The sequence below is a fragment of the Kiloniella sp. genome, from assembly GCF_965205715.1.
Classification (GTDB): domain Bacteria; phylum Pseudomonadota; class Alphaproteobacteria; order Kiloniellales; family Kiloniellaceae; genus Kiloniella.
The window spans coordinates 1,082,211-1,134,159 of the sequence record NZ_CBDBHW010000013.1; the positions used below are offsets into that span (position 1 = coordinate 1,082,211).

The 51,949-nt window shown below is 46.7% G+C and carries 50 protein-coding genes and 1 tRNA gene (2 of these 51 only partly in view); 21 read left to right on the top strand and 30 right to left on the bottom strand.

The genetic code is table 11. The annotated features are described in order from the left end of the window. A protein-coding gene (nirD, locus tag ACOGW3_RS16565; protein WP_419903992.1) for a nitrite reductase small subunit NirD crosses the window boundary here: on the bottom strand, positions 1-2 show a 2-nt sliver of it. 349 nt of this gene lie to the left of the window's left edge; only 2 of the gene's 351 nt are visible here; the start codon is cut by the window's left edge — 2 of its three bases fall inside, at positions 1-2; the stop codon falls past the left edge of the window. Continuing rightward, positions 1-2,461, bottom strand: the 5' portion of a protein-coding gene (gene nirB, locus ACOGW3_RS16570) for a nitrite reductase large subunit NirB (RefSeq protein WP_419903993.1). 2 nt of this gene lie to the left of the window's left edge; the window shows 2,461 of its 2,463 coding nt (coding positions 1-2,461); it begins with the start codon at positions 2,459-2,461; its stop codon straddles the left edge of the window (only 1 of its three bases is visible, at position 1). The genes nirD and nirB overlap by 4 nt, the downstream gene beginning before the upstream one ends. A 36-nt stretch (positions 2,462-2,497) precedes the next feature. Then, the gene (locus ACOGW3_RS16575) at positions 2,498-4,297 is read right to left on the bottom strand and encodes an ABC transporter ATP-binding protein (RefSeq protein ID WP_419903994.1); all 1,800 of its coding nucleotides are present in this window, start codon (positions 4,295-4,297) and stop codon (positions 2,498-2,500) included. A 10-nt stretch (positions 4,298-4,307) separates the two neighbouring features. Next, positions 4,308-5,384: an ABC transporter permease gene (locus ACOGW3_RS16580; RefSeq protein WP_419903995.1), complete on the bottom strand. Its 1,077-nt coding sequence runs from the start codon at positions 5,382-5,384 to the stop codon at positions 4,308-4,310. 97 nt (positions 5,385-5,481) lie between these two features. Continuing rightward, positions 5,482-6,912 (bottom strand): CmpA/NrtA family ABC transporter substrate-binding protein, encoded by a 1,431-nt coding sequence (locus ACOGW3_RS16585; RefSeq protein ID WP_419903996.1) that lies wholly within the window; start codon positions 6,910-6,912, stop codon positions 5,482-5,484. 159 nt (positions 6,913-7,071) lie between these two features. On the opposite strand from ACOGW3_RS16585, the gene ACOGW3_RS16590 reads away from it, so the two are divergent. From ACOGW3_RS16590 to ACOGW3_RS16610, 5 genes are all read left to right on the top strand, one after another. Then, positions 7,072-7,773: an ISAs1 family transposase gene (locus ACOGW3_RS16590; RefSeq protein WP_419903997.1), complete on the top strand. Its 702-nt coding sequence runs from the start codon at positions 7,072-7,074 to the stop codon at positions 7,771-7,773. Further along, on the top strand, positions 7,685-8,212 hold the full coding sequence (locus ACOGW3_RS16595) for an ISAs1 family transposase (protein ID WP_419903998.1): 528 nt from the start codon (positions 7,685-7,687) through the stop codon (positions 8,210-8,212). The genes ACOGW3_RS16590 and ACOGW3_RS16595 overlap by 89 nt, the downstream gene beginning before the upstream one ends. A 105-nt stretch (positions 8,213-8,317) precedes the next feature. Beyond that, on the top strand, positions 8,318-9,223 hold the full coding sequence (locus ACOGW3_RS16600) for a LysR family transcriptional regulator (protein WP_419903999.1): 906 nt from the start codon (positions 8,318-8,320) through the stop codon (positions 9,221-9,223). A gap of 122 nt (positions 9,224-9,345) precedes the next feature. Next, on the top strand, positions 9,346-9,603 hold the full coding sequence (locus ACOGW3_RS16605) for a hypothetical protein (protein ID WP_419904000.1): 258 nt from the start codon (positions 9,346-9,348) through the stop codon (positions 9,601-9,603). A 184-nt stretch (positions 9,604-9,787) separates the two neighbouring features. After that, positions 9,788-11,938, top strand: coding sequence for an EAL domain-containing protein (locus ACOGW3_RS16610; RefSeq protein ID WP_419904001.1), 2,151 nt, complete (start codon positions 9,788-9,790; stop codon positions 11,936-11,938). Positions 11,939-11,956: 18 nt separating this feature from the next. Here the strand turns inward: ACOGW3_RS16610 and ACOGW3_RS16615 are convergent, their stop codons facing one another. The 7 genes from ACOGW3_RS16615 to ACOGW3_RS16645 all read right to left on the bottom strand — a co-directional run bounded on the left by ACOGW3_RS16615 (position 11,957) and on the right by ACOGW3_RS16645 (position 17,419). Beyond that, positions 11,957-13,108, bottom strand: a complete 1,152-nt coding sequence (locus ACOGW3_RS16615) for a CobW family GTP-binding protein (protein ID WP_419904002.1) — start codon at positions 13,106-13,108, stop codon at positions 11,957-11,959. 11 nt (positions 13,109-13,119) lie between these two features. Further along, positions 13,120-14,175, bottom strand: coding sequence for a COX15/CtaA family protein (locus ACOGW3_RS16620; RefSeq protein ID WP_419904003.1), 1,056 nt, complete (start codon positions 14,173-14,175; stop codon positions 13,120-13,122). Positions 14,176-14,296: 121 nt separating this feature from the next. After that, positions 14,297-14,977, bottom strand: a complete 681-nt coding sequence (locus tag ACOGW3_RS16625) for a VOC family protein (protein WP_419904004.1) — start codon at positions 14,975-14,977, stop codon at positions 14,297-14,299. Between the two features lie 74 nt (positions 14,978-15,051). Continuing rightward, on the bottom strand, positions 15,052-15,456 hold the full coding sequence (locus tag ACOGW3_RS16630; protein ID WP_419904005.1) for a tellurite resistance TerB family protein: 405 nt from the start codon (positions 15,454-15,456) through the stop codon (positions 15,052-15,054). Positions 15,457-15,625: 169 nt separating this feature from the next. Then, positions 15,626-16,453: an anti-sigma factor family protein gene (locus ACOGW3_RS16635; protein ID WP_419904006.1), complete on the bottom strand. Its 828-nt coding sequence runs from the start codon at positions 16,451-16,453 to the stop codon at positions 15,626-15,628. Next, positions 16,450-16,998: an RNA polymerase sigma factor gene (locus ACOGW3_RS16640; protein WP_419904007.1), complete on the bottom strand. Its 549-nt coding sequence runs from the start codon at positions 16,996-16,998 to the stop codon at positions 16,450-16,452. The genes ACOGW3_RS16635 and ACOGW3_RS16640 overlap by 4 nt, the downstream gene beginning before the upstream one ends. A gap of 25 nt (positions 16,999-17,023) precedes the next feature. Next, the gene (locus ACOGW3_RS16645) at positions 17,024-17,419 is read right to left on the bottom strand and encodes a hypothetical protein (RefSeq protein ID WP_419904008.1); all 396 of its coding nucleotides are present in this window, start codon (positions 17,417-17,419) and stop codon (positions 17,024-17,026) included. A 393-nt stretch (positions 17,420-17,812) separates the two neighbouring features. Between ACOGW3_RS16645 and ACOGW3_RS16650 the strand changes: the two genes are divergently transcribed. Together ACOGW3_RS16650 and ACOGW3_RS16655 are read left to right on the top strand one after the other, a co-directional pair. Then, complete coding sequence (locus ACOGW3_RS16650) at positions 17,813-18,247, top strand: universal stress protein (protein ID WP_419904009.1); 435 nt, start codon at positions 17,813-17,815, stop codon at positions 18,245-18,247. A 64-nt stretch (positions 18,248-18,311) separates the two neighbouring features. Beyond that, positions 18,312-19,826 (top strand): alanine/glycine:cation symporter family protein, encoded by a 1,515-nt coding sequence (locus ACOGW3_RS16655; protein ID WP_419904010.1) that lies wholly within the window; start codon positions 18,312-18,314, stop codon positions 19,824-19,826. A 73-nt stretch (positions 19,827-19,899) separates the two neighbouring features. Here the strand turns inward: ACOGW3_RS16655 and ACOGW3_RS16660 are convergent, their stop codons facing one another. From ACOGW3_RS16660 to ACOGW3_RS16675, 4 genes are all read right to left on the bottom strand, one after another. Continuing rightward, entirely contained in the window at positions 19,900-20,523 is a 624-nt protein-coding gene (locus ACOGW3_RS16660; protein ID WP_419904011.1) for a LysE family translocator, read from the bottom strand. Positions 20,524-20,728: 205 nt separating this feature from the next. Next, positions 20,729-20,805 (bottom strand) — tRNA-Pro (locus ACOGW3_RS16665). 124 nt (positions 20,806-20,929) lie between these two features. Then, the gene (locus ACOGW3_RS16670) at positions 20,930-23,746 is read right to left on the bottom strand and encodes an ATP-dependent DNA helicase (RefSeq protein WP_419904012.1); all 2,817 of its coding nucleotides are present in this window, start codon (positions 23,744-23,746) and stop codon (positions 20,930-20,932) included. Then, complete coding sequence (locus tag ACOGW3_RS16675; protein WP_419904013.1) at positions 23,712-23,936, bottom strand: hypothetical protein; 225 nt, start codon at positions 23,934-23,936, stop codon at positions 23,712-23,714. Before ACOGW3_RS16675 ends, ACOGW3_RS16670 begins: the two co-directional genes overlap by 35 nt. Before the next feature lie 69 nt (positions 23,937-24,005). Between ACOGW3_RS16675 and ACOGW3_RS16680 the strand changes: the two genes are divergently transcribed. Continuing rightward, a complete protein-coding gene (locus tag ACOGW3_RS16680; RefSeq protein ID WP_419904014.1) occupies positions 24,006-25,589 on the top strand; it encodes a lysine--tRNA ligase in 1,584 nt (527 codons plus the stop codon). Positions 25,590-25,659: 70 nt separating this feature from the next. Here the strand turns inward: ACOGW3_RS16680 and ACOGW3_RS16685 are convergent, their stop codons facing one another. The 3 genes from ACOGW3_RS16685 to ACOGW3_RS16695 all read right to left on the bottom strand — a co-directional run bounded on the left by ACOGW3_RS16685 (position 25,660) and on the right by ACOGW3_RS16695 (position 28,264). Then, entirely contained in the window at positions 25,660-25,881 is a 222-nt protein-coding gene (locus ACOGW3_RS16685; protein ID WP_419904015.1) for a hypothetical protein, read from the bottom strand. Positions 25,882-26,057: 176 nt separating this feature from the next. After that, entirely contained in the window at positions 26,058-27,290 is a 1,233-nt protein-coding gene (locus tag ACOGW3_RS16690; RefSeq protein WP_419901077.1) for an ISL3 family transposase, read from the bottom strand. Between the two features lie 341 nt (positions 27,291-27,631). Then, on the bottom strand, positions 27,632-28,264 hold the full coding sequence (locus ACOGW3_RS16695) for a S24 family peptidase (RefSeq protein WP_419904016.1): 633 nt from the start codon (positions 28,262-28,264) through the stop codon (positions 27,632-27,634). Between the two features lie 278 nt (positions 28,265-28,542). Between ACOGW3_RS16695 and tnpA (ACOGW3_RS16700) the strand changes: the two genes are divergently transcribed. Both tnpA (ACOGW3_RS16700) and ACOGW3_RS16705 read left to right on the top strand, forming a co-directional pair. Next, the gene (gene tnpA, locus ACOGW3_RS16700; protein WP_419901154.1) at positions 28,543-28,977 is read left to right on the top strand and encodes an IS200/IS605 family transposase; all 435 of its coding nucleotides are present in this window, start codon (positions 28,543-28,545) and stop codon (positions 28,975-28,977) included. A gap of 101 nt (positions 28,978-29,078) precedes the next feature. Further along, the gene (locus ACOGW3_RS16705; protein WP_419904017.1) at positions 29,079-29,771 is read left to right on the top strand and encodes a pseudouridine synthase; all 693 of its coding nucleotides are present in this window, start codon (positions 29,079-29,081) and stop codon (positions 29,769-29,771) included. Positions 29,772-29,918: 147 nt separating this feature from the next. Here ACOGW3_RS16705 and ACOGW3_RS16710 read toward each other — a convergent pair whose 3' ends face one another. Then, positions 29,919-30,128, bottom strand: coding sequence for a hypothetical protein (locus ACOGW3_RS16710; RefSeq protein ID WP_419904018.1), 210 nt, complete (start codon positions 30,126-30,128; stop codon positions 29,919-29,921). Positions 30,129-30,536: 408 nt separating this feature from the next. Here ACOGW3_RS16710 and ACOGW3_RS16715 point away from each other — a divergent pair, with 408 nt between their 5' ends. Continuing rightward, positions 30,537-30,893 carry a DUF952 domain-containing protein gene (locus tag ACOGW3_RS16715; RefSeq protein WP_419904019.1) on the top strand — a complete coding sequence of 119 codons (357 nt, stop codon included), beginning with the start codon at positions 30,537-30,539 and terminating at the stop codon, positions 30,891-30,893. A 91-nt stretch (positions 30,894-30,984) separates the two neighbouring features. Further along, a complete protein-coding gene (locus ACOGW3_RS16720; RefSeq protein WP_419904020.1) occupies positions 30,985-32,049 on the top strand; it encodes a quinone-dependent dihydroorotate dehydrogenase in 1,065 nt (354 codons plus the stop codon). Between the two features lie 108 nt (positions 32,050-32,157). On the opposite strand, the gene arsC is transcribed toward ACOGW3_RS16720, so the two are convergent. Continuing rightward, positions 32,158-32,505 (bottom strand): arsenate reductase (glutaredoxin), encoded by a 348-nt coding sequence (gene arsC, locus ACOGW3_RS16725; protein ID WP_419904021.1) that lies wholly within the window; start codon positions 32,503-32,505, stop codon positions 32,158-32,160. Between the two features lie 252 nt (positions 32,506-32,757). On the opposite strand from arsC, the gene tnpA (ACOGW3_RS16730) reads away from it, so the two are divergent. The 3 genes from tnpA (ACOGW3_RS16730) (at position 32,758) to ACOGW3_RS16740 (ending at position 35,593) form a co-directional block, all read left to right on the top strand. Beyond that, positions 32,758-33,192 (top strand): IS200/IS605 family transposase, encoded by a 435-nt coding sequence (tnpA, locus tag ACOGW3_RS16730; protein ID WP_419901154.1) that lies wholly within the window; start codon positions 32,758-32,760, stop codon positions 33,190-33,192. A 175-nt stretch (positions 33,193-33,367) separates the two neighbouring features. Beyond that, entirely contained in the window at positions 33,368-34,582 is a 1,215-nt protein-coding gene (locus ACOGW3_RS16735) for an EAL domain-containing protein (RefSeq protein ID WP_419904022.1), read from the top strand. A 123-nt stretch (positions 34,583-34,705) separates the two neighbouring features. Then, on the top strand, positions 34,706-35,593 hold the full coding sequence (locus ACOGW3_RS16740) for a TIGR01459 family HAD-type hydrolase (RefSeq protein ID WP_419904023.1): 888 nt from the start codon (positions 34,706-34,708) through the stop codon (positions 35,591-35,593). Positions 35,594-35,604: 11 nt separating this feature from the next. Here ACOGW3_RS16740 and ACOGW3_RS16745 read toward each other — a convergent pair whose 3' ends face one another. Further along, positions 35,605-36,597 carry a YHYH protein gene (locus ACOGW3_RS16745; protein WP_419904024.1) on the bottom strand — a complete coding sequence of 331 codons (993 nt, stop codon included), beginning with the start codon at positions 36,595-36,597 and terminating at the stop codon, positions 35,605-35,607. 260 nt (positions 36,598-36,857) lie between these two features. Here ACOGW3_RS16745 and scpA point away from each other — a divergent pair, with 260 nt between their 5' ends. From scpA to rpmB, 5 genes are all read left to right on the top strand, one after another. Next, positions 36,858-38,996: a methylmalonyl-CoA mutase gene (scpA, locus tag ACOGW3_RS16750; RefSeq protein WP_419904025.1), complete on the top strand. Its 2,139-nt coding sequence runs from the start codon at positions 36,858-36,860 to the stop codon at positions 38,994-38,996. A gap of 130 nt (positions 38,997-39,126) precedes the next feature. Then, entirely contained in the window at positions 39,127-41,490 is a 2,364-nt protein-coding gene (locus ACOGW3_RS16755; protein ID WP_419904026.1) for a hypothetical protein, read from the top strand. Positions 41,491-41,494: 4 nt separating this feature from the next. Beyond that, entirely contained in the window at positions 41,495-43,363 is a 1,869-nt protein-coding gene (locus ACOGW3_RS16760) for an ABCB family ABC transporter ATP-binding protein/permease (RefSeq protein WP_419904027.1), read from the top strand. Between the two features lie 11 nt (positions 43,364-43,374). Continuing rightward, positions 43,375-44,364 (top strand): methylmalonyl Co-A mutase-associated GTPase MeaB, encoded by a 990-nt coding sequence (gene meaB / locus ACOGW3_RS16765; protein WP_419904028.1) that lies wholly within the window; start codon positions 43,375-43,377, stop codon positions 44,362-44,364. 172 nt (positions 44,365-44,536) lie between these two features. Beyond that, positions 44,537-44,833, top strand: a complete 297-nt coding sequence (rpmB, locus tag ACOGW3_RS16770; RefSeq protein WP_419904029.1) for a 50S ribosomal protein L28 — start codon at positions 44,537-44,539, stop codon at positions 44,831-44,833. A 12-nt stretch (positions 44,834-44,845) separates the two neighbouring features. Here the strand turns inward: rpmB and ACOGW3_RS16775 are convergent, their stop codons facing one another. After that, entirely contained in the window at positions 44,846-45,022 is a 177-nt protein-coding gene (locus ACOGW3_RS16775; protein WP_419904030.1) for a hypothetical protein, read from the bottom strand. On the opposite strand from ACOGW3_RS16775, the gene ACOGW3_RS16780 reads away from it, so the two are divergent. Continuing rightward, entirely contained in the window at positions 45,009-46,241 is a 1,233-nt protein-coding gene (locus tag ACOGW3_RS16780) for an ISL3 family transposase (RefSeq protein ID WP_419901077.1), read from the top strand. The genes ACOGW3_RS16775 and ACOGW3_RS16780 overlap by 14 nt on opposite strands. Before the next feature lie 2 nt (positions 46,242-46,243). Here the strand turns inward: ACOGW3_RS16780 and ACOGW3_RS16785 are convergent, their stop codons facing one another. The 7 genes from ACOGW3_RS16785 to ACOGW3_RS16815 all read right to left on the bottom strand — a co-directional run. Beyond that, positions 46,244-47,281 (bottom strand): esterase-like activity of phytase family protein, encoded by a 1,038-nt coding sequence (locus ACOGW3_RS16785; RefSeq protein ID WP_419904031.1) that lies wholly within the window; start codon positions 47,279-47,281, stop codon positions 46,244-46,246. Between the two features lie 156 nt (positions 47,282-47,437). Further along, positions 47,438-48,229 carry a heme ABC transporter ATP-binding protein gene (locus ACOGW3_RS16790; RefSeq protein WP_419904032.1) on the bottom strand — a complete coding sequence of 264 codons (792 nt, stop codon included), beginning with the start codon at positions 48,227-48,229 and terminating at the stop codon, positions 47,438-47,440. Beyond that, entirely contained in the window at positions 48,226-49,311 is a 1,086-nt protein-coding gene (locus ACOGW3_RS16795; RefSeq protein ID WP_419904033.1) for a FecCD family ABC transporter permease, read from the bottom strand. The genes ACOGW3_RS16790 and ACOGW3_RS16795 overlap by 4 nt, the downstream gene beginning before the upstream one ends. Positions 49,312-49,345: 34 nt before the next feature. Continuing rightward, positions 49,346-50,218, bottom strand: coding sequence for a heme/hemin ABC transporter substrate-binding protein (locus ACOGW3_RS16800; RefSeq protein WP_419904034.1), 873 nt, complete (start codon positions 50,216-50,218; stop codon positions 49,346-49,348). A 1-nt stretch (position 50,219) separates the two neighbouring features. Continuing rightward, on the bottom strand, positions 50,220-50,648 hold the full coding sequence (locus ACOGW3_RS16805; RefSeq protein ID WP_419904035.1) for a biopolymer transporter ExbD: 429 nt from the start codon (positions 50,646-50,648) through the stop codon (positions 50,220-50,222). Beyond that, positions 50,645-51,268, bottom strand: a complete 624-nt coding sequence (locus ACOGW3_RS16810; protein ID WP_419904036.1) for a MotA/TolQ/ExbB proton channel family protein — start codon at positions 51,266-51,268, stop codon at positions 50,645-50,647. The genes ACOGW3_RS16805 and ACOGW3_RS16810 overlap by 4 nt, the downstream gene beginning before the upstream one ends. Next, on the bottom strand, positions 51,265-51,949 hold a 685-nt coding region (locus ACOGW3_RS16815; protein WP_419904037.1), incomplete at its 5' end, for a ChuX/HutX family heme-like substrate-binding protein. The genes ACOGW3_RS16815 and ACOGW3_RS16810, both read right to left, overlap by 4 nt.

Sequence of the window (51,949 nt, forward strand, 5' to 3'; positions counted from 1 at the left end):
ATTCTGCAGCCTCCCGAAGATCAAGGGTCGCAAGGGGATTGAACTCGTGTTTATCTTTGCCGGAAACACGTTCAGACCAAGGGTCGACCTGAGCAAACTTTTGACTGAAGACAAAGTTGTCGTAATAGGTTTTGCGTTTGTCTGCTTGGGCCATAATCTGGGAGCGGATTTCATCAAGGCCAACACGTTTCGCCCATTTATAAATCCGTTCCAGATAAAAGCCCTGTTCCCGGTACATCTGGGCCAGAGCAACCACATGTTCCATGACCTCTGCTTCTGTACTAACCATGCCGAGGATCTCGGTGCCTTTGATATCGAGACCCGCAGCCCCGGCAAAGTGGATTTCATAACCACCGCTGAGACAGATCACACCGATATCCTTACAGGTGGCTTCGGCACAGTTTCGAGGGCAACCGGATACCGCGAGCTTGAGCTTGGCAGGTGTCCAGGATCCCCACATGAACTTTTCAAGCTTGATGCCGAGACCAGTAGAATCCTGAGTGCCAAAACGACACCAGTCACTTCCCACACAGGTTTTTACTGTACGAAGGCCTTTTGCATAGGCCTGCCCGGAAACAAATCCGGCTAGGCCTAAGTCCGCCCAGACAGCGGGGAGGTCTTCTTTTTTGATGCCCAGCATATCAATACGCTGTCCACCTGTGACTTTGACCGCAGGGATATCAAACTTGTCGACAACATCGGCAATGGCACGAAGCTCATTTGATGACGTCATGCCACCCCACATCCGGGGAACAACGGAATAAGTACCGTCTTTTTGAATGTTGGCGTGAACTCGTTCGTTGATATAACGCGACTGGTAGTCATCGGCGTATTCATTTGGCCAGTCACTAACCAGATAATAATTCAGGGCTGGGCGACACTTGGCACAACCGCAAGAGGTTTTCCATTCCAGCTCTTGCATGACAGCGGGAATGGTCTTCAGCCCCTTAACTTTGATCAGGCGGCGGATATCGCCGTGGCCGAGATCGCTACAGGCACAAATACCTTGTGCCGCATCGGGATCATAGTCTTCTCCAAGCGTGTGTCCGATCAACTGTTCGACCAGACCAGTACAGGTTCCACAGGACGCGGAGGCCTTGGTATGCGCACGCACTTCGTCGAGCGAGCTTAGGCCTTTCTCTGTGATCGTATTGACAATTTGAGATTTGCATATGCCGTTACACCCGCAGATTTCCGCATCATCTGGTAAGGCTGCAACGGCCGCCATAGGGTCCAGGGGGGTACCTCCCTGAAACATCTGGCCGAATATGAGGGTTTCACGCATGTCCGAAACATCCGTGCCCTTTTTCAAAAGATCAAAGAACCAAGGTCCATCCGCTGTATCCCCATAAAGCACGGCGCCGATGATCTTGTTGTCTTTGAGCACAATGCGTTTGTAGACCCCAGCCTGGGCATCGCGGAGGACGATTTCTTCTCTGTCCTCGCCTTCTGCAAAGTCGCCAGCGGAATAGAGATCAATACCCGTGACCTTTAACTTGGTCGCGGTAACTGATCCTTTGTATTCAGCCTTTCCATCCAAAAGGTTATCGGCAAGAACCTTTGCCATGTCGTACAGCGGTGCAACCAGACCATAACAATGGCCGTTGTGTTCCACACACTCGCCAAGAGCATAAACATCAAGATCGGATGTCTGCATGCTGTCATCAACAAGGATGCCGCGATTGCATTCAATACCGATATCACTGGCGAGCTGCATGCTGGGGCGGATACCCACAGCCATGACCACAATCGTTGCGTCGATAACAGTGCCATTGTCGAGTTTGACACCCGTGACCTTGCCCTCTTCGCCAAGGATTGCATGGGTGTTGGCTTTGGTGATGACATCGATATTGCGGTCTGTGATCGCTTTCTCGAGCAGGTAACCTGCAGCCTGATCAAGCTGGCGCTCCATCAACGTTGGCATCAGGTGCAGAACAGTTACGTCCATGCCCTGTTCGCGCAAGCCTGCGGCAGCTTCAAGGCCAAGAAGACCACCCCCGATCACAACAGCACGCCCTCCAGTTTTTGCTGCAGAAATCGCCGCAGAAATCATCTGATCAACATCGTCAAGATCGCGGTAAACCAGAACACCTTCGAGATCGTGTCCCGGCAGTGGGATGATAAAAGGGTTAGATCCCGTAGCGATAACCAGCTTGTCATAAGAGGCTGTAATACCGTTTTCCGAGGTCACTCTTTTCAAGATGCGATCAACCTTGGAAACCTTGGCCTTTTTGTGCAGAGTTATTTCATGCTCATCGTACCAGGCATCATCATGAGTGATGATATCCTCGTAAGTCTTTTCCCCTGATAAAACCGGGGAAAGCATCAAGCGGTTATAGTTAACCCTGGGCTCGGCATTGAAAATGGTTACCTCGAAGGCATCGGGATCTTTGTCGAGAAGTTCCTCGAGCATCCTTCCCGGTGCCATACCATTGCCGATGACGACAAGTTTTCGTTTCATAGTTTTCTCTCCGGTATCCATTTCTGGAGGGCCATCTCAGGCCGCGTTTTCTGCCGTGTTCTTGGCAATGTTTTTTATAGGTTTTTTTACGAGGTTTTTTGTGGAGCTTTGACGCCCGATCCGGACGGCTCTCTTTTCATGGATGGATTTCAGTTGTTCTTCGCTGGGGTCGGCTCCGCCTTCATAGGCCTCGAGGAAATCAAGGAGTTCTTCCCGGTAGGCGTAATAGTCAGGGTGATCGAGCAACTCTTTGCGCGATCGTGGACGGGGTAAATCCACCTCCATGATGTTGCCAATTTTGGCATTGGGACCGTTGGACATCATGACGACACGGTCTGCGAGCAGGATCGCCTCATCGACATCATGGGTGACACAAATGGCGGTGACCTGGGTTTGTTTCCAAACTTCCATCAACACATCTTGCAGCTCCCAACGCGTGAGGCTGTCAAGCATGCCAAAGGGTTCGTCGAGCAACAGAAGTTTTGGGGAAAGAGCAAAAGCACGAGCGATCCCGACGCGCTGTTTCATGCCATTCGATAGGTCTCCAGCACTTTTGTGCAGGGAGTCTCTGAGGCCAACAAGTGACAGATAGTATTCAGCAACGTCACGGCGCTCCTGTTTGCTTGCATTCGGGTAGACCCGGTCTACACCAAGGATTACATTCTCAAAAGCTGAGAGCCAAGGCATCAGCGACGGCGACTGGAAAACCACCGCCTTATCCGGCCCCGCCTGTTTGGTATGACGCCCATCGAGAACAATCCCGCCCTCGGTAATCCCGTTCAACCCAGAAGCCATGGATAACACAGTTGACTTACCACAACCGGAGTGGCCGATCAGCGTGATGAACTCACCTTTATTCATCTTAAGATCAAACCCATCTACTACAGTCAGCGGACCTTTGGGTGTGGGATAGATCTTCTTGACCTGACTGAATTCAACGAACTTTTTATCAATGGTTGAGGTGGCAGCCGAAGATTTTTTATAGGCCAGAGGCACACGAGGTGTTTGCGAAATGGGCACTATGGTCGGCAGAGTATTTGTCTTTTCATTCTCAATGTTTTGGCCAGCACCGACATTCATCAAATAATCAGTGATTTCCCCACGCAGTTTGATGAAATTATCATCGCTATTCATAGAAGAGCGATCTCTTGGGCGGGCGAGGTTGATTTTAAATTCCGGACCAAGCGTTGCTTTGGGGCCCGGTGTCAGGGGAATAACCCGATCCGCAAGAAGAATAGCTTCGTCCACATCATTGGTGATGAGGATTATGGTTTTCTTTTCTTTTTCGGAAATATCGGCAAATTCATCCTGTAGTTTGGATCTTGTGAGAGCGTCCAGAGCTGACAGCGGCTCGTCGAGGAGCAGGATTTCCGGTTGCATTGCCAGGGCGCGTGCGACAGCAACGCGCTGGCGCATCCCGCCGGAAAGTTCTGATGGTTTGCGATCTGCAGCGTGAGATAGACCAACCATTTCTATGTATTTGGTGACGATACCTCTGCGCTCTTGTCGGTTTTTTTTCTTGAAAACGGTATCGACGGCAAGGGCAATGTTTTCTTTTACGCTCAACCAGGGCATCAAGGAATAGTTCTGGAAAACCACACCTCTTTCTGGCCCGGGGCCGTCTATTTCCTTGCCCTTATAGATGACACCGCCTTTATCGGGTTCGGTCAGACCAGCCAGGGCGGAAATCAGGGTGGTTTTGCCTGAACCGGAAAATCCAAGGATGGCAATGAACTCACCTTCTTGAATATCAAGGAAGAGGTTATCGAGCACATCATTGCGAGAGGCACCTTCGCCATAGTGTTTCGACAAGCCGGATATTTGCAATATTCCCATCGGTCCGATCCTATCGATTGCTGGTGAAGGTAAAGGCCTGCTGTAACGCGTGCATCAGGCGATCAAGCATGAAGCCGATCAGGCCGATTGTGAGGACGGCAACCATGATTTTTGCTAAAGACTGAGAGGAACCATTCTGAAATTCATCCCAGACAAATTTCCCAAGGCCAGGGTTTTGGGCCAGCATTTCAGCCGCGATCAAAACCATCCATCCAACACCCAAAGATAAGCGCAAACCCGTGAATATCAACGGAAGTGAGGACGGAAGAACAAGCTTGGTAATGGTCTGCCTGGTGGGAAGGCGCAATACTTTGGCAACGTTCATCAGATCTTCGTCGATGGATGCAACACCGAGCGCCGTATTAATAAGTGTAGGCCAGAGAGAGCAAAGGGTAACAGTTACCGCCGAGACCACCATGGATTTTGGTAACCAGTCGTACACATCTACATAAAGAGCAGAAACGACCATGGTCACAATTGGCAACCATGCCAAAGGAGACACCGGCTTGAATATCTGAATGAGCGGGGTAATTGCACCATTTACTCCTTTGGATAAACCTGAAGCAATACCAAGGGGAACCGCGATTGCGGTTGCAAAGACAAACCCGAGGCCAACAGTTCCAAGGGAAGTAAATATCTGGTCGATATAGGAAGGTTTGCCCGTATAGACCCGGTGTTTCACCTTGTCTTCTTTTCCGGCCGCAATGAGTTTGGCATTGCGTACATCCTGCCTTTGATAAAAGGCGGTTGCCTTTTCGCGAGTCCGAACATGATCGACCCACAGGTTAACCGACTGTTCCCAAACCTGCACGGGTCCGGGGATTGTACCAAGAGATGTTTCGACCTTTGGTGCCAATCCGCCCCAGGCGAACAGGAAGAGACCTATGCCAAGTAAAGGAATGAAAAGAGTACTGCGAAGTTCGGTAAGTTGTTCGCGATGATCTTCGCCTGCAGCCATTTTCATCAAAGGCACCAACCATGAAAAACCTAATGCGCTGAACCACCCACTAGACTTGTTTATGGCAGAGAGAATTTTCTCTTTTCTTGCAATCTTTAAGTCTTCTGCACTTGCAGTGATACTAGCCACGAACTTAGTCCTTCATACTGGATTGGGTGGTATAATGTCAGCAGGGGCGGAAGAGGAAACGGTTCCTCAACCAACCCCCTGCTAATCTCTGGTTTTCTTAGCTTTGAGGGATGCCATCGCTGGTTATTTTTTGATTAGCCTTTAGGCCGATAATTTGAGCATCAATGTAATCGTTCGGTTTTCGGCCATTGTATTCAATACCATCTATGAAGGCTGAAGTGGCCGGGCGATAACCATCTGTATCCCAAGGGAAATCTGTTTTTGCAGCATTGTTCTCTTCAACCAGAATTTCGGCTGCTTTCAGATAAATATGAGGCTGATAGACTGATTTGGCGACCTCTGCATACCAGCTGTCATCTTTGTGATCAGCAATCTGGCCCCATCGGCGCATTTGGGTCAGGTACCAAATCGCGTCTGAATAAAAGGGATATGTTGCATCGTGCCGGAAAAAGACGTTGAAATCAGGGACTGATCGTTTGTCGCCTTTTTCATATTCAAAAGTACCTGTCATGGAACTTGCGATTACATCAGCATCTGCGCCAACATATTCAGGTTGTGAGAGGATTTGAACGGCTTCGGGGCGGTTCGCGTTGTCATTTTCATCCAACCACTTTGCTGCCCGGATCAGTGCCTTGGTCAGTGCTAAGGTCGTATTTGGATTTTCCACGGTGAATTCGTTGGTAAGACCAAAGACTTTTTCTGGGTTATTCTGCCAAATTTCATAATCAGTAATTACCGGAACACCAATTCCTTTATTAACCGCTTGCTGGTTCCAGGGTTCACCGACGCTATAGCCATAAATTGTTCCGGCTTCCAGAGTTGCGGGCATTTGCGGAGGGGGTGTTACACTTAAAAGGGCATCTGCTTGAAGTTGGCCTGAAATATCTTCTGGAGAATAGTAACCCGGGTGTACCCCTCCTGCAGCAAGCCAATATCGCAGTTCATAGTTATGTGTGGATACCGGGAACACCATTCCCATATTGAAAGGCTTACCTTGATCTTTGTAGGTTTCAACAACGGGCTTTAACGCTTCAGCACTGATAGGGTGAACCGGTTTACCATTTTCTTGAGGAATATTCTCTTTCATCAATGCCCAGACTTCATTGGAAACGGTGATCGCATTTCCATTCAAGTCCATGGAGAAAGGGGTAACGATGTGGGCTTTGGTGCCATATCCAATTGTTGCAGCGAGCGGTTGTCCTGCCAGCATGTGGGCACCATCAAGCTCACCGGTGATAACGCGGTCCAACAGGACTTTCCAGTTGGCTTGAGGTTCCAGAGTAACGAAGAGGCCTTCGTCTTCAAAAAAGCCCTTTTCATAGGCAATAGCGAGAGGGGCCATATCGGTGAGTTTGATAAATCCTAGTTTCAACTCATCTTTTTCTACATCGAGAATGTCTGCGTGAGACGGGGCAAATGTGATCATTGTTACGGCGGATGACAGAGCTAATGCTCCGGTTATCCCGAGAAAACGGGGTACGATAGTTTTTTGCGATTTTTCAATAACTGGATCACATTTTTTTTTCATTATCTTGCCCATGAAACCTTTGAATTGGTGGCTGAAAACGTTCTTTTAATTGATTGCAGTCCAGATATCAGGGCTATTTACTAAAGATCGAAAAGGTGTTGCAAATCAAACGGATATCTGAATCTCTGTCCTAAGCGCAAAGCAAGAGGATTTTTCATCATGGTTTCAGTTCAATCAGTTTTACATCAAGTTCCTGATCCGAGGGGCAAACAAGGCCGTCAACATCCACTTACCGCGCTGTTGGGGTTGATCCTTTTATCGATGCTCAGCGGTCGCCAAGGTATGCGAGCTGCGTTCCGCTTGGGACGCCGGCTTTCACGCAAACAACTTACTCGCCTGGGTTTTCGTCGGGACCGCTCTTCTCCGTGCCATGCGACGCTGACGGAAATGCTGCGAATACTTGATCCAGACGCTTTGGCCGAAGCCTTAAGCCAATTCACGACCGAACAACAATATAGTGAGGGGGATGAAACGATGCCCCGTCATCTTTCGATTGATGGCAAAACCCTTCGCGGCAGTAAGGACGCAGATGGCAAGGCCGAGCATGTCCTATCGGCTTTTAGCGCGGCGCTTGGCCAATCCGTCGGTCACTGTTCCTCACGAGGCAAAGGTTTTGAAATACCAGACGCCATACGTCTACTGGAAAAGATTGATCTAGAGGATATGATTGTCACTGGAGATGCAATGTTCTGCCAGAAAACAATCACTTACCTGATCGTGGAGAAAGGTGGCGATTATGTTTTGCCTGTCAAAAAGAACCAGAAAGACCTGCTTGAGGAAATCGGAACGGCCTTCAACGAGCCGGTTTTCCCCCCTCGCACAATGGCAAGAACAGCCACAACCCGGTCACGGACGAATTGATCAACGCCATATAGAACTCCTACCTGCCAATGCACTCAGCCAGTATATGCGCAATGCATGGCCGACAATCCGCACCATTGCCCGAGTGACCCGCAATCGCCAAGATGTCAGAGCAGGCAACATCATTAAAAGCGAAACTGAAACCACCTACCTGATATCCAGCATGGTAGCGCCAACACCAGAAACCATTTTGAGGTTAAACAGAAATCACTGGCAGATAGAAATCATGCATCGTGACAAGGATGTGACCATGGGCGAAGACCGATACACAAACCGCTCAGACCATGCGCCCAGAAATATCTTCTCCCTCACCAGTGCCGCCATCACCCTGCTTAAACGCATCGCAAAATCACCAACCAAAGCGATTGAAATGGTTCAAGATAATCGCGGTAAAGCTGTCGCTCTCATCAATGGGGGCCGAAAAACGTATTTTCTCTGAATCGCCCTGTCCAGATATATCTTTTGTGTGCGTTGATGTCTGCTGCTATAAAATTCTAAATGTGATGCAAAAAATGCAACGCTCTTTGAGTTTGGAGAAGATCTAATGATGCGGCACCAACTGGTTTTTCATTATCTGGATAAAGTTGCCCGGATCGGATCTATTCGGCGGGCCGCTGAAGAACTTGCAATTACACCTTCGGCATTGAACCGTCGGATACTTGGAATAGAAGAAGAGCTTGGGACTGAGATTTTTGAACGCCATTCCGCGGGAGTACGCATCAATATTGCTGGTGAGATATTCCTCCAGCACGTTCGGAGCCAAATTGCAGATTTAGAGCGAGTCAGATCGCGGATCGCGGATCTGTCGGGGATGCGGCGGGGCCATGTAAACATTGCTTGTACGCGTGAGGTGTCACGTTATTTTTTACCTATGGAAATTGAGACGTATCGTTCTGAATACCCAGGGGTAACCTTTGGTGTAAACTTATATGAGCGGGGGGATGCTGAACTTTCTCTTGTTGATAATAGCAATGATATAGCGCTGGTCTTTGAACCACTTAGATTGACAGAGTTTCAAACGGTCTTTTCAGTTCAACAACCGATTTATTGCATTATGTCGGTGGAGCATCCCCTAGCGAAAAGAAAGAGTTTGCGGCTTTATGACTGTACAGAATTCCCACTTTTGTTGCCAAACAAAGGTGAGGGAATTCGACAGGTTCTAGATAATGCAGCTGCCAAAACGGGTTTAGCTCTGACGCCGACTATTGAATCAAATAGTTTGGACCTATTACAAATGTTATCCATAAATGGCGATAACCTGAGTTTTGCCGTGGCGATCAACTTGCAACCTCTTCTCGACAACAACAATCTTGCAGCTGTTCCAATTGATATAAGAGATATCTCGGGTGGATTTTTGTTTGCAGGTCATTTAAAGGGGAGGACATTGCCCGTTGCTGCGGCTCGTTTTCTTGAAGATATATCGAAACAGTTGGGGGTAAGTTACGGTTAGTATAATTGGGAACGATTAACTGTTTTTACTTGCTCATTGGGGTTACAGATTCTAGAGAAAATACTCACACTGAAATCTTATGATAATAAGGGCCACAGAAATGGTGGCAAAATAGGGTAAAAATGGTCGGTCGGGTCATCCAGGTAATTCTTCTTTGTTTTGTTGTTGGCGTGGTGCTGGCAGCCTTTAATACAGATGCTCTAGGGCTTTTGAATTGGGTCGTGGAGAATTTTCAAAAGGTAGTTGAATCGGCTCGAAAATTTATTGATTGGGGCGGGCATTACATCCTTCTTGGAGCTGGTTTAGTTCTCCCAATTGTGGCCATTAACCTAATCATCAATCTTATCAAAAAGCGGCGATCAGCTCCCCGAGACGAATAATTCAGTCCAATCCATAAAAAAACACATCATTTTTTTCTAATATTTACATTCCAGTAACAGTCATTTTGGTAGCTTAGAGAGAGACAAACGACATGTTCTCATTAAGGAGCTGTCATGCGTGAAGTTCTAAGACAATTATTATGGTGGAATAGGTGAGCTTTCTCGTGATTGCCATGGACTTAATTTGAAAACAGATATCAGGCATATTCTCGATGCACTTCCTGATCTAGCGATGCTGGTTCGGGGGCAAGAAGTCATCTTCTGTAATAAAGCTGGATCTAAAGTTTTAGGTGGTTCGACAAAGGAGCACTTTACTCCTTGTTCCTTAAAAAATTTGATTGATATTGAATATCACGAGGTTTTCTCTGAAATTTGGGGCGATCTTCTCAAAACAGGCAAAACAGATTTTCCACTAAAAATGCTTGGGTTAGATAAAAGTACCCATGAGATTATGTTTTACGCCGAAACTGTGGATGACATAGATAAAGATACTATCGTCCTTTATGGCAGAGACTTTTCCCAAGCAAAAAGAAATGCAGCAGCGCTTGTTGAGAGTGAACTCTCACAGCGTATTCTCAAAGATGCTGCTCTTTCTTTCCTTTGTATTTGTGATGACAACGGCATTAGCTATATGAACCCAGCAGGACTGCGCTTGCTGGAAGGTAAAAAAGAAGAAGAAGTAATAGGGCGAAAATTTTCGGATCTTGTTCATCCTGATTACAAGTCAGTTTTCAAAAAAGATTTTAATATGCTTGCCGCGGAAACGCAGGCGCTGCCCATGAAACTGATTGGCCTGAAGGGGAATGAATTACGTGTCGAAATGCTGGTTTCTAAATTCAGGCATGCTGGCCGTAGTGGATTTCTCATAGAGGCCAAAGACATAAATGACCTCCTTCTGAGACAAGAGGAGCTACTGCGGATTCAAGGGGTTCTCAAACGTAAAGTTGCTGAACGAACTCAAGAGTTAACTGCGGAGATAAAAGCGCGTGTCCAAGCGCAACAAACTGTCGAGCACATGACCTTTCATGACGCCCTTACCGGTCTTGGTAACAGAATGCAGTTTGTACGTTACGTGGATGAAGAAACAGCTGACAGAGAGAAGAAAAAAAGTGGTGCACATGATCTAAAATGGGCGGTTCTTGTTTTGGATCTCGACCATTTTAAAGACCTCAATGATATATTTGGCAGGGAAACAGGCGATCAACTATTGCGCCAAATTGCCGGCCTTTTAAAAGAAGAAATGGTCACCGGAGCACATTTAGCCCGTCTCGGCGGAGATGAGTTTGCCCTCATGCTTCCCTATGAGAATGACACTGATCCCGAAAATTGTGCGCAAAGAATTCTTTTGCGTATGGGCAAGGCATTCTTCCTTAGTGGAAAAGAGATCTACTCTGGTTGTAGTGTCGGCATTGCTCTGGCACCTCATCATGGGAATAATGCTGCTGAGTTACTCGGCCATGCTGAAATGGCCTTGTACAATGCCAAGAACAAAGGTCGTTCAACCTATTCATTTTTTAATTCAGAACTCAAAGAGAGCATTGCCGAAAGCAGTCGACTTGAACATCTTCTCCGAGCTGCTTTAGAGAAGAATGAATTTGAACTTTATTACCAGCCTCAGGTGAATTTGGAAACGGGCCGCCTTATCGGGGCAGAGGCATTGATTCGTTGGCACAGTAGCGATGGCATGATCAGTCCGGATCGCTTTATTCCAATAGCAGAGAAAACCGGTCTGATAGATCCAATTACGGATTGGGTAATGACCACAGCCTGTACGCAGGCAAAAGAATGGCAGAATATTATGCTTGGCATTCGTGTGGCGGTGAATTTATCGGCAGTCTCTTTTCGGCAGGTGGATTTTGTCAGCAAGGTCCGCGAAGTCTTGGAGTTCACTCAGGTGAGCCCAGATTGCCTGGAGCTTGAAATTACGGAAACCGCGATCATGGCTGACTTTAAAGAGGCTGATCGGATCCTTAACAGTCTTGCTGAACTCGGGGTACACCTTGCGATTGATGATTTTGGGACAGGATATTCCTCGCTTTCTTATTTGAAACGCTTTCCTGTTGATAAATTAAAAATTGATAAGTCATTCGTGTTGAAACTCGACCAGAACCAAGATGATGCTGCGATTACGGCTGCAATCATTTCCATGGCCCATGCCATGGGCACAAAGGTTTTGGCTGAAGGTGTTGAAGAGAAAACGCATATGCTCTTCTTGAAAGAGCGTGGCTGCGAAGAAGCACAGGGTTATTTCTTCGCGCGCCCAATGCCTGCAGCTGAGTTTCTTATTTGGTGTGAACAAGAAGGTTCAGAGCAGGCAAAAGTGATTTCTGGCTAAGAGGGGTAATCGCTCCTCTTAGCGTAAATCTCCTGATTGTTCGATGAAGGCCTTAAAGGTGTCATCAAACATTTCCCGTTTTAAATCTCTGACAATGAAAACGATTTTTGATCGGTGATCATCATCAGGCCAAGCCTCGAGCATCACGGGGGGGTGGAATATGTGTTGAACGCCATGAATGACAATCGGGTTACTATCCCCTTCGATATTGAGAACGCCCTTTATCCTCAATAGATTGTTACCATAAAGCGTGATCAGCATTTCAATCCAGGAGTTTAGTTGCTCCCAGTCAATTGGCTTGTCGTAGGTTAAGCAAAAGGCATGGACCTTATCGTCGTGACGATTTAAGTCGTGCCCGTGATGGTGGTCATGCTCGTGGTGGTGGTCATGCCCGGGGTGGTGGTCATGCCCGGGGTGGTGGTCATGATTGTGACTATGATCATGATGTCCATCCTCATTTTCAAAAGCCTCGGCTTTCAACCAATTCTGGACATCAAGGGTTTTTGTCTCTGGATTATAGAGGCCGACATTAAAGAGGGATGAAGGATCTATAACGCCGTGTTTAATCTCTTCGATTACCGCGGTGGGGTTGATATCGCGGAGCCGTTGTTTTAGGTCAGAAAAACTCTTTTCGCTGGCGAGATCTATCTTGGTTAGCAACAACCTGTCAGCAACAGCGGCCTGTTTTAAGGATTCTTGTTGATTGTCCAAAGTGTGATTGCCATTGATGGCGTCAACAGTTGTAATTACACCATCCAATCGAAAACGATCGCTTAAAAATGGGTCGGACATCAATGTTTGTAGTATCGGGGCTGGATCGGCAAGGCCCGTAGTTTCAATCACGATACGATTAAACGCAGGGACTTCTTTCATCAGGCGTTTTTTATAGAGTTTTCTGATCGTCTCAACGAGATCCCCGCGTACGGTGCAACACAGGCAGCCACTATTCATCAGTACGATGTCTTCTGTAGAGCTTTCGACCAGGAGGTGATCGAGACCGATCTCTCCAAACTCGTTAACGATAACAGCTGTTTCATCCATGTCTGGATGTTGGAGCAGCTGCTTTAGGAGAGTGGTTTTTCCACTACCGAGAAAGCCAGTTAGAACTGAGAGGGCCAGGGGCTCATCTGGTATGTCCATGTCGTGCACTTGGAATTTATGGTCTGACATTTCCTGATCCTTTAATAGAGAGAGAGGTTTTTATCTCTATGCACAATATAATACGCATAGAGACTTGCTGTGAGATATAGAAGTCCGCCTGCCTGGTGCAGCGCACCTAAGTGTACAGGGACAACAAGTAACAGTGTTGAAATTCCAAGAGCAACTTGAATTGCCGCTGTTAACATCAACAAGTGCAGTGCTTTTGCGAGCGCGTTTGATCGTTTTAAAAAGAACGCCCAAACCCAGATAAATAGGGTCAGGGTAAATGTTGATATAGCTAAGACGCGGTGATTGAATTGTACCGCAGCAACATTTTCAAAAGTATTTACATACCACGGTTCAACGTCACCATATGATGGCGGGATTATCTGCCCCTCCATTAAAGGGAAGGTGTTATAGATCATTCCAGCATTAAGGCCGGCAACCAGTCCGCCAGAGGCTATGGTGATCGTGATCAAAATTGGTGGTAACAATAGGGGAAGGTGTAATTTTGCGCTTACGTTTGCAGAATTTCGGCTGGGCATGGGAAGAAGCAATCTTAAGGCAACCCAGAAGAGATAACCATAAATAGCAAAGGCCATAAGTAAATGTGCCGTAAGGCGATATTGGCTTACGTCCGTACGATCGGCAAAGCCACTGGCAACCATATACCAGCCCAACCCACCCTGCAGGCCACCGAGTATGAACATGAAAATGAGGTGTGGCAGCAAGGGTTTTCGGACGCGGCCTTTTATCAAAAACCACAGGAACGGGACCAAAAATACAATGCCAATAATCCGTCCCCAGAGGCGATGGATAAACTCCCACCAAAAAATAGTTTTGAACTCTTCCAAACTCATACCCAAATTCTCTTGCTGATACTCTGGGATTTGTTTGTAGATATCAAAAAGGCGAAGCCAGTCATCGGTGTTCATCGGGGGAATAATGCCTCTGAAGGGTTCCCACACCATGATGGATAGGCCAGATTCTGTTAGCCGAGTAATTGCACCGATTACAGCCATAATCATGATCATGGCACAACATACCAAAAGCCAAATTGCGATGGGTCGATCCTGTTGACGTGTATCGGATATCATGGCTTTGCCTATTCCCACCTTGTTCGTATCTCTAGTGCTTTATATAAGGATTTTAGTGTGTTTCAAGGTCGGATTGTCGACCTGCGGGTTCTTCAGGTTTCAACTCTACTGTTTTGGGGAGTTAATCCGCAGGGATAATTTCAAAACTTGGTAACTGGAGAAAGTGTGTGATTTTGCCATCTGGGCTTGTGAGCGACAAACTCATCGAATGATGAGCTGCATTCGTGGTTAGATTTAATACGCCGCTTTGTTCTAGGGTAACCAGATCTTCTGAAGGCGGATTTGTTTCAGGAATTGTGAGCTCGACACTTTTTATCTCACTAAATCCAGCCGAGTTTTGACGCTTTAAGTCTTTGTTGTTGCTCCAGGAATCAGGGCGCTTCCCGCCGATTGAATTAAATATAAACGGCTGCTTGGCATCCATACTTGAGCAGGCGACGGGTATGGAAATTCCCTGGGGCAGATAGGGAGGGCAATAGGCCCATGTCTGAATAGGAAGCTCGGGGCGCAAGGCTATGCCAAAAGGGGAGTTGCCATTCGCCTTCCAAAGAGCGCGTTCAGCGAGGCGGGTTTTCGAAATTACTTCACTTCTTGCAGCCGCTTCGTCTTTTACCCAGAGTAGTTCCAAGTAAGCATTGTCGAAGCAATAGCAGATATTTGTTGTGCCTTGACCGGGATGGTCGCGCCGATAGCTCTCGACAAAACCAGCTTGCTTTAACAGGCGAGCTTCTTCGGGATCTTGGTTTTCCTCTGGATCAAGGAAGACAAAGATATGGTCGATTTCGATTTTTGGAAAAGGCATAGCGGAAAACAGGGAGTTTTGAATACTGTACAGGGGAAATTTATTAAAAACCCCCCCTGTAAATTATGTTGTTCTTAGGCAATCATGTAGCGTGCACGGGCTCCACGTTCGAGAGCGGCAGCTGCTAAACGCTCGACCTCGAGGGTATGGCGTAAAATTTCAAGAAGACGCAGCTCTTCCTGACTTGCAATACCATCAGCGGCAACGACTTCCAGAGCAAGTGAATAGGCCGTTTCGCGTAACTTTTCAGGTAAAGCTGCAACAACTTGATCCAGGACCTTTTGAAAGCCCTCTTCTTGGTTGAGGAGGTCGGCACACTTACGGGAGTCCAGCGGAAGGTCTTCAGGGTTGTAACCGTTGAATACCGGTAGAAACTTTACGATTTCCCCGATAGTCTGAAGTTCTGAATCTGTCATGTCGCTATCAGCAGCTGACGTAAGGACCATAAGGTAGACCAGCGCGGATCTGTAATCGGTCATGTAGACACTTCCTCTTGAGTTCTTTTGGTTGTGAATTTGAAAAACTACGAATTATGATTTCCATATCTATGTAGAGGAAACCAGTTTTTCAATCCTATCTTTTCACTATAGCAGAATGTAGCAAGAAACCTCTAGAGAACTCTTTGAATATTTGATCCTTTTTTATAAATTACAGTTGCTGATAAACACTATTAGCAATCAAAGAAAGCTCCTCGTGTTCAATGTCTCCTATTACGGCGTAGCCCAGAGAACCTTCATACCAATAGAAAGCTCTGGTCGCGCCTGATTTTTGGTACTGAAATGCGATTTCTTCAGTTTTGGGTGCTGATATGGGCGTGGTAACGGCTGATCGTGATAGATAAATGGTAACCCGGCTTCCTTCTTTGCTTTCGTACATAAACTGAGCAGCAGGCCCTGTCTTGGAGGGGAGGAGACGCCCGCCCATTAATTCAAATCCACTGCTGGATAAATCTGGTATAGAGAGAGGAGAATCAAGACGGAAAGAAAGCCATTTGGCAAGATGCACCTGTTCGTCACTATCGACCTCTACTGGGTGTCTGACTTCGGGAGTATAAACCCAATGTGCCTCCATCGCGGGTGTTGTTAGGGTGCGAGAGACAGTATTCGTTAGTTCTGAAGGTTGCATTGAGCCTTTGAAGTAGCCATGCCCAAACCATCCCCCAGCTGATCCTATTACGAGAAAGATCAACGCTGCTGCAATGCGAGACAAGGTCGAGCTAGAGCTAGTGCTTGAGTTTAAATGAGCTGATGCTTTTGGGGGGCCACTGGGAAGTAAGTGAGAGGGAACTGTTTCGTTGGCTTTCGAGGCAAACAAGGTTTGCAGGCCCTCGTTTTGTTTTTGCCACTCTTTGACTCGTTTGGCATCTTCCGGGTGTGTATCCAACCATTGCTCAACACGTGCCTTCTCTGATGCGTTAAGCTCACCATCTACATAGGCGTGGAGAAGTTCCGAACCTTCAAAGCGTTCTTTGCTCATTTTATTCTCCTGATATGGGAGGTACTGCTTGATGGGTCGGCAGTGGTGTTTGAGGAGTCCATTCTTTTTCTCAAGGTTTCTCTGGCACGAGAAAGGCGGGACATAACGGTACCTGGTGGTATTTGTATTATCTGGGCGACTTCCTTGTAGCTTAATCCCTCCAAGGTGATTAGCAGAAGGACTTGTTTTTGTTCTTCAGGTAGCTCTGCGATGGCTTTGTCTAAATCGGTTAAATATATTCGATCTAGCTGATTTGCAGGATTTTGCAGTTGAGGTGACATCGCAAGGTTTTCTGTTATTTCAGAAGATTGTGTCAGTGGATTACGTTTGTTCGAACGGTAATGGTTTAAATGTGTGTTGCTCAGTATTCTGTATAACCAGGATTTTAAATTACCTTCACCTTGCCATTGGGCGCGCTTGTTTAGACCTCGCTCGAGACAATCTTGGACGAGGTCATCGGCTGTGGACGAATCTCTCACCAGAGCGTAAGCGTATCGCCTGAGCGCAGGGATCGATTGGGTCAACTGATTGAGAAATTCGTCCATTAAGGTTTGCCTTGGTAAAGGGAAATCAGGGTTTTACGATGTGCCATACGCCTTTGAACTTATCCCCTGTAACATCGCCTGGTTTTGTATCTTTCACCCAACCGTACAAAGGCTTGCCTTTATATGCCCACTGTTTGTTGCCGTCATCGCGTGTGATTTTTGTGTAATCACCTGTTTCGGGTGTTTTAGTCTTTACCAGTAAGGGGGGCCAAGCTTTTGCGCATCCACCGTTACAGGCTGATTTTCCGTTCGCATCTTTGTCGAATGTATAAAGGGTCATTCCGGCAGTGTCGGTTAGGATGTTACCGAGTGCGGTTTCCCCACTTTTTACGACGCCAGATAAATCACTGGCAAATGAGATGGTGGTCGATAGGGCAATAACTGCAGTCGTCATGGAGACTGCTTTGAAGATTGATTTCACTGTCTTATTCTCCCAAATTGGATACATCATTCAAGTTTCGATAGATGTAAGACACCTCAGGTGCAGTTTTATTCCCACAATGTGAAAAGAAAGTGGCGTGATTTATTTTTGACTTGTTTTATCGCCGCTTTTTTCAAAATCGATAAAGAGAACGCGATACCGTGTTTGGTTTGGTTCGTGAAACGGATATCTCTCTTCTAACTCCTTTGAATAAAAATATTTTTCCGAACTGGGAGTGAATTTAAAAAATCCCTCCCCCTGTTTAAGTGAATTTTTCTGATGGGTCCTGTCCAACTCAATCAATGAGTCCTGTGTTGATCACAACTTCCAATTGATAATTGAATATGAGAAGCCTAGGCCCTTCGTTAATACTACATAAGGAGCTTTAGCAATATGAGTGGAGTTTTCGTAGTAGCAGTAGATGGTAGTTCTGGTAGCGAGCGTGCTCTTCAAGCCGCAATTGAACTCGCTAAAATGACTGATGCAAAATTGATTTTGGCACATGTCATTGAATGGTCTCCGTTTACATTTCATACACCAGATGAGTTGGCCGTGCGCCATAAGCGCCGGGAAGAAGAGCTGGATCGGGCACGGGAAGTGGTTCTTGGTTCCTCTAAAACTGTCACGGAAGAGGCTGAGATCACATCAGGCCTGGTAGTCCGCCATGGACATCCGACAGAGGCTTTAATTGAAATAGCAGAAGAGACAGGTGCAAGCCACATCTTCATCGGTCGTAAAGGTCAGTCAAAAATTCGAACGTTGTTTTTCGGGAGTGTCGCTTCCTCACTGGTACAGACATCCTCGGTTCCAATAACAGTCGTACCCTAAACTGATCAAAAGAATCAGAGGGACAAACGTTAATTACATAAACAAAATACAGGGGGCATGTCTTATGCCGAGATTATTATGTTTACTGAGTGTGTTGGTGCTGATGCCACAGTTGGCGTGGGCTGGTATCGATGAGACTATAAACGCTGCAACTGCTCCGATTGCTTCTGCAATCAGCGCATTTGTCTTTTTTAAAATTACAGTATTTGGTGCAGACCTACCTTTGGTGGTTCTTTGGCTGGTGGTTGGGGCTGTGTTCTTTACCCTTCGCATGGGTTTTGTGAATATCTGGGGCTTCAAACACGCGATTGAATTGGTAAGAGGGGATTATTCAAATCCCAATGACGCTGGAGAAGTCACTCACTTCCAGGCCTTGGCAACAGCCGTATCCGGTACCGTTGGTATTGGTAATATTGGTGGTGTGGCCGTGGCTGTTACCGTTGGTGGGCCTGGGGCGACCTTTTGGTTGATAGTTGCTGGCTTTCTGGGAATGTCGACCAAGTTTGTTGAATGTACCCTCGGGGTGAAATACCGAAATGAAAACAGTGATGGATCTGTTTCCGGTGGCCCGATGTACTATCTACGCAGAGGATTTGCCGATCGTAATATGGCGGGTTTTGGGAAATTCCTTGGGACTTTCTACGCGATCGGGATTTTTATCGGTGCTCTGGGCATTGGGAACATGTTCCAATCGAACCAGGCTTACGTTCAGTTAAATACCGTTACTGGCGGAATGTTTGATGATCTCGGTTGGTTAGTCGGGTTGGCAATGGCTGCTGTTGTTTTTCTGGTTATCGTTGGCGGTATTAAATCCATTGCGGCTGTGACTGAAAAAATCGTTCCCTTTATGGCTGTGTTCTATTGCTTCTTTGCACTTATCGTTATCTTTATGAACGGTGCTGCACTGCCCGAAGCCATAGCAAATATCTTTACCGGAGCTTTCACAGGTGAGGGTGTTGCTGGTGGTGCTCTCGGGGCGTTGATAATCGGTTTTCAACGGGCCGTCTTTTCTAACGAAGCTGGTATTGGTTCAGCCTCTATTGCGCACTCAGCTGTGAAAACCAGCGAGCCTATTACCGAAGGTGTGGTCTCTCTTTTGGAGCCTTTTATCGATACCATCGTTATTTGTACGATTACGGCATTGGTTATTGGGACTTCAGCTGTTGCGAACCCAGGGTTTGCCGGAGATGCAACAGGTATTGCCATGACATCTGCCGCTTTTGAAACTCAGATTTCCTGGTTTCCGATACCCTTGGCTTTTGCAGGTATGTTGTTTGCTTTCTCAACCATGATTTCCTGGTCTTATTATGGCCTGAAGGGGTGGACATATCTTTTTGGCGAAGCGCCGCTTGGTCAGACCGTGTATAAGCTGATCTTTTGTGCTTTTGTCGCGCTTGGCTGTGTCGTGCAACTTGGGCCAATCCTAGATATCTCAGACGCTTTGGTCTTCTTGATTTGTGTGCCGAATATCTTGGGCCTCTACGTTTTGACGCCAGTGGTGAAGCGGGAATTAGAAGGTTATATGTCTCGAATTCGTACCGGTGAGATTAAAAAATACAGGACAAGCAAAGCATCTTAGAAAGGAACTTTGCGAATTTTATAACGCCGGGAAGGTAATCTTTCCGGCGTTACTATTTATTGGAGCAGAAGCTTTAGCTCGAAGTCGCCAATAACCCGCCCGCACCAATGAGCAGAGTTCCACTCGCGCGGTTCATTATCTTTTGTCCCTTGGTCGTTCTTGTCAGGAATGCGAGTTGTTTTCCTGAGATTGCGTAGAGAAACAGGGCGATAATTTCCAACACGATAAAGGTTATTCCCATGGTCGTAAATTGTGAAAGCATCGGGCTTTCGGCAACGAGAAATTGAGGGAAAAATGCCGTGAAAACCAGAATGGCTTTCGGATTGCTGATCGCGACTAGAAACTCTTGGCGGATGATTTTATAGCTCGAGACTTTTTCGGATGGTTTGAGGGTTGGGTCTTCAATTTTTTCAGGCTTTGCCCGCCAAAGCCGATAACCTAAATAAACCAGATAGAGCGCGCCAACGACTTTGAGTACATAAAAGGCTGTGGCTGAAGCTGCAAGAATGGCCCCGAGCCCTGTAGCTGTAAGAAGGATAAGGATGACAAAGGCCAGTAACCGGCCCAATCCCCCCTTCATGGCGTAGAACAATCCATAGCGAAGTCCATTTGTCATGGCGAGCATATTGTTAGGGCCAGGTAATATGTTAATTGCAAAGGCTGCGGGCACAAAAAGAAGCCAAAGATCTAATGACATGGTATCACCACTCAATACGAAGAAACTGTGGCTAGCCTACTCTTGGTTTTGGATGTCGTATAGATGAAGAATTTTGAGAGAATGATTGTAAGGTTACAATGAAAGTCTTCTGCAGAATCTTGGGGAAATATGGGGTGAATGTGCCCTAGAATGACAAAAGACCGCACAAGGCGGTCTCTGTGGTCAATCTTCCTTTTGAGAAGATTGGTCGGGGAGAGAGGATTCGAACCTCCGACCCTCTGGTCCCAAACCAGATGCGCTACCAGGCTGCGCTACTCCCCGAACGAGTGATGGTTTATGCTTCCTGATTTGCTTTTGCAAGCAAAAAAAACAAGGAACGACATAATGTTCGAAAATACCAGAATACATCAGGGTTTATGCGAATTTTATCTCAACTGATTTATTTTCAGTTTTTGGTTTTTATGGATTCCTTTGTTTGAGTATCAAAGAAACCTTTCACTTCTCTCACTGCTTCTGCCAAGCCCACTTTTTGAATGGATACGCCTTCGGGGAAAGCATTTTGGAGACGAGAGGGCATCATAGGGTCAAGGAGGACGAAGATCCCGCGGTCATTTTCTCGCCTGATAAGGCGGCCGAAGGCCTGCTTTAACTTTAACCGGGTTTGGCTGTCGTTGTAACGATTACCACCAAAGTGTTCCTTTCGGGAACGATGTTGGATGGTTGGACGTGGCCAGGGAACGCGATCAAAAACGATCAAGCGAAGTGAATCACCCGGGACGTCGACGCCATCACGAACCGCATCAGTGCCGAGAAGTGAAGAGTTCCGCTCTGCCCGGAAGATATCAATAAGGGTTGAAGTGTCTAAATTATCAACGTGTTGGCTGTAAAGAGTGAGCCCCGCACGGTCTAACTCAGGGCCCATTTTCTGATGAACAGCTCGCAATCTTGATATGGCGGTAAAGAGGCCAAGAGCCCCGCCCTGAGAGGCGAGGAAGAGTTCGCGATAGGCTGCTGAGACCTGATCCATATCGTCTTTGCGGACATCATTGATAATGAAAACCCGGGTCTGTTCAACATAATCATAGGGGGATTTAAATCTGGCACGCACAGGGGTGCCGGGGACAAAGGCTGCACCGCTACGTCGTTCGGCGCCGATCCAATCGCTTTCTTCGCTTCCGCTTCCCTCTGTCAGGGTTGCTGAGGTGATCACCGTACCATGGGCTTGTGACAGCAGCGTGTTGGCCAGCGGCTTTGTTGGATCAATCCAGTGCCTATGTAACCCAACATCCAGATCCTTACCGGCCGCACGTTCGACAGAAAACCAGTCTGTAAAGTCTTCTGGAGTTTCTTCTTCCAAGGAGCTGAGCATGGATACCCAGGCCTGAACCTGATTGCTGCCACGTTGTTCTAAACTTTTACAGGCGGCCTCTATACGCCTTCGGGTATCACTGTCCAACTCATCGGCTTCATTGTCGAGGCGTTGTTCAAGTCTGCGTCGCAGATTTTTTATGGGTTCCAATAATTCTTCTAAGGCTGATCTGAGTTCTATTGCGGATTCGATCAACCCGGGAATGGTTGGTTTGGTTTCAGCTTCCAGACTATAGGGTGAATTCTCGTGATCAGTTCTGGCGTAGACCTGATCACGTAGATGGCTGAGAAAAGTCTCCATAGGGCCTGTGGGCTGGTTGTCCTCCATTCGGTTGACCCAACCATCACCTGTTAGATGTCGGGCTGCGTGAACAGTTTCTGTAACCAAGTCCCGGGTTCTGTCGTCTGTTGCAATCAGATCTTCCAAACGTTTTTTGAGACCCCGAGCACGGCTGGCAGACCTTGTCGAGCCCGTTTCAACACCGGAAATCCATCGTCTGAGTTCCTGGCTTTCCTGTGCGGTAAGATGGGCGGAGAAGGCCGCATCTGCCGCGTCGAAAAGATGGTGGCCTTCATCAAAAACGTAATGACTTGGCAGGGAACCTTCGTCGCGCCCTCCGCCCATGGCGGCCTGTATCATGACGAGAGCATGATTAGCGACGACAATATTAGCTCGTTTGGCTTTGCGAATATTGCGTTCAATATAGCAACGACTGTAGTGTGGACAACCCGAATAGATACACTCGCCACGGCGATCAGTAAGGCCGAGAGTTCGGCCGCGGCCGACTAAATCAGCAAGCCATCCAGGAAAATCACCCCCAACCATATCGCCGTTTCGCGTGCGTGAAGCCCACCGCGCCATAAGGCCAATGGCAATGGCATCGTTGGGGCGGCTCATGAGAGCTTGAGTGGCTTCTTCTAGGTTAAGCAGGCAAAGGTAATTTTCGCGACCCTTCCGAATAACAACCCGTTTGGCTTTTTCATGTCGCTCGGGGAAGAGGCGGTTAAGTTCGCTATCTATTTGGGTCTGTAGATTTCGTGTGAAAGTAGAGATCCAAATCGGGGCGCCATTCTTTTCTGACCAGATGCTGGCAGGGGCAATGTATCCCAGGGTCTTGCCGACACCCGTACCTGCTTCGGCAAGAACGATATTTGGTTCGCCGGATATATCTCTCGGGGCAAAGGCGCTGGAGACGGCAGAGGTATAGTCCACTTGTTGCAGGCGTGCTTCGGATTCTTCGCCAAGTAACTCGGCAAGGCGTCGCCGCGCATCTTCTGGCTTAACGGACTGGTTGCGTGGGGGATCTTCTGGTGCGTGATCGCTCCATTCTTCAAGCCGTTCCCATATGCGAAGACCGCGCCCGGGTTTTAAGGCCGGAGAGTGGATATCTTGTTCGTGCATCGCAGATAAAATCGATGGCCCCCAGAGCCACCCTGCCATCATCATTGTTCTGGCGATGTCTGCTGCATAAGGATCAAACTGTCTTCCTTTCGAGGCCTGCTCGCGAAGAAGAAGCTCGGCAGTTTGATGCAAGATTAATGCGGCACCTTCTATTGATGTGGGTTCGGGGGCTCCAATGAAAGAGGCGAGGCCACGGGGTGTCGGAGTGCAGGCGGAAGAAGGACGAACAAAAGCTATGAGCTCGAGCAAGTCATAGCATGGGAATGGATCAATCCCCAGTCGTTGAGCGGTTGATCGGGCGTGACAGACAAAAGGAGGTTCTAGGGTTACGCGCCTGGCGGCTTCAGCATTGGTGAGCCTTTCAACTTCGCCATCGGGACTGATCCACACAGAAAAACGCATCCCTGAAAGCAACAATGGTGCGTTGGGCATCATTATCGCTTCGGGCTGCTTCTTATCAGCTTGTTTTGGTATGTGGGGATCCGTGGCCATTTTCTTTGGGTTTAGGGTCTCTTGTTTCGTCGCAAAATGATTGAATTTCTTCTTTCTTATAAAAGGGGTCTTCAGTTATGGCTATCGAAAAAGAACAAGCGGCGAACATTCCTGTTAAAACATCAATAATACCCTCGCTTTTATCGTCTTTGTTGACGTGAGGCTTTCCTGAGCCTAATTTCCCCTCCATTGGCTATCTTTGGTATGTGCCAGATAGAATTTTATTAAATCAAAACAGCAGCCCTTGAGGGATAAAAAAATGTCTAACCACCAGGAACTTGCTATGCAGGCAAAAGCATGGCCGTTTGAAGAAGCGCGCAAAGTATTGGCTCGTGTAGGTGGGAAGACACCAAAAAAGGGATATGTACTCTTTCAAACGGGCTATGGCCCCTCGGGCTTGCCTCATATCGGAACCTTTGGAGAAGTTGCACGTACGACAATGGTTCGTAACGCGTTTGAGCAACTTTGTGATATCCCGACCAAGCTCTTTTGCTTTTCCGATGATCTCGACGGATTTCGTAAAGTGCCGGATAATCTCCCGAATAAAGAGATGTTGGCAGAAAACATTGGCCAACCTCTGTCCAAGGTTCCTGATCCGTTTAACGAATATGGTAGTCTTGGGGAGCATAACAACACGCGCTTGCGTCAGTTCCTCGATAGTTTTGGTTTTCAATACGATTTTCTGTCCTCAACCGAGATTTATAAATCGGGTCAGTTTGATGAGGCACTTTTAGAGATTCTTGCAAACTACGATAAAGTTATGAACGTAATGCTGCCAACACTCGGTAAGGAGCGGCAAGCAACCTACAGCCCCTTCATGCCGATTTGCCCGAAAACAGGTAAAGTGTTGCAAGTTCCAATCTTGGAAACCAAAGCCGAGAACGGGTCTGTTGTCTTTCGTGATGAAGATGGAGATCTGGTCGAAGTACCTGTGACTGGTGGCCATTGTAAATTGCAGTGGAAACCGGATTGGGCAATGCGCCAATATGCTTTGGATGTTGATTATGAAATGGCTGGGAAGGATCTGATTGATTCAGTAAAACTGGGTAAGAAGATTCATAATGTTCTTGGAAGTAAGGGGCCTGAAACCTTTACTTATGAGCTGTTCCTTGATGAAGCCGGACAAAAAATCTCCAAGTCCAAAGGGAATGGATTGTCCATGGAGGAGTGGTTGACCTATGCTCCTCAGGAAAGCTTGGCCCTGTTTATGTACAACAAGCCAAGAACAGCTAAAAAATTATATTTTGATGTCATCCCCCGCATGGTTGATGACTATCTGACTTTTCGTGACAAATCCGCTGATCAAGAAGATGATAAGCTGTTTGAAAACCCGGCCTGGCATATTCATACAGGAGAGATTCCGTCCGAGAGAACAGCAATCTCGTTTGGCATTTTGCTAAATCTTGCCAGCGTTTGTAATGCTAGTGATAGCGCGCGATTGTGGGCGTTTATTAAACGCTATGCTCCAGATGCTTCTCCCGAGACAACACCGTTTCTTGACCACCTTGTCGGTTATGCTGTTCGCTATTACCAGGATTTCGTGAAGCCTACACTTAAATATCGCGCGCCTGATGATCAAGAACGCGGCGCTCTGGAAGATCTATTATCTGTTTTGAAGGGCATGGAATCTGGGGTGAATGCAGAAGATATTCAGACCGAAGTTTACAGCATTGGCAAGAAGCATGAGTTTGAGAATCTGCGTAACTGGTTTAAGTGCCTGTACGAAGTTCTTTTGGGCCAATCTCAAGGACCGCGCATGGGGACCTTCTTTGCGCTTTATGGCTTAGATGAAAGTATATCTTTAATCGAAAAAGCACTGGCCGGCGAAGATCTGTCTGCTTAAGCCCGTCGATTAAAGACGCAAAAAAAAGCCCGGGTATCCGGGCTTTTTGATTCTAATCTGTATGGGGGACTTATCCCGTTTTCATTTTGAATGAGGCTGTTAATTCTTCTGTGCATCTGCTGCACACCCAGTCAGTACCTTTGGGAGGGCGAGGGTGTTCTTTATTATTTAATGCCTTTAAGCCACCAAATTCATGGAAGTTTTTACATGTTTTGTGAAAACAAGCCTCTACCGAGTTCGCAAAGCTGTATTTAAAAGCATTAATTTTATTTTTGCCAGTCAGCTTGTCCATGAAACCGCCTTGCCCAATACGTTTTTTTAAGCAATTTAGCAGTGCTTCTTGAACGGTGGTTTCGGCGTATCCTACGTAGAGAACTTCGAAGCTTCGGTCCGATCCGAGATGTCCGAGCGCAAATGAGCCCGGCATAGGTTGGATAATTTGGCACTTCTCCGCTTTGTTGAGTAGATTTAGGATTTCAAATAGAGCATAGATTGATTATCTGGAATGGATGATTGTCTAATTTTGAGTTTGAAGTATTCGGTATCCTTGATGCCTCTGGCTCGCTTACGGATCATTCCTATACTGACATTACCAGCCTCTATCCTGGCGCTTGTGAGCTTGTGTTTGGCGTAGTTGCAGATGCCCACACAATGTTTCCGTAGGGATTTCGCGAACTTTTTTAGATAGAGCATCTGTGACTGATCTGCTATCAGGCACCAACGTTCCAGTTGCTCCGCCATCGCCTCAAATGAAGCGGCACTCCACAGCAGCTGAAGCTGTTCTTTCAAGACGTAAAGTGCATTCAGGTTGCTATTGCTCTCCAGCAACCTTTGCAGCTTGTCACTTTGTTTTTCACTCAACTTATCCGCATTTTTGAGCAACAGATAATGTGTCCCTTTCATCAACTCTTTACCACTTGGATCGGCCTTTCTGAACTCAAGTCGACGCTGATTATGGATAGCTTTGCTGTAGTTTTTCATGACGTGGAAACGGTCAAATACTATGTCGGCCAACGGCAAGGACTCTCTGACAGCCTTTTGGTAGGCAGGCCCCATATCCATCGCTACGGCCTTTATTTTGCAGGCTGTATCTGGTTGCAGTTGTTTCAAAAACCTTGAAAAAACCTCGGCAGTTCGGCCTGCTTCAACCCAGATCAGATGACCGCCAACCATATCGTAGACCACCGTCATGTAGTCATGACCTTTCGCCCGGGCAACTTCATCTACACCAATATATTCCAAGCCAGTTAGCTCTGCAGGATCAAGCGTAGGGAGAGTTTCAATAAGGTATGCCCTGTCGATATTCTTGACCGTTTCCCATCGTATATCCAAATGTCTGGAAACCGCTTGAATAGACATATGCCGACATAATCCACTGATCAGTCGGCAAAATCGGTGAGTGAAACGGCACCCTTTATCAACAAAATCACACCCCTCAATGCGGCGTTCGCCCTTGTTAATATAAACCTGCGCCAGCTCAATCTCGACCACACAAGGATACCCAAAAAGGGGGATGTCGTTTACTTGTCGGCGGACATGCTGGTTGATGCTTCCCTTCTGGCCTGTAGCAGGGTCTATAGCCCTCCTACGCGCGTCTCGGCTGCAGTGAATGACAATCTTAACACCGCCGTCATCCAGTTTAATTTCATTTACACGTTGCCCTTTGAGGCCTAAAATATGCTGCGAGATGTTGATTGTCATATACCTGCTCTATGTAAAGTTATCAGAAACCATACATATCAACAGGTTACTTGGCGGTCGGCATCTTTTTCTACTCAACAAAGCGGAGAAGAGCCGATAATTTCTTTTTGAATGATCTTTTCTTCCAACTTAAGTGGACCATCCATATCCAACTTTGCCATATTTTTACGTCCTCATACTTTACTAGTGGGTATACATTAAATGAATAATTTTTAAGTTACATATTAACCTAATATGACAAAAAAGCCTTTATGAAAGGTAAAAATATTGGTTTACAAACGCTTAAGCTGATTTTTAAGAGTGGTGTGCCTCTATGGTTGTGGTTGGGGTGAGTTCGACCATTATTGACTTGCCCATAAAATTCTTGCGATCCACACAATATCCTGTGTCATCAATAAGCTGTCTTCTTGAGCGGATGTTAAGCCTTTTAGCTCTGCCTTTAAGGGACTGTTTCGCACGAGTTCCTTGATTAGTATCTGATGGTTTACTGTCATTAATGCTATCCTGTCCCCCCTTCTCAAATCTGCGGCTGGAGAGACGAGGAGAATGGTGCCATCACTGTATATAGGCTCATACAGATCTCCTGTTACTTCCAGACCGTAAGCTGCCGGGTCGTCTATATGTGCAAACAGGGTTTCATCCCAAGCAGCTCCTTGGGGGTGCCCGTTGTGATCAAAGTGTTCGTTTGATGCCGCTTGGGAAAGATCTAGTACTGGAATGCGTTGGGCCAAAAGTCCTGCACTTTCGCCACCAATAAGCTGTACGAATTCAGCAAGTGTTGAATTCGTGGCAAGAAGTATTTTTGCAATAGATTCTGTACTTGGCCAACGTTGTTTGTTTTGCTGCGTTATTCTTTTGGACTTATTGAACGTTGTTGGATCCAGGCCAGATTTTCTGGCTAATCCTGATGGGGAAAGTGAATTTCTAGTTGCTAGACTGTCTACAGCCCGCCAAATATCTGCGTGTTTAAGCATTGTACAGTCACCTATAGATTGAAATTAAGATCCGTGACACCTGTACTCATCGGTAATTATACCTTAATTTTTATAAAAATAGGACCAAAAACTTAATATATGTGAAAAACATTCGACCTAGGGTAGAGGAAGTTGGTTGAAAAATCGGAAATAACCAACGTGACGCGTAATTTAATCCGGTAAACCCCCGGCTATGCCGGGGGACTCTCAATGGTTTGACCGTTCCCACGGTCTTACATTTCTTTGTTTATTGACCAAAATAACAAAGGAATTAGCCGATGAGAGATTACAAAAGCCTTGCACATACGAGATGGGATTGTAAATACCACGTGGTTTTCATCCCTAAACGCAGGCAAAAAGTTATCTATGGCAACCTACGTCAGTATCTTGGTGAAATTTTCCATGAACTGGCCGGGCATCGCGAAAGTAAGATTGAGGAGGGCCATTTGATGCCGGATCACATTCACATGTGTATCAGCATACCGCCCAAACATGCTGTTTCAAAAGTCGTTGGATACCTAAAAGGAAAAAGCGCGATTGCCATAGCTCGAAAATTCAAAAATAAAGCACGGAATTTCAAGGGTGAAAATTTTTGGGCCCGTGGATATTTCGTCTCAACTGTAGGGCTCGATGAACAGATGGTGAGGGAGTATATCAGAACGCAAGAAGAGCGTGATAAGTACTTTGACCAAATGGATATATTCAATCCATAACCGCTTTAGCGGTTCCCAATTTGCCCCTTTAAGGGGCTCACCCGCTTAAGCCCCCGGCTTTGCCGGGGGTCATTTAACTTATGTTGTAGTATTAAGTGGCGATGGAAAAAGGTTCTCAGAGAAATACACAAAACCCAAAACGGCGATCTCCCAACCAGAAATCTCCTAAAATACATTCAGGGAGAAGAGGGGCGCGAGTCAGCAAGGCTCAGTATCAAGATCGGCCCAGCCCTCCAAATAAACTGCAGTATGTTGCACTCTATAAGCCCTTTGGGGTGTTAAGCCAGTTCACGGGTGATGAGGGGCAGAGAACTTTAACGGAAGTCGGGGTGCCAAAAGGAGTTTATGCTGCGGGCCGCCTTGATCAGGATAGTGAGGGATTATTGCTTCTCAGTAATGATGGCCCCTTTATCGATAAGCTCATTCATCCGCGGAATGGACACAGCCGCAGTTATTTAGTTCAAGTTGAAAAGGTGCCGGATGCGCACGCTCTAACGCAATTACGCGAGGGCGTGGTTATCAAGGGATATCTAACAAAACCTTGTCAGGTTGAGCTGTTGAAATCTGATCCCATTCTTCCAGCAAGAGTTCCTCCGATCCGGGAGAGAAAGAATATACCTACCGCCTGGATTAGAATGACACTAACTGAGGGGAAAAATAGACAGGTCCGACGGATGACAGCAGCAGTTGGTTATCCCACACTTCGGCTGGTTCGAGAATCAATTGGTAAGCTCGAGCTTGGAAATCTAAAACCAGGAGAGTGGAGAGAGGTTGCCTCTAGAGATATTATCTAGGAGTAACTATTTGTGAGATTTGGGTGTGTAGATAATAGCGTTGAGGATAAAAAAAATGGCGGGAAGTTAGACTTCCCGCCATTTAGGCTATCTCTCACAGGCTAGAGATAGTCTGTATTGACTTAGATGATTGAAAGCGTGAGGGGGTTACTGTTCTGCTTCAATCATAGCTACGAAGATTTGCCGAATTTTATCTTCGCCTAAGTCATTTCGTTGCGACGCTGAATTAAGCATCACTGTATTAGGAGATTTCGGTGTCATTGTGTGACCCGTTTGACCCATAGCTGATACGGCGTCTAGGGCAGTTGCCAATGCCCTGCTGCCGATGGTGCTCGCTGTCATGTTTTGGTGTGCCATGGGTTTCTCCTGTTATTTAGGAATTCTAGCTCGCAATAGATTTCCTATTAATGAGTACCGCAGGGAGCGTGCCAGTTTTGAAGGATATGAACCGGGTGTGTGAAAATGCCTCGCAACATATTGATAATAAACGTTTAAAAATATTTTTGAAAAATGCTTTTAGAGCGTGAATAACGCGTGTTACGAGAAAAATTGAGGATTTCTGCGGTGTTCAGGGTTTGTAGGTGGTATTTCTTTTTCTGCATGCGACCTTGGATTGCTAAAAGTCTTGAGATTCTACGGGTTTAGCTAGAAAAAGCCATAAAAATAATGTAAATTGAATATAAATTCGTTGCATTTTGCAATAAAAATTAAAATTGCAAATTGCAAATTGCAATGCATATTGCGAATAAATGAGGGGAAAGTTTAGTGAACAATCGATTCATATATCATGTTTGTAAAAATGAGGAGTTCGATGAGGCTTTGAAGATGGGGCGTTACGAAGGATCTTCACAGGATAAAGCGGATGGGTTCATCCACTTTTCTTCTAAAGAGCAGGTTCGTACATCCGTTGCAAAGCATCGGGCAGGGCAGGATCATTTAACCTTGCTAGAAGTAGATACAAGTCTCCTCGCGGATGGATTGGTATGGGAGCCCTCTCGCGGAGGTCAGCTTTTTCCACATTTGTATGGGGCGTTACCTATTGCTTCAATTTCAAGAACTGCAACACTTCGATTGCAAAATGATGGTGTTCACAATTTTCCGGAGTGGTTGATCGTTGATTGATTCGTATCAGCCTATGGGTCTGGTCCTAGTGAAGGTACTGTGTTAATTCCCCTGTAATCAATTTCATGATTACATTTAACTGGAGAAACCTGTGAATAGTTTTCGAATTGTCGGCCCCCTAATTCGGCTACTTGATGCGGAAAAAGCTCATACTTTTACCTTATGGTGCTTAAGAAAAGGGTTGGTTCCTTCGCAAAGGTCCGTTGATGATTCCGTTCTCCAAACCAGTATTTGGGGGCGTAACTTCTCCAACCCTCTTGGTCTTGCTGCTGGATTTGATAAAAATGCTGAGGTTGTCGGGCCAATGCTTTCCCAGGGGTTTGGATTTACAGAAGTGGGGTCGATTACGCCAAAGGCTCAACCCGGTAATCCAAAACCCCGGATATTTCGGCTCTCAGAAGATAAAGCGGTGATTAACCGTATGGGTTTCAATAATAATGGTGTTGAGCCAGCCATTGAAAATTTAACGGCATTAAGAAAACAATCTCTGAACGGATTGTTGGGCGTAAACCTCGGAAAAAATAAAGATACAGCCGTCGCTCTTGATGACTATAAAAAAGGCGCAAAGCAGCTATGCCGCTTTGCGGACTATATAGTGATCAATGTATCTTCTCCGAACACACCGGGTTTGCGTGCCTTGCAGGATAAACAAGAATTGGAAGTCCTGATCGCAGGGGTGCAGCAAACCCTTCGTGAAGAAATGGGTGATAAAGCCCCGCCTTTGGTATTAAAAATTGCACCTGATCTTACAGCTGAAGATAAAGAAGATATCGCTGCTGTGGCCCTTGAGCTTGCATTGGATGGTTTGACAATCACCAACACGACGATTGAACGCCCTGATAGTTTGAAAAGTGCCCACCGTTCAGAGGGTGGGGGCTTAAGTGGCGCACCGTTGTTTGAGGCATCCACAAAAGTGCTGTCAGATATGTATCAGTTAACAGAGGGGAAAATCCCTTTAATTGGTGTCGGTGGGATCTCCAGTGGAGAGCAAGCCTATCAAAAAATTAGGGCAGGTGCTTCACTGATCCAGCTGTATTCGGCGCTGGTTTATTTCGGCCCCCCACGAGTTACCCAGATACTGGAAGATCTGTCAGGGTTACTTAAGCGTGATGGATTTAACTCTGTGTCAGAAGCTGTTGGTGCTGATCACTTATAAGATCTGCATTGTTATTGGAAAGATATAACTCAATTAAAACCCCGCTTTACCGAGTAACAGTTTGAAGAAGTATCATCTGTTACTCGGTGTTGGATATGGAAAAACGGGTTAGAGAATTTCTAAAACTGCTTCTGGTGGGCGCCCAATACGCGCTCCCTTGTGAGATAGAACGATAGGGCGTTCGATTAAAATTGGGTTTTCAATCATAGCCGTGATCAGTTGTCGATCGTTCAGATCGGGATTCATAAGTCCAAGTTCCTTGTAAATCCTCTCCCCCTCACGCAAGAGTTCCCTTGGTTTGAGCCCGAGTTTGTTGAGGGTTTCTATTAATAACCCTTCGGTTAAGGGGACTTTGAGATATTCTATAATTTGAGGTTCCAAATTCTGATCTTGTAGGATCTGAAGAGTTTGGCGAGATTTACTGCAGCGTGGGTTGTGGAAAATTTGTAAGGTCATGTCAGTTAAGTATTCTATATTTAATTGAAAAATCGGTTATTATCTCGCACCGATTGCGATTTTTGTTAATGGTCTCTCAAGATACATGTGTCATTGATTATTCCAAATACTTTAGCCGAGTGAAAACGAAAAATATGTCACTAATTTAATCCGGTAAACCCCCGGCTATGCCGGGGGACTCTCAATGGTTTGACCGTTCCCACGGTCTTACATTTCTTTGTTTATTGACCAAAATAACAAAGGAATTAGCCGATGAGAGATTACAAAAGCCTTGCACATACGAGATGGGATTGTAAATACCACGTGGTTTTCATCCCTAAACGCAGGCAAAAAGTTATCTATGGCAACCTACGTCAGTATCTTGGTGAAATTTTCCATGAACTGGCCGGGCATCGCGAAAGTAAGATTGAGGAGGGCCATTTGATGCCGGATCACATTCACATGTGTATCAGCATACCGCCCAAACATGCTGTTTCAAAAGTCGTTGGATACCTAAAAGGAAAAAGCGCGATTGCCATAGCTCGAAAATTCAAAAATAAAGCACGGAATTTCAAGGGTGAAAATTTTTGGGCCCGTGGATATTTCGTCTCAACTGTAGGGCTCGATGAACAGATGGTGAGGGAGTATATCAGAACGCAAGAAGAGCGTGATAAGTACTTTGACCAAATGGATATATTCAATCCATAACCGCTTTAGCGGTTCCCAATTTGCCCCTTTAAGGGGCTCACCCGCTTAAGCCCCCGGCTTTGCCGGGGGTCATTTAACTCAACATCTGTTCTTTGTCACAATATATTGTAGCCTCGCTTTAGTGGCGGTTCTGGCTGGTCCCAGCTATATTCCTGGTCTGGAAAATGGCGGGGCCATGTTGCTTGGTTTGTGGATCTTTTTGGCAGGGGTCGTCTTGCATGAAATTATAACTCGGCGAAACAATGAAGAGGAATCCATCGCTAAGATTGAGACGTTGCATCACAATCAAGCTGTGTTGCGAGATCGGATATCTTGGACGCGTCGCGAAATAAAAGGCATTTCCGAAGCATTTGAAGCGGCGGGAAAATCCAGTAAGCTCAGTGATGAGCAAAATATTATCAATGATGCTCTTTCGGAGGTAAATCTTCTCAAGGCACTCATGCCGCGATTGACAGATCCGTTTCTGGGTCTTTTTGATGATGAAGCCAATGTTATTCAGCAGGAGAAGCAGCAAGAAGGCGAGTTACATCAGGCACCACGTGCTCCGGTAAGCTCTCCAAAGAAAGATTTTCTCGACGATTTTCGAAATGATAACACGCGTAAGAAAAGAGAAGCTAAGCCTGATCAGGAACAGGAACCGCATAAAGTATCTGTTCTGGGTGATCTCGGTGAAACGGAAGTTCTTTCTATTGTTCGGCAATGTTTAAGAGATGACCGCATTGATATGTTTCTCCAGCCTGTGGTTACACTGCCGCAGCGGAAAAGGAAATTTTATGAGTGTTTGTCACGATTAAGAACCTCCAATGGGCAAGTTATCGAGCCAGGACAATACGTTGCCATTGCCACTCGTGCTGGGTTGATTACGGCTATCGATAATATGTTGTTGTTTCGGTGTGTTCAGATCATACGTAAAATACTCCGTTCGGGAGAAGATCTCTCTTTCTTTGTAAATTTGTCGTCGCACACTCTAAAAGATCACGATTTCTTTGATGATTTTGTTGAATTTATCAGAGGAAATATTGAGCTCGCCCCCCATTTAATCATTGAGCTGAGACAGCAAGAGTTTTTAGAGCTAAAGGCAAGTGAACTACTCAGTCTTGAACGTTTGATGGGGCTTGGCTGCCGCTTATCACTGGATCGGATGACAACCTTGAAGATGGATCTCAAAGCCCTGTCATCCGGACGTGTGAGGTTTCTTAAGATCGAGGGTTGGCTTTTTGAGCAAGACCGGAATGAAACACAGCGTTTGTTAGAGCAAATTCGTGGTTTGCCTATTGAGCTTGTCGTTGAGAAAATTGAAACTGAAGAAGCTTTGGTTCAAGTCCTCGACCAGGACGTTGCTTATGGTCAGGGATATCTCTTTGGGGAACCAAGGCCCGCAAAGCCATAGTTGTTTTCAAGTTAAGGCTTAGTTGTATAGCGCTTTCTAGGCCTTCTTAAAGTATCCCCATGCTTTGCAAGTTGGTGCACATGTGGCACAAGGCGTAACAAATTTATTCTCAAGGAGCTATTTATGTCTGCGGTTGCACCTCGCACCATTCCCCTCTTATCTGGCGTATCAGAGGTAATTGATGATTATGATGGCTTTGTCATCGACCTGTGGGGCGTGATGCACGATGGTATGGAGGCCTTTCCTGAGGCAGTTGTTGCGCTCAAGAACCTCCGCGCTGCAGGCAAGAGAATTGTTATCTTATCGAACGCCCCACGCCGCGCAGAATCTGTAACGGTCCGAAATGAAGAACTTGGTATTGCCCGTGACCTTGCGGATGCAGTTCTGTCATCTGGCGAGGTAACGTGGCGTAATTTAAAAGAACGTAAGCTTCCTTTTTATCAGCAACTCGGACAGAACGCCTACTTGATCGGACCCTCTCGTGATCTCGGAATGAAAGAGGGCTTGGAGTTCAATTTTGTTGAGCAAGTTGATGAGGCTGACTTTATTCTTTTGACGGGTATTTGGGATCCTCAAGATGCCGTGGAACGATATGATAGCGTTCTTAAACCTGCTTTAGAGAAGAATTTACCAATGGTATGCGCCAACCCTGATCTGGAAGTGATCCGGGGTGGGAAGCGTGAACTTTGTGCTGGCGCTGTTGCTCACTATTATGAAGATATGGGCGGGAAAGTCCAATACCACGGCAAGCCCTATCAAGATATCTATCTAGAATGCATGAAGCTGGTCGGTATTGAGGATGGGTCACGAGTCCTGGCGGTCGGTGATTCCTTAAGGACTGATATTGCAGGAGCAAACGCAGCTGGTATCCATGGTCTTTTTATTGCCGGCGGTATTCACTCGGATGATTTACACGGCTTAAAGGCTCCTTCAGACATGATTAAGCTAGCTGGACTGTGTAAGAACTATGGTCAGTATCCAGTCGCAGCTATGCCAATTTTTAAGTGGTAAAGTTGCTTTGGTTATAACTTATATCTAGGTTTGGGTGGGCGCCCACCCGAGCCTGGTTTTGGCCTATGGCCACCTGGCCCACCACCAGGACCTCCTCCAGGCCCTCCTCTGTGCTTTTTAAAGCTGGCATCTGGCTCTCCACGGAATAGGCGTGGAATTAGGGGGTAATCACTGGTTAGAAAATAAGCATAGGTGCCTTCTGGATACTCTGGTGTCACGCACTGTCGTCCATTACAATCATCTAAATCGCCTGATCCAGCTAAGTATTCATAATCCTGGACAAAAGTACCGTCGTGTTTTCCCCCTGGCCCACTGCCAACTCTAAATCCTGGTTTAAGTCTATAGCTCGAGGCCAGCGCGATTATGGTGGTGTTATTATCAGCGGGTACTCTATGGCCATACAGGACGTAAATAGGAAAGCCGTCAGCGGCATATCCAATGATTGGGGAGTGTTGACTGTCAGACCACCTCTTGATTAATCCCGTTGGAAGGCCGTGATAGTGATAGGCTCCGTTGGGTTGGACGTGAGCGTTATTTTTATCCAGACCAAGGTTGACCTTCCCTGACATGGCTTCGTAGCGCCAGCCAGAGTTGCGATCTCTTTTCCAAAATTCGTTTGCCGCGGGGTCGAAAGGCACTCCGTTCAGGGCAACGCCAAAGCTGTTAAAGCCGACTTCTTGGGCGCGAGATCGGACCCTTGGTGTTATGGGGACCCTGAATTTGTATTGTTGAGATTGTATGCTGTTCGGGTTTCCCCTGTTAGGGAAAAGACCAGTGTCATGATTGGGAATACCATTCGCGGAAATATAACGGTATTGACCCCTTTTTGTAATTTCTACCTGATTGCTGAGAGCCCAGGCGTCTTTGGTGGTCGCTGCAATAAAGCCCGTTGCAGGTAAGACGCCCATCATCATCATAAATCGGCGACGTTCGAGCGTTTTCCCAAAGGCATTTTTATCCCTGTTGTCAGTCTTATTCTCGGGGAAAATTTTGTCATCTGGCATCAATCATGTTTTCCTTTTGGCAGCGTTACTGGTGAGTATAACGTGAGAGAAAGAATTTTCCGTCGTTGAAAATATGACCTTTCTGCAATAATGCGCTTTCGGTTTTGGTGCTATCACCTTTGCTAGGGGCATAGACTCGCTTTAAAAAACCTGTTTATATTGCGCTGCAATAAATTTTCTGCGCGGGCGACAGTAACCTTGTGCAGCAACAAAAATAAAAAATGCTCGGGCGATGATCCCGAAAGCAAGGAGGGCCGAAGATGTCTGATTTCCCAAAAAAAAGTATCTCTGACTGGGAAGGTCTTGTCGAAAAAGAACTTCGCGGCAAGCCACGCGAAAGCTTAAACTGGGAAACCCCTGAAGGTATTGTCGTAAAGCCGATTTATACCGAAAAAGACCTTGAGAATCTGGACACAATGGGAACGCTCCCGGGGTTTGCTCCTTTCCTCCGTGGTCCTCGGGGATCAATGTATGCTGCACGGCCCTGGACCGTGCGTCAGTATGCAGGTTTTTCCACTGCAGAAGAATCTAATGCCTTTTATCGTCGAAACCTTGCTGCAGGGCAAAAGGGCTTATCAGTCGCTTTTGATCTCGCAACGCACCGCGGATATGATTCGGACCATCCACGTGTTGTCGGTGATGTGGGCAAGGCTGGTGTTGCCATTGACTCTGTCGAAGACATGAAGATTTTGTTTGATGGCATTCCTCTGGATGAAATGTCTGTTTCCATGACGATGAACGGCGCTGTGTTGCCTGTTCTTGCAGGCTATATCGTTGCCGCTGAGGAGCAGGGGGTAAGCCCGGAAAAGTTGTCGGGTACAATTCAAAACGACGTCCTCAAAGAGTTTATGGTGCGAAATACCTATATATTCCCACCAACACCTTCTATGCGGATTGTTTCCGATATTATTGCCTATACCGCTGAAAATATGCCGCGATTTAACTCGATCTCAATATCGGGCTATCACATGCAAGAGGCTGGCTCTACTTGTGTGCAAGAGCTGGCCTTTACCATTGCTGATGGCCTTGAGTATGTTCGCACAGCAATCGCCAAGGGGCTGAATGTTGATGCCTTTGCGCCACGGTTGAGCTTTTTCTTTGCAATCGGCATGAACTTCTTCATGGAAGCTTCTAAACTTCGTGCTGCCCGTTTCCTCTGGTCGTACTATATGAAAGAAATGTTCGACCCTAAAGATACAAAATCTTTGATGTTACGGACACACTGTCAGACTTCGGGGGTATCCCTGACCGAGCAGGACCCCTACAACAATGTTATCCGCACAACAGTTGAAGCCATGGCCGCGGCTATGGGAGGGACACAGTCTCTCCATACCAATGCCTTGGATGAGGCCGTCGCGCTACCCACAGATTTTTCAGCCAGAATTGCACGAAATACGCAACTGATCCTGCAAGAAGAAACCGGGATTACCAAAGTGGTAGATCCTCTTGCGGGAAGTTATTACGTCGAGAGTTTGACGGCGAGCCTGATTGAAGAAGCCCGAAAAATTATTGATGAAGTTGAAGAAATGGGTGGCATGACCAAGGCAGTTGAGTCTGGTATGCCAAAACTGAGGATTGAAGAAGCTGCAGCTCGTAAGCAAGCGCGTGTCGATCGTTGCGAGGAAACGGTTGTTGGGGTGAACAAATACCGCCTTGAGCGGGAAGACGAAATTGAGATCCTGGACATCGATAATACTGCAGTTCGTGAAAAACAGATTGAGCGTTTGAACTCTATTCGTAGCTCGCGCAATAATGACGCTTGTGAGAAGGCTTTGGCTGACTTGACCACTGCAGCGGAAAGCGGGGCAGGGAATTTATTGGACCTTGCAGTTAAAGCGACACGCCTTCGTGCAACGGTTGGTGAAATTTCAGATGCTCTGGAAAAGGTGTATGGTCGTCACAGGGCAGTAAACAGGAGCATATCTGGCGTGTATGGATCTGCATATGAGGGTGATGATAACTTTGCTCAGATTCAAAGCGAAGTTGAAAGTTTCGCAGAGAAAGAGGGGCGTCGGCCACGGATGCTGGTTGTTAAACTCGGTCAAGATGGCCATGATCGCGGGGCAAAGGTTATTGCGACAGCCTTTGCAGATATCGGTTTTGATGTCGATGTCGGACCATTGTTCCAAACTCCCGAGGAAGCGGCTCAGCAGGCAATAGAAAATGATGTTCATGTCATTGGAGTTTCGACCCAGGCGGCAGGACATAAAACCCTGGTTCCTCAGCTGATCGCTGAATTGAAGCGTGAGAAAGCCGATGACATCCTTGTTATTTGCGGAGGGGTCATTCCTGCTCAGGATTATGACGCTCTAAAAAAAGCAGGCGTTTCTGCGGTGTATGGACCTGGAAGTAACATTCCAGAAGCCGCGCGTGAGATTATTGGATTACTGGGAAGCTAATTCTGTAAAGTTTTAAAAAAAATCTAATGATGCTGCTGATCTTGTTGGTCTTTCTTGGACTATCGGGAGTTCCTGCCTTATCATCCCTTTCAGGCGATAAAAGGTCGTGAATGAAATCAGGGAGTGAGGGATGTCAGGTTATACCTGGATCACTAGAATTTCTGCGCTGTTGGGGGTTGCAGCGACAGCCGGATGGTTGTGGGTTTGTTATACTTATCTCGTGAGCCAGGTTGGCTTGGATACGTTGGAAAGTATGCTTCCCCAAGAGCAGGGGCAAATTATTGCAGGCATTGCTTTACCGCTATGCCTGCTTTGGGTTGTGCTTCTTTTCATTGTCCGAGGAGCGGGGCTTTCCACGCAAACCCGGCAGTTGCTCACAAAAATGGATCGGCTAACTTATCCTGACGATGAAGAGAATACCCGGGTAAAGGACATCACTCGACAGTTGCAGGAGCAGGCAGAGAGCCTAAGCAGTGCTTCAAGTGATGTCGAACAACGCTTAGGCGGGGTGATCAATGCTTTTAAGGAGCAAACGAAACACCTGACCGGCGCGGCTATACGAGCGTCTTCACAAGCGGAACAAATCCAAGAGACATTGGTCACACAACAAAGTTCTTTGGAAGAGGTACATAGCTCTATCCATGGAAGCCTCGAGACTGCACGCGAAGCGGTAAAAGAACAGGTCACAGCACTTGAAAATTCGGGTGTTAGAAGCGAGGTCATGGCCGATACCATCAGTAAGACATTGCGCGAATCTGTTGATGTTTTGGATGAGGCTGTAGAGCGAACAATTGGCCGGACTGAAGATGCTTGTGAAATGCTTAAGCAACAGGCTGAGGACATGGCTGCAGCAGGTACGACTGCGGAAGTCTGTAGTGAGACAATGCGTGAAAGCCTTAAAGAGGATCTCGAAACTCTAAAGCTTGTGCAAGACACGATCGAAGCCGAAGGGGAACGTTTTAAGGGGCTTATCAAGGACCGCCTTGGGGATGTTGAAGAGCTTCTTGCCGGGGCTGGAGAGAAAATATCTGAACTTGGCGTGCGGCTGTCTGGTGAGAATAGCGCAATGGAGCAGCTGGTCGCCGAGATTGGGTACAAGGCTGTTTCTCTTTCGGATGCGATGCGAAAAGATGCCGAAGAGGTGAGAGAGCTTTTTGCGGATGTAGCACAGCGCGCAGGTAATATGACCGACGGCTTTAAGGTTCAAGCCGGAGAGCTCGATAAAAAAGGGCAGGAGATCGCGACCAATCTGACCCACGTGACCCGGGATTTGGGGGAAGCTGTCTCACTTGCCGGGCGTGAAGAGGCCTCGCGTCTGACGGAGGCAACCGCCCAAGCTCAAGACACATTGATTGCTGCGGCTGAAAAAATTCGCCCGGGTATTGAAAGTCTTGAAGATTCGTCAGAACGTTTAAATGATCTTGCTGATGTTGTTATGGGCGGGTTGAGCGAACACACCCGTGAGATCGGTCAGGTCAGTGAGGCGGCTCAGCAAAATGTTGAGGAGACTTCTAAGACCCTGAAAGATCAAACGCGTTTGATGGAACTCGCGGCTGACAAGGCTGTGCGCCACACAACCGAAGTGGCAAAAGTTTTTCAACTACAAACCCTTGCCCTCGCAGATGGATCAAGCGCAGCAAATCAGGCTGTTCAAGATTTGCGTCGAGGGGTGCATGAAGAGCTCGATGCCTTTAAAGAACTATCTGATGATTTTGAAAAGCTTCATGAAGATGTCCGGGTTTCTTTGGCGGCACGTACCGATGCTCTGACAAAGGTATCAGAAGAGTCTCGCCATACAGCAGAAACTCTAAGCCAGGAAGTTGACGGGCAAAGAGATAAACTAACGAAATTAGCAGAAAATTCTCTTAAGCAAGTTGCGGAAATTAGCAGTCGAGCAGAAACCGCAGCTTCTGGCCTGGAAGGTGCTGCCAACAAAGCGCTTGAGAGGGCGGAAAAACTGACAGTAACATTACGCAAAGATACTGATGGTGTCACAAAGGTGAATGAGCAAGTTTCTGCTTTGGTTGATAGCTTTGGGCAGCAAACAAGGGATCTCACTCATGCTTCGGAGGAGGCAACCCGTCAGGCGCTTGTACTTCGTGAGGAAAAATCAGCAAATAAGCGAGATGCTTTCTTACGCGGTGCGACTATTTTGATTGATGATCTCAACTCCTCAGCAATCGATCTCAATAAAATTTTGGATGCGGACTTGCCTGAGGAATATTGGAAACGATATCACAAGGGTGATCGTTCGATCTTCGCCAGATCAATACTTAAGAAAAAAGATCTCTACGATACACGGGAAATAAAACGCTACTTTGAGACCAATCAGGCTTTCCGGAACCAGGTTAATCGCTATCTGGATCAGTTTGATAACCTTTTGTCACAAGCCCGAGAATGCGATAGCGAAGATGTTCTTGCGGCAACGTTTATGACGGCTGATGTCGGCAAACTGTATGTTTTGTTGGCGCGATCCCTTGGCCGAATGGAGTAACTAAATGCGTCGGATGCGCGAAGATGTCCCTGAGGCGGAGAGTGAATCGAGCCAACTCGATACCCTGAAAACACTGCTTCCCTATTTTTGGCCAGCAGATCGTTTTGATCTCAAGGTACGTATCATAGTCTGTTTTGGGCTTCTTATTCTCGCCAAACTTACCAACGTATCCGTACCTTATATCCTAAGAGGAGCCGTTGATGCGTTAAGCATCGATGAGCCGGGATTGCTGGTTGTGCCGCTGGGGATGCTCATTGCCTATGGGCTCGCAAGAGTGGGCGCTATTGCCTTTGATAACATTCGCGAGGGACTGTTTGCCAAAGTCGTGCAGAATGCCATTCGCCGCGTGGCGCTGGTTACCTTTCGCCATCTGCACTCTTTATCACTTCGATTTCATATTGAGCGCAGAACAGGGGGGGTAACCCGGGCGATTGATCGCGGGACCAAGGGCATAGAGTTTATGCTCACATTCCTGATGTTTAATGTGATTCCAACCCTTCTTGAGATTGCGGTTGTCTGTGTTCTCCTTTGGGTTTTGTTCGACTGGCGTTTTGCTGTCGTCCCCTTGGTGACCATCCTCGCTTACATCTTCTTGACCCTGCGTATAACTGAATGGCGCATTACTCTTCGCCGAAACATGAACGCAGCTGATAACGACGCCAATACCAAGGCTGTTGATAGCCTGCTCAATTTTGAGACGGTGAAATACTTCGGCAATGAAGAGCATGAAACAAAACGATATGACAAAGGTCTCGAAGCTTACGAAGATGCAGCCATTCGCAGCCGGACCAGCCTTTCCAGTCTAAACATTATCCAATCCGCCGTGATCTCCATCGGGGCGAGCCTTATGATGATCATGTCTGGGTATGGTGTTGTCTCTGGGGCAATGACTGTAGGTGATTTTGTCATGGTCAATGCCTATTTGTTGCAGCTCGCGATGCCGCTCAATTTTCTCGGGTTTGTCTATCGTGAAATTCGCCAGGCCCTGATCGATATGCACACCATGTTTGAGCTTCTGCATAAAGACCTTGAAATCAAAGATGTCTCGGATGCCGCTGAGCTCAAAGTAGATGGCGGAGAAATTCATTTTGAGAACTGTACATTTGGGTACGACGAACGTCGACCTATCCTTAAAGGGGTAAGTTTTACGGTTCCAGCGGGTAAGAAACTTGCCATTGTCGGATCAAGTGGGGCAGGGAAATCCACCATTAGCAGGCTTCTTTTCCGATTTTATGATCTGGATTCCGGGACAGTAACAATTGATGGACAGGATATCTCTCAGGTTCAACAGGGATCTCTTCGTCAGGCTATTGGGATCGTGCCTCAGGATACGGTGCTTTTTAACGATACTATCTTCTATAACATTGCCTATGGTCGCCCGTCTGCGACCCGTGAAGAAGTCGAGGCTGCAGCCAAGTTGGCCAAAATTCATGATTTTGTTATGTCGCTGCCAGATGGTTACGATTCCACCGTTGGTGAGCGCGGTTTGAAACTATCGGGTGGGGAGAAACAGCGGGTCGCCATTGCGCGTACCGTTCTCAAAAACCCAGCTATTATGTTGTTCGATGAAGCGACGTCAGCGCTCGACAGTAAAACCGAGCAAGACATTCAAGCCAGTCTTAATGATGTTTCCAAAGATCGAACCACACTGGTTATCGCCCACCGGCTTTCAACGGTTGTTGACGCTGATGAGATCATTGTCTTGGAGCAGGGACAAATTGCTGAGCGGGGTACACATAGTGCTCTCCTGAAAAAAGATTGTCACTATGCAGAGATGTGGCGTCGTCAATTGGAAGTAGCCCAAAAGGTTGCCGAGGTAGAGAAAGCTACTGAGGCAGAAGAAGGGATTACGCAGATAGAAACACAGGCATAACGAAAACAGGCATGACAAAAGAAAACTCTAAAATAGAAGGGTTGGTCGAGGGGATTTCTAAAAGAGATCGCAGGTCTCTGGCCCGTGCGATTACACTTATAGAATCTACTCGTCCTGATCATAGAGAAGATGCTGACGCCCTTTTGGAAAAAATTCTGCCTCAGAGTGGTAATTCTATAAGAATTGGCATCTCGGGTGTGCCCGGGGTTGGTAAGTCGACCTTTATCGAATCCTTTGGCATGCATTTGATCTCTCAGGGGCACCGGGTTGCCGTTCTTGCCATTGATCCATCCTCGCAGCGTACAGGAGGCTCCATTCTTGGGGATAAGACCCGAATGGAAATTCTGTCCCGCCAAGAGGCCGCCTTTATTCGACCCTCTCCGGCAGGAGGAACTCTTGGAGGGGTTGCGCGCCGTACTCGAGAGGCGATGCTGTTGTGCGAGGCTACAGGCTTTGATGTGATCCTTGTGGAGACCGTCGGCGTTGGTCAGTCAGAAACGGCTGTTTCTGAGATGGTGGACATGTTCTTGTTACTATTGTTGCCAAGTGGCGGTGATGAGCTGCAAGGCATTAAAAAAGGGATCATGGAGTTGGCTGATATGGTTGTGGTCAACAAAGCGGATGGTGATCTTAAGCCAGCGGCAAATAGGGCCGCGGCAGAATACCATGCTGCTCTGGGTTTGATGCGTCCTTCAAGTCCGAATTGGAAACCAACCGTTAAAAAGTGTTCTGCGCTACACGATGAGGGAATATCCGAGGTCTGGGCGGCAATAGAAGAGTTTCGTACTAAGTTGTGGACCAGTCATGAGATCCAGGATAAGCGGGTACGACAATCGGTTTCCTGGATGTGGGGAGAAATCAAAGAATCTCTCGTAGTAGCTTTTTGTGATAAACCAGATGTTAAATCTGCTTTAGTTAAAATGGAATCCGATGTAACAGAGGGACGATTGGCCCCTGCAACGGCAGCGCGAAAGCTATTGGAGCTGTTCGCAAAAGGTTGAGCGGGCAGTTAAACGGCAGTTCTAGTAAGATTCTAAAAGAATCTTGATGAATCTTTCCGGGAATCGTCCTTTTGCCTTGACCCCTAGGCCCCTGTGTCTTAAAACTCGCGCCGAGCCGGAATACTGGCATAAGTTTATTTTTATTATTCATCGAGATTACAGGATTAAAACCATGGCACGCCGTTGTGACTTTACTGGTAAAGAAGTACAGACTGGCAACAATGTGAGCCACGCCAAGAACAGAACTCGGCGTCGGTTCCTGCCAAATCTTCAAAAGACTTCAATGTTGAGCGATGCTCTTGGTCAGACTGTTCAATTCCGTCTGAGCACAGCAGCTATTCGCACCATTGAAAAGCGCGGTGGTCTTGATGCATTCTTGCTATCAACTCCAGCAACTTCATTGGGCAAAAAAGCTCGTGAAATGAAAAAGCGCGTTCAGAAAGCTTTGGTTTCCAAAGCCGCTGAATAAGCCGTCTTATTCTTAGAACAGCCCGTTGTGCGTAAGCCAACGGGCTTTCTTTGTTGTTGGCTGATTTTTAAAGATTGTTCGGCTCTTCTCCGCTTTGTTGAGTAGAAAAAGATGCCGACCGCCAAGTAACCTGTTGATATGTATGGTTTCTGATAACTTTACATAGAGCAGGTATATGACAATCAACATCTCGCAGCATATTTTAGGCCTCAAAGGGCAACGTGTAAATGAAATTAAACTGGATGACGGCGGTGTTAAGATTGTCATTCACTGCAGCCGAGACGCGCGTAGGAGGGCTATAGACCCTGCTACAGGCCAGAAGGGAAGCATCAACCAGCATGTCCGCCGACAAGTAAACGACATCCCCCTTTTTGGGTATCCTTGTGTGGTCGAGATTGAGCTGGCGCAGGTTTATATTAACAAGGGCGAACGCCGCATTGAGGGGTGTGATTTTGTTGATAAAGGGTGCCGTTTCACTCACCGATTTTGCCGACTGATCAGTGGATTATGTCGGCATATGTCTATTCAAGCGGTTTCCAGACATTTGGATATACGATGGGAAACGGTCAAGAATATCGACAGGGCATACCTTATTGAAACTCTCCCTACGCTTGATCCTGCAGAGCTAACTGGCTTGGAATATATTGGTGTAGATGAAGTTGCCCGGGCGAAAGGTCATGACTACATGACGGTGGTCTACGATATGGTTGGCGGTCATCTGATCTGGGTTGAAGCAGGCCGAACTGCCGAGGTTTTTTCAAGGTTTTTGAAACAACTGCAACCAGATACAGCCTGCAAAATAAAGGCCGTAGCGATGGATATGGGGCCTGCCTACCAAAAGGCTGTCAGAGAGTCCTTGCCGTTGGCCGACATAGTATTTGACCGTTTCCACGTCATGAAAAACTACAGCAAAGCTATCCATAATCAGCGTCGACTTGAGTTCAGAAAGGCCGATCCAAGTGGTAAAGAGTTGATGAAAGGGACACATTATCTGTTGCTCAAAAATGCGGATAAGTTGAGTGAAAAACAAAGTGACAAGCTGCAAAGGTTGCTGGAGAGCAATAGCAACCTGAATGCACTTTACGTCTTGAAAGAACAGCTTCAGCTGCTGTGGAGTGCCGCTTCATTTGAGGCGATGGCGGAGCAACTGGAACGTTGGTGCCTGATAGCAGATCAGTCACAGATGCTCTATCTAAAAAAGTTCGCGAAATCCCTACGGAAACATTGTGTGGGCATCTGCAACTACGCCAAACACAAGCTCACAAGCGCCAGGATAGAGGCTGGTAATGTCAGTATAGGAATGATCCGTAAGCGAGCCAGAGGCATCAAGGATACCGAATACTTCAAACTCAAAATTAGACAATCATCCATTCCAGATAATCAATCTATGCTCTATTTGAAATCCTAAATCTACTCAACAAAGCGGAGAAGTGCCGATTGTTCATCGATTTCAAACATCAGCAATAAAGTATCTTGAGTGAAGCTCAAATTATCATCCGATAAAAGGTAGATGAGTGTTTCTCCAGTCGTTCCTAAGCGGCTACTGATACCTTCCATGTTGTCTATGGCATGCTGACCCTCAAAAGTAGCAAGAACACGTCCCTCCATGACTCCACCAGGCTGTATTTGTTCTGCTGGGAAAATTCTGAGGCTGGTCTTAAAGCCTTCGAAAATTGAAAAGCTTCTCTCCAACAAAAGAAGATCACCCTGTGGCGTGACACTTAAGCCAGTGGGTAAAAAGTTGCCATTAGGCTTCAGGTATATCGTGCCCCAGCTATATTGATCCCAGAGAAAAGCCTGTATTAATTCTTCATGAGACTCTGATGTCGGCGAATCTATACGTTCGGGGATTGCCAAGAGGCAGCCTCCTGGAAGCCAGGTTAAAGCCTCTATTCCTCTGTTTTTGGATGTGCTTGTAAAAGTTTCGGGGAAGGGGATAGATTCTGCATTTGCTTCTAGGGGAGCAGGATATTTCAATATCCTATGGTGGCGTTCAAAGCTGATATAAATGGCCCCATCTTCAGCACGTGCAATTGATTCGCTATCACGTTCTTTTTTACGGGTGAGGGCAGTGCCTTTTGTCCCTTTGAGAGAGGAGAGCAAACCCCGAGAAAGGGAAAGTAGATCACCGCCTAGACCGTAACCAAGGCGACCTTTGAACCAGAGGCCTTTATCTGTTACGGCTAACATGGTTTTGCCATCTGGAGATATCTCCAAGCCAGAGAGCCCACCGAAACGTTGATGAGTTGACTTCACTTTCAAACCACCGCGCCAAATAAGTGCACCGTGTTTCATGTTTGATTGAGAAGTATTTGAAAAAGAAACTGCTTCGACAGTTATTGGAATTTGTACGGAATGCAGAACAGCAAGGTTTCTATCCTGATACGCAATAAAGACGGTGATGGCTGCCGCGATAAAAGCCGTAATATAGAGAGTTCTAAAAATCATTTTTATTCCCGTTTAACGTGCTTAATCTTGACGCTTAAACGTTAAACAATCTTTATGATTCCTAAGTGAAATCTCTGTGACTTTTATAAGGCGATGAAATTATTGCGAAAACTGGGAAAATTAAAAATCATCCCTAGATTCGAATTCAAGCGGTGCTTAAATTGATGTTGTGAATGTAGGCTTATGGCATTGTTTATCTTGGATTTTAATGACATTGCATTCAAATGTTTTTGAGAGCACTTGGGGGTCCATAACTATTTCTGCAGGCCCCGTATTCACGAGTGAACCGTTTGAGATAATGGCGATATCATCACAATAAAGGGCGGCTTGATTGAGGTCGTGGAGGATTGCCAAAGTAGCGGTATTATTATTCTTACATTGCTGGCGTGCTGCCTTTAAAACCGCGTGTTGATGGGCAATATCCAACCCGGCGGTCGGTTCGTCAAGAAGAAGGTATTTGGATGTGCTATCTCCAGTCAATCCCATTGTTTGTGCGAGGGATCGTGCTAATTGTACACGCTGTTTCTCTCCCCCTGAAAGAACGGAATATGAACGCTCGCTCAAGTGGCGAATATCTGTCAGAGCCATAGCTCTTTCAACTGATATACGGTTTACAAAGGGAGTACAGAGTTTTTCATAAGGCCACCGTCCCATTGCAACCACCGATCGCGCAGAGAAGGGGAATGCCAATTGTGAAGCCTGGGGCATGACGGCTCTGCGTTTTGCAAGGGCTTCATCATTCCAATCTTCGAGAGAGACATGATCAAGTTCTACTTTCCCGCTTGAGGGCTTAAGCTCTCCGGAGAGAACTTTTAAGAGGGTGGATTTGCCGGCGCCGTTAGGCCCCAGGATGCCAAGAAACAAACCGGATTTGAGCTCAAGCGAAATATCTTCGAGCAAGGTGGTCTTTCCAATACGAACGCTGATGGATGTTGCTTTGAGTGTCACAGGGACCGCCTTTTAAATTCACGAAAAAGAAGGGCAAAGAAAAAAGGTCCACCGATAAAGCTGGTAACCAAGCCGATAGGAAGCTCTGCAGGAAGGACGATAATTCGTGCAATTGTATCTGCTATAAGTATCAGAAGGGCACCAATGAGGGCTGATGCAGGTAGGACAAAGCGATTGTCCGCACCCCCGATAAGACGCGCTAAATGAGGCGCAATCAACCCGATAAAGCCGATCATTCCTGCAGCGGCTACAGCCGCGCCAGTTGCACAGGCGGCTGCCAAAGCTGCTTGCTGTTTAATTTTCTCGGTTTGAACTCCCAGGTGTTTAGCCTCGGTTTCACCGAGTAGGAACAGGTTGAGAGGGCTGGCAAGACGTAACAGGAAAAAAACAGCGAGGAGCATGATCAGGATTGAGGGCCATGTCGCTTTTCCTGCCCCGGATAAACTCCCCATACTCCAAAAGGTAAGGGATCTTAGTTCAGTATCGTCAGCGAGATAAGTAAGTAAGCCTATGATTGAACCGACAATTGCGGTTACAGCAATTCCCATGAGTAACATCATGGAGACATCGGTAGAGCCGTCCCTTTTGGCTAGGCGATAGATCAAGACAGTAACTGAAAGACTGCCTATGAAGGCAGCAATGGGGAGCGAAAAGTTTTTTGTTAGGTCAAGGAACGATGAAAAGAAAGTATCGCCAAGGACAATAATGCTGACAACTGCCAAGGCCGCACCGGATGAAACCCCAATGAGGCCGGGATCTGCCAGAGGGTTTCTAAATAAGCTTTGCAGGACCCCTCCTGAAAGAGCCAAAGACATGCCAATTACGAGTCCAAGAGCCGTACGCGGCAATCTAATAGCCTCAAGAATGAGAATTTCTTGTGACGTAAGTTCGGACTGGGAAAGCTCAAGGTAGGACAATAAGTGCTTCACGCTTTCAGAGATGGGAATAGAGACGCCACCGAGCCCGAGCGAAAAAAAGATTGTAAGTAAAAGGGCGAGGCCTAAAAGCGGTAGTAACCATATAGGGGAATGGCCTTCACGTTTTTTCCTAAACAACCGTTTTGTTGAAATGGCATATGACATGGTTTGCATTGTCTTTTTTTTGGGGACGCAGTGGTTAGGGGGCAGGCTTGAACAATTGTGAGGCAAGAAGCTGTATCGCCTTTGGTGTTCTCGGTCCCAGGCCAAGAAGAAGGGTGCCGTCGAGGGTTAATATCCGGTCCTGTGACACTGCTTTTAATTTTCCAAGGATAGGATCATTTTTTAATTGTGATATCCCGCCTGCTTGATCCAGGGTCCGCTGGGGAAGAAGAATGTAATCAGGTGAATTTGTAATCATGTATTCACTTGAAAGCGGTTTAAAACCGTTGAGATCAGCCGCTGAATTAATTGCCCCGGTATAGCGGATTATTGTATCGATCGCGGTGTCTTTTCCGGCGGTCATAAGGTTGCCGTGGCCCGTATTAAGAAGGAAGAGAACAGATGGTTTAGATCTTTGCCCACTTGCCATAGCCAATTGTTTTTCCAGCTGCTCTTTGATTTGGGCACCGAGGGTTGAACCGATATCAAAATTGTTGAGTACAGAAGAAACTATAATGACGCCCTCTACAATCCGGTCCGGGGTGACGAGTTCAGGCACAAGTGTCACGGGAACTCCAGTAGTTTTGATGGCTTCCAGGACGTGTGTAGGGCCGGATCCTTCAAGGGCGATAATATGGTCGGGACCAAGACTGAGTAAGCCCTCCACTGAAAGCTGACGCATATAACCTACTTTGGGGAGTATGAGGGCTCGTTCCGGGTACTTACTCGTCGTATCTGTAGCAATAACTTTACCCCCTTCACCCAGGGCAAAGACTATTTCTGTTACAGGGCCTCCGATCGTAATGATTTTTTTTGGGAAAATACTCTCGCCAAGAGATTGAGTGCTAATCACGAGGGTTAGGATGAGGGTGGCTAATCCAGCAATGTTTTTAACGGGTATATTTAACATTTCAGGGTTCCAAAAGTATTTCAGCAGCGGTTCGACCACGGGTTTCCAAAAAAGACAGAACCTGAACTAAGTTTTCGATCGAGGCTGATTTGTCACCAGCAATAACAACAGGTTGGTCGGGGGCTTGATGAAGGGTTGTTTTTAGGGCGTTGCGCATGTCTTTCCAGTCTTGAAAAGGGCTGCCATCAAGATCCCAAACCGATGTTTCATTATCCTTTGAGTTCCTCAACGTAATTACAATTGCATTGCTCGATGCTTGTTTCAGAGCCGTTTCTTGAGGTTGAGGAAGGTCGACTTCTATGGAGAAATTTGCACTGTTGGCGGTTAGGATCAAAAAAACCAACAAGATGAAAAGAACATCTAACATCGGGGTCAGGTCGGGCAGAAGACTGTCTGATTCTGAGGAGTGATCGGTTGAAAGCTCGATCATGGTCGGTATTGAGAGCTTGGGATTATCGGGTTTTGCGTGTTTGAAATTGCCAGTGACAGACGGCTCAGAGATAGGCTCAGGGTTTCAATGTGCCGATCGGCGAGAATGCGAAATCCGTGCGCACCCAGAAGAGTTGGGAGAGCAATTGAAAGCCCAACAGCGGTGGTTAGCATCGCTTGCGAGATACCTTCTGCAAGCATCGCGGGGTGGATAGGCCCATCCTGTAAGGCTATAACCTGAAAAGCATTGATCATGCCAAGCACTGTGCCCAGAAGCCCAAGAAGGGGACTGAGCACGGCGATCAACATCATAAAGCGTAAACCGTATTTAATCCTTGTAGCGTAAGTTCTTAACCAGATTTTCAGCGCTTCTTCACGTTGTGCGACAGGAGATTCGTAAGTTTGTAGTGCTACGAATATAGCGGAGCTAAGTTCGTTTTTTTTACTCGCAAGATCTTCCAGATACCCTCGATCAACGGTATCGAACAGTTCTGTTGTACCCCTGCGAAATCGGGCGAAAAATACTGTTCGTTCCATCAAAAGAATAACGGCAATAAAAGAGAATAGAAGCAAGGGCCAGCCAACAGGCCCAAGCTTGTTAAACAGTTCAGGAAACGTCATTCCGCTGCCTCAGAAGTCGGTTGATGACGGTTTAAGCCTTCGATGAGCTTGGCCCACTCTGGGTTTTCGGGGTTGCCCATTTCGCGCTCACCACAAAGAAGAGCAAAAGAATTGTTCTCGGTATCAAACAGTTCCAGTGTTGTGATGACACCATCCTTTGTAGGCTTTCGGACCAACCAGGCTTCGGCAATGCGATCTTCTCTGAGGTGCAGGTTAAATTTGGGATCGAGAATATTTATCCAGGGACCCATATCCTTGATGTTCTCTATGACCCCGGTATGAATTTGAATACAGCCTCGATTTCCAACAAAGACCATGATTGAGGTATTATGCTTGGCTGATTGCTCAAGGACTTCACGTAAGGCCAGGGGGGATAGTTTTTCTGCGTAGTCTGGGCCAATAAGGCGGAAAGCCTGATGGCGTTCACAATTATGTTTTTTCAAAAGAGCATGAAATTGATGAACATCTTTCATCTTTGCCCAGCCCGTATAAAGCGCCTCAATATCTATCTGCGCATCAGGAGTGGTTGGAGCAGCTTCCTGTTTTGATGAAATTGTTAGTTCAGGGGTAATGGCATCAGATTTGTATTTTTCAACAAGTTCAGCATAGTTATTCTCTTCGGAATTTTCAGTCAAAAATATCTTGTGAATAGCGGCGCCCTCATGGTCAAAAAATTGCAGG

Bases quoted from the DNA above. Each gene is read 5' to 3' on its own strand.
- ACOGW3_RS16600 (WP_419903999.1), top strand. From the start codon at position 8,318: ATGATGCGGCACCAACTGGTTTTTCATTATCTGGATAAAGTTGCCCGG.
- ACOGW3_RS16630 (WP_419904005.1), bottom strand. From the start codon at position 15,456: ATGACCGATTACAGATCCGCGCTGGTCTACCTTATGGTCCTTACGTCA.
- ACOGW3_RS16710 (WP_419904018.1), bottom strand. From the start codon at position 30,128: ATGGCACACCAAAACATGACAGCGAGCACCATCGGCAGCAGGGCATTG.
- arsC (WP_419904021.1), bottom strand. From the start codon at position 32,505: ATGACCTTACAAATTTTCCACAACCCACGCTGCAGTAAATCTCGCCAA.
- ACOGW3_RS16690 (WP_419901077.1), bottom strand. From the start codon at position 27,290: ATGACAATCAACATCTCGCAGCATATTTTAGGCCTCAAAGGGCAACGT.
- ACOGW3_RS16585 (WP_419903996.1), bottom strand. From the start codon at position 6,912: ATGAAAAAAAAATGTGATCCAGTTATTGAAAAATCGCAAAAAACTATC.
- ACOGW3_RS16640 (WP_419904007.1), bottom strand. From the start codon at position 16,998: ATGGACGAATTTCTCAATCAGTTGACCCAATCGATCCCTGCGCTCAGG.
- ACOGW3_RS16745 (WP_419904024.1), bottom strand. From the start codon at position 36,597: ATGCCAGATGACAAAATTTTCCCCGAGAATAAGACTGACAACAGGGAT.
- ACOGW3_RS16705 (WP_419904017.1), top strand. From the start codon at position 29,079: ATGGAAAAAGGTTCTCAGAGAAATACACAAAACCCAAAACGGCGATCT.
- rpmB (WP_419904029.1), top strand. From the start codon at position 44,537: ATGGCACGCCGTTGTGACTTTACTGGTAAAGAAGTACAGACTGGCAAC.
- ACOGW3_RS16620 (WP_419904003.1), bottom strand. From the start codon at position 14,175: ATGATATCCGATACACGTCAACAGGATCGACCCATCGCAATTTGGCTT.
- ACOGW3_RS16675 (WP_419904013.1), bottom strand. From the start codon at position 23,936: ATGGAGGGGAAATTAGGCTCAGGAAAGCCTCACGTCAACAAAGACGAT.
- ACOGW3_RS16795 (WP_419904033.1), bottom strand. From the start codon at position 49,311: ATGTCATATGCCATTTCAACAAAACGGTTGTTTAGGAAAAAACGTGAA.
- ACOGW3_RS16660 (WP_419904011.1), bottom strand. From the start codon at position 20,523: ATGTCATTAGATCTTTGGCTTCTTTTTGTGCCCGCAGCCTTTGCAATT.
- ACOGW3_RS16670 (WP_419904012.1), bottom strand. From the start codon at position 23,746: ATGGCCACGGATCCCCACATACCAAAACAAGCTGATAAGAAGCAGCCC.
- ACOGW3_RS16695 (WP_419904016.1), bottom strand. From the start codon at position 28,264: ATGCTTAAACACGCAGATATTTGGCGGGCTGTAGACAGTCTAGCAACT.
- ACOGW3_RS16605 (WP_419904000.1), top strand. From the start codon at position 9,346: ATGGTCGGTCGGGTCATCCAGGTAATTCTTCTTTGTTTTGTTGTTGGC.
- meaB (WP_419904028.1), top strand. From the start codon at position 43,375: ATGACAAAAGAAAACTCTAAAATAGAAGGGTTGGTCGAGGGGATTTCT.
- ACOGW3_RS16810 (WP_419904036.1), bottom strand. From the start codon at position 51,268: ATGACGTTTCCTGAACTGTTTAACAAGCTTGGGCCTGTTGGCTGGCCC.
- ACOGW3_RS16655 (WP_419904010.1), top strand. From the start codon at position 18,312: ATGCCGAGATTATTATGTTTACTGAGTGTGTTGGTGCTGATGCCACAG.
- ACOGW3_RS16805 (WP_419904035.1), bottom strand. From the start codon at position 50,648: ATGATCGAGCTTTCAACCGATCACTCCTCAGAATCAGACAGTCTTCTG.
- ACOGW3_RS16800 (WP_419904034.1), bottom strand. From the start codon at position 50,218: ATGTTAAATATACCCGTTAAAAACATTGCTGGATTAGCCACCCTCATC.
- ACOGW3_RS16760 (WP_419904027.1), top strand. From the start codon at position 41,495: ATGCGTCGGATGCGCGAAGATGTCCCTGAGGCGGAGAGTGAATCGAGC.
- ACOGW3_RS16575 (WP_419903994.1), bottom strand. From the start codon at position 4,297: ATGGGAATATTGCAAATATCCGGCTTGTCGAAACACTATGGCGAAGGT.
- ACOGW3_RS16625 (WP_419904004.1), bottom strand. From the start codon at position 14,977: ATGCCTTTTCCAAAAATCGAAATCGACCATATCTTTGTCTTCCTTGAT.
- ACOGW3_RS16650 (WP_419904009.1), top strand. From the start codon at position 17,813: ATGAGTGGAGTTTTCGTAGTAGCAGTAGATGGTAGTTCTGGTAGCGAG.
- ACOGW3_RS16590 (WP_419903997.1), top strand. From the start codon at position 7,072: ATGGTTTCAGTTCAATCAGTTTTACATCAAGTTCCTGATCCGAGGGGC.
- ACOGW3_RS16635 (WP_419904006.1), bottom strand. From the start codon at position 16,453: ATGAGCAAAGAACGCTTTGAAGGTTCGGAACTTCTCCACGCCTATGTA.
- scpA (WP_419904025.1), top strand. From the start codon at position 36,858: ATGTCTGATTTCCCAAAAAAAAGTATCTCTGACTGGGAAGGTCTTGTC.
- ACOGW3_RS16775 (WP_419904030.1), bottom strand. From the start codon at position 45,022: ATGTTGATTGTCATATACCTGCTCTATGTAAAGTTATCAGAAACCATA.
- ACOGW3_RS16680 (WP_419904014.1), top strand. From the start codon at position 24,006: ATGTCTAACCACCAGGAACTTGCTATGCAGGCAAAAGCATGGCCGTTT.
- ACOGW3_RS16735 (WP_419904022.1), top strand. From the start codon at position 33,368: ATGTTGCTTGGTTTGTGGATCTTTTTGGCAGGGGTCGTCTTGCATGAA.
- tnpA (WP_419901154.1), top strand. From the start codon at position 32,758: ATGAGAGATTACAAAAGCCTTGCACATACGAGATGGGATTGTAAATAC.
- tnpA (WP_419901154.1), top strand. From the start codon at position 28,543: ATGAGAGATTACAAAAGCCTTGCACATACGAGATGGGATTGTAAATAC.
- ACOGW3_RS16685 (WP_419904015.1), bottom strand. From the start codon at position 25,881: ATGGACAAGCTGACTGGCAAAAATAAAATTAATGCTTTTAAATACAGC.
- ACOGW3_RS16780 (WP_419901077.1), top strand. From the start codon at position 45,009: ATGACAATCAACATCTCGCAGCATATTTTAGGCCTCAAAGGGCAACGT.
- ACOGW3_RS16615 (WP_419904002.1), bottom strand. From the start codon at position 13,108: ATGTCAGACCATAAATTCCAAGTGCACGACATGGACATACCAGATGAG.
- ACOGW3_RS16785 (WP_419904031.1), bottom strand. From the start codon at position 47,281: ATGATTTTTAGAACTCTCTATATTACGGCTTTTATCGCGGCAGCCATC.
- ACOGW3_RS16755 (WP_419904026.1), top strand. From the start codon at position 39,127: ATGTCAGGTTATACCTGGATCACTAGAATTTCTGCGCTGTTGGGGGTT.
- ACOGW3_RS16740 (WP_419904023.1), top strand. From the start codon at position 34,706: ATGTCTGCGGTTGCACCTCGCACCATTCCCCTCTTATCTGGCGTATCA.